Origin of the sequence: Rhodococcus sp. Chr-9 (assembly GCF_000801125.1) — a bacterium.
Taxonomy (GTDB): domain Bacteria; phylum Actinomycetota; class Actinomycetes; order Mycobacteriales; family Mycobacteriaceae; genus Rhodococcus; species Rhodococcus pyridinivorans.
Window position 1 is genome coordinate 55,873 of record NZ_JTIZ01000105.1, and the last position, 47,925, is coordinate 103,797.

The following is a 47,925-nucleotide window of genomic DNA, read 5'->3' on the forward strand; positions in this document are numbered from 1 at the left end:
GGAACGGTGTACGTGCTGCACGGGCGCATCCGTCTCAGCACTGGTGACACCTCCTGGGACGCAAGAACTGGAGATCTGGTCATCATTCCCCGCGCCCGGCACCGGATCGACGCCTGCGAAGACAGCACGGTGCTGCTCACCGTCGCGAAGACCTGATCGGGCGAGCCGGACTTTCTCGAAGGAATACCCGTTGGGTGCTTCACCCGTGGTGATCCGCCCACAATGTCGCGGCACCGCCGCTCGCGGCGCTCTTCATCAACGTCGACTTGCCCGAGCCGTTCTCGCCGGTCAACCCGACCACCTCACCGGGCGCGAGCACCAGATCGGTGCCCCGCAGCACTGTGGAACGACGCCGGGCCGGCCACCATCCTCGCCGAAAGCTCTTCTCGACCCCCTCCGCGACCAGCACCGGCCTCGGCGAAGGCCCGGCGGGTTTGGAAACAGCCATCTCACACCTCGGACGATCGCGCCGGCAGGCCACCGTCGATCCCGGCTCGGCACCGCCGTTTTCGATGCCACACCTCGATGATCCACGGTGAGCACACCTACGAGCGACATCTGTCCGTGGCGGGCAGATCTTATGAAGATCTGTTGAAGAAACCCGCCGGCCNCGATACGGCACGCCCACTTCGCCGGGAACCGATACTAGGGCCACCTCGAGCGTCGAGAGTGCCGATTCCGGAAGGAGAGCACAGTGAACATGATGGGCATGATGGACCAGGCGCACCTAGTGCTGCACCAGCTGATGATGTGGTTTCACCAGATGAGTGGAATACCGATGATGAACATGCCGATGTAGAGCACGGCTTTCGCAGAGCGACCCGGTAGCAGGGGAGGGGCTGTTTCAGGGTGGGGCTGCCGCGGTGCTTCCGACGGCGATCCCACGCATCGGGACGGCTGCGCGCCGCGTGAGCCGTCGGCGCCTCCGTGGCTGACACGCTGCGCCGGCGTTTCGCTTTTCCGACGCCGTGGTGCGCTGCGGTGAGGATGCCGCCGCCCCGGCCGCCGCGTGGCCGGTGTCGAGCCACGGGTAGTTGGTCATGTGGTCCGATCCGGCCGTTCCGGGCGCGCCTTACGGTCCGTGCTCATCCGGGTGTTCCTCGTCGCTACGGTCTTCGGTAACTGCTGGCGGCGGAAGCGTCACTCCGGTCGAGGGGGCTGTGGCCGTCGGCGGGCGCGGGGAGAAGCTGACCCCGTTGGGTCGTTCGCCGACCGGCACGGTCGCCACCGCCGAGAGGCTGGGCAGATCGATCACGGACATCGTGTCGTCGTACGTGTTCGTCACCCATGCGCGCGTGCCCGAGGGATCGATCACCACCCCGTGCGGGCCTGCTCCGGTGCCGACGTCGGCGCGGACCGTCATTTCGGTCGTGTCGATCACCGACAGGGTGTTGCCGGGTTGTTGCCGGGTGCCTTGGTCGGCGGAGACCACGGTCTTCTCGTCCGGGGTCAGGTACAGCTGCACGGGCGCGGCCGGCACCGCGATGGTGGCCACTACCGCGCGGGCGGTCAGATCGACCTTGACCACCGCGGCCGGCTCGGTGGTCCCGGTGTACGCGAACCGTCCGTCGGCGGAGACCGCGACCTGGGCCGGGCCGGTGCCGACGGGTACCGCCCCGGTGACCCGATCGGTGGCAGGGTCGATCAGGTGGATCACGCCGGCCTCGGTGTCGGCGACCACGATCACCGAACCTCCTGCCGCGGGCCGCAGCCCGTGGGGCATCCCGCCGAGTTCGATCCGCCCGGCCGGCCGTAAGCCGGAGGCCTCGAACACCGAGACGGTGCCGTCGCCCGCGTCGGTCACATAGACCTTGCCGTTCGGGGCGTCGATCACATGTGCCGGCGCCGAACCCGTGGGCGCGACCGCGCGCACCGCATAGATGGCCGGGTCGATGGCGATCACCCGGTCGTCACCGGTGACCGTGTATACGGTCGTCCCGTCCCGTCCGACCTGGACGTTGTGGGGTGAGTCCACGCCGGTCAGTGTCGTCACCGCCTCGTCGGTGGCCGCGTCCACCACGGTGAGACTGTCCCCTTCCTCGTCGGCGACCCACACCGATCCGGTCACCGTCCCGGCCGGTCCGGACGGTGTCGTCGCTGCGGACGGGGCCGGACCGGGGGCGGGGTCGGCGCCGCCGGAACACCCCGACAGTGTGGTCCCGAGGACCACCGTTGCCGCAAGCGCCATCAGGGAGTGTCTCCCCGACCGGACAAGCGGTCCCCTTGTGGCCGGTCCGCTGGTGGGGTTCATCGCGTACCTCCGGTGTGGTTCGGTCGCGGCCGAGGTCGAGGAGCTTCGAGTGAACGTCATTACCGCCCCGGCGCACCGACCGCTGACGGTCGATATCCCGCGCGGGAGAGAGGTATTCGATCCAGGCTCGCCAGGATAGTCGACGCCGGGACGCTCTCGACCCGGCCCCGACGGCCACGGTTTTGCGAATCGATCGACCAGCCTCGGGCGACGCGTCCGTGGACGCCCACCTCACTCCCCGGGTGCCAAGGTGAAGATTTCCTGAAGAAACCTGCCGAGCCGAATCATATACCCCCCGGGGGTATATGATTCGGGTGTGGGATCACCCCACGGCGTTCGGAGAAAGGACTATGACGATGACGGTCACCACCTACCAGGTTCAGGGAATGACCTGCGGGCATTGCGTATCGTCCGTGAAAACCACTGTCGGCGCAGTGCCCGGCGTGACCGGCGTTGAGGTCGACTTGCAGGCCGGGAGTGTGACGACGACCGGAACCGCAACCACCCAGGCCGTATCCCGCGCCATTACCGACGCAGGTTACGAGATCGTCTCCGCAGATGATGCGGTCGGTCGCTCCTTGCCCATGGCGAGCGGAGCGGGTGGCTGCTGCTGCAGCTGACGACCCGCCCATATCGACCGGCGCACGATGACCCACGCCCGCAGGCGAACACAGCGTTGACCGGGTGGGCATACTCGCTCACCCGGCGCCCCGCCGGCGCCGGGTGAGCCGTCGCCGGCGATCGCTGACCGAACATCAGGTGCGCCGCGGGACGAGCCGGAAGTGCGTGGCACAGAGGCTTCCCGGCTACAGCACTGGTGCGGATTACGCATCAGCCACCTCGCGGGGCACCGTTGAGACTCGTCCCTGTCGGATGACCGGCATGAGGTGGGCGTCCTGTCTGCGAGCGGTCACCGACCGCAGAGCCTGAGGTGGGCAGGCCAACCAACATGCCCGGTGCTCATCAGACCCACCGCGCAGGTGGCGTTGTCCACCGACGGCGGTCTCGAATGCGGACAGCTCCCGTCCGGCCCTTGCAATAGCCGCGGATGACGGGCGGCGACGGCGATCCGGGTTCCCCACCGCCGCCTCCGAGTCAGGAGCGCGCCGCTGATCGACACGAGCAGGTCGATGGCGGCCCGCTTGCCGCGCCGTGGCGGAAAAGTCGGTCGAAGCTTCGCGAGAGGCGCGGGACCACCTCCGGATCTTGATCAAATCTTCATGATTCCTCTATGTCTTCTACCGGTCGATCGGGCACTGTGAGGACCGGATGCACCGCAGCCGCGGTCCGGGACCAGGGGAGAAGCAAACCGCTGCCGATGAGATGCCGCGGTCACCGGGACGCGGATCTGTCGGCACGAAAACCGTTGGCCACCATCTGATCAGATCTTTGTCTACGAACCGGATCCTCTGCGGAGCGGCCGACCGACCGTGGGAGCAGACCCGCAGCGATGTGAGAAAAGAAAGTGGTGCAGTATCCGTGACAATCAACCGGCCGGAAACCTCGCCTTCACTCGACGACGAAGACCTCGAGCGGATCCACGCCTGGTGGCGGGCCGCAAACTATCTGTCGGTGGGTCAGATCTATCTGATGGACAACCCGCTGCTGCGCGAACCTCTGCGGCCGGAGCACATCAAACCGCGACTCCTCGGCCACTGGGGCACCACACCCGGCCTGAACTTCATCTACGCCCATCTCAATCGCGTCATCACCGCCCGCGATCTGAACATGATGTACGTGATGGGTCCCGGCCACGGTGGGCCGGGGCCGGTCGCCGCCGCCTGGCTCGAGGGCACCTACAGCGAGGTATATCCCGATATCTCCCGCGATGAAGACGGCATGCGCCGGTTGTTCACCCAGTTCTCGTTTCCCGGGGGAATTCCCAGCCATGTCGCCCCCGAGACGCCCGGGTCCATTCACGAAGGCGGTGAGCTGGGATATTCCCTGGCCCACGCCTACGGTGCCGCGTTCGACAACCCCGACCTGGTGGTCGCGGTGATTATCGGAGACGGAGAAGCCGAGACGGGCCCCCTGGCAGCGAGCTGGCACTCGAACAAATTCGTCGATCCGTCCAGGGACGGTGCGGTGCTGCCCATCCTGCATCTCAACGGCTACAAGATCGCAAGTCCCACCGTGCTCTCGCGCATCGACCCCGACGAACTCGAATCGCTGCTGCGGGGATACGGTCACACACCGTACTTCGTCGAGGGCGACGATCCCGAACAGATGCACCGGCAGTTCGCCGCCGCGCTCGACCGTGCCCTCGACGATATCGCCGCGATCCGTGCACGGGCGCGCCGCGACGGCGCAGCCGAACGTCCCCGGTGGCCGATGCTGGTGCTGCGGTCCCCGAAGGGATGGACCGGACCGACCGAGGTCGACGGTCACCGCGTCGAAGGATCCTGGCGCTCGCATCAGGTGCCGTTCGGCAATGCGCGCGACGATGCCTCGCACCGAACGGTGCTCGAGCAGTGGTTGCGCAGCTATCGTCCCGAGGAGTTGTTCGATGGGGGCGGCGCACCGTATCCGCAGATCGCCGACCTGCACCCGTCGGGAGACCGGCGCATGAGCGCCAACCCGCACACCAACGGCGGCGGTGGCCTCCGTCCGCTGAAGATGCCGGATTTCCGCCGATATGCGGTCGAGGTCACCGAACCCGGCGCCACTGTCGCCGAGTCGACCCGGATCCTCGGCCACCTGCTGCGCGATGTCATGGCCGAGAACATGACGAGCTTTCGGGTCTTCGCGCCCGACGAGAACAACTCCAATCGGCTCGACGCGGTGCTCGAGGCCACCGACAGGGCGTGGGCTCTGCCGGTCACCGACCTCGACGAGCATCTTGCGCCGGACGGGCGGGTGATGGAGGTGTTGTCCGAGCATCTGTGCCAGGGCTGGCTCGAAGGGTATCTGTTGACCGGACGACACGGGGTGTTCTCCTGCTACGAGGCGTTCGTGCACATCATCGACTCGATGTTCAATCAACACGCCAAGTGGCTCAAGACCACCAACGCCATCGCCTGGCGGTATCCGATACCGTCCTTGAACTACCTGCTGACCTCGCACGTGTGGCGCCAGGACCACAACGGGTTTTCTCATCAGGACCCGGGATTCATCGATCACGTGGTGAACAAGAAGGCCGACGTGGTGCGGGTCTATCTGCCGCCGGATGCGAATACGCTCCTGTCGGTGGCCGATCACTGCCTGCGCAGTCGCCAGTACGTCAACGTCATCGTCGCCGGCAAGCAGCCACAACTGCAGTACCTGTCCGTCGATGATGCGATCGCCCACTGCACCAAGGGGATCGGGATCTGGGGGTGGGCCGGGACCGACTGCGGTCGCGAACCCGACATCGTCTTCGGCTGCGCCGGTGACGTGCCGACCTTGGAAACGCTCGCCGCCGTGGACATCCTGCGCCGGTTGTTCCCCGAGTTGGCGATCCGGGTGGTCAACGTCGTGGATCTGATGCGTCTGCAACACGCCGACGACCATCCCCACGGGCTCTCCGACGCCGACTTCGACGCATTGTTCACCCGGACCACGCCGGTCGTGTTCGCCTACCACGGCTATCCCTGGCTGATCCACCGGCTGACCTACAAACGCACCAATCACGCCAACCTGCACGTGCGGGGATACATCGAGGAGGGCACCACCACCACCCCGTTCGATATGTGTGTGCTCAACCGGATCGACCGGTTCCATCTGGCGATCACCGCGTTGGATCTGTTGCCCCACCTGCGCGACGCTGCCGCCCATGCCCGTGAACAACTGAAAAACACTTTGATCGCACACCGCCAGTACATCCGGCGCCACGGCGAGGACATGCCCGAGATTCGGAACTGGCGGTGGAACGCCCCTACAGACGACCCGTGCGAGGCGGTGTCGCCGGTTCAGGACATCCCGTGAGCGGCCCCGACTCGGCCCTGTCGAAGGACCACAGCGCTCCTGTGCACGCCGCGCCCACCCTCCCGGCGGAATCGGACGGACGGATCCGCCCGGAAGGTCATGCGCACTACCCTTACGCTGCCGTACTTTTCGACATGGACGGGGTGCTCGTCGATACCGCGGACCTGCATGCACGGGCATGGAAGGAGACGTTCGACGAGACACTACGCGACCCGCGCGTCGGGGCGGCGCAAACTCCGTTCGATGCCGCCGTGGAGTACCGCCGCTATGTCGACGGCAGGCCGCGCTCGGACGGTGTCGCGACGTTTCTTGCCGCGCGGGGAATCAGCCTTCCCCCCGGCGCCCCCGACGACCCGGAGGACGCGTGGACCGTCCACGCGATCGGTAACCGGAAAAACAGCCGCTACCACACGCTGCTGGCCGAACAGGGAGTGCCCGTGTTCCCCGGCACCCTCGCGCTGCTGCAACGCCTGCGCCTCGGCGGGGTCGCCACCGCAGTGGTCACCAGCAGCGGCAATGCCACCACCGTGCTGTCCGCCGCCGCCCTGGACACGATGTTCGACGTGGTCGTCGACGGTACGGTCGCCGCCGAGCGGGATCTGCCGGGCAAACCGGATCCGGCGGTGTTTCTCCATGCTGCACGGCTGCTCGGGGTGCCGCCCAGTCGAGCGGTCGTCGTCGAAGATGCCGGATCCGGTATCGAGGCGGCCCGGCGGGGCGGCTTCGCCCTGGTGGTGGGCATCGATCGCGGTGGCAACCGCCGGCTCCTCGAGGCCGCGGGCGCGGACCTGGTGCTCGGTGACGTGTCGGAGTTGGACCTCGGTGCAGTACGCACCGATCCGTGGCAGTTGATCTACCGCGGCTTCGATCCCGCGCACGAGGGCCACCGGGAGGTATTGACCGCCCTCGGGAACGGATACATGGGTGTGCGGGGTGCCGCCCCCGAACGCCGGGCCGACGGCACCCATTACCCGGGAACGTATCTCGCGGGCGTCTACAACCGGCTCACCAGTTCCGTGCATGGGCGGAGGGTCGAAGACGAGCATTTGGTCAACACCGCCGACTGGCTGTGGCTCGATGTGCGGATCGAAACCGGACCGTGGTGGTCCGAGGGCGGTCTGATCGTCGAGGACGAGCGGCGGGTGCTGGATCTGCGGCGGGCACTGCTGATCCGCGAGGTGCGCCTGCGCGACGGGCAGGGACGGCGTCTGCAGGTGCGGCAACGACGCGTGGTCTCGATGCAGCGCTTCCATCTGGCCGCGCTCGAGACGACGCTGACCCCCCTCGGCTGGAGCGGCACGCTGACCCTGAGATCCGGCATCGATCCCACGGTGACCAACTCGAATGTCGCGGACTATGCAGCCCTGGCCCATCGGCACCTGACCGCGACCACGATTCGGCACGTCCAGCCCGATGTGCTGCTGGTACAGACCTACACCAGCCAGAGTCGCATCCGGATCGCGACGGCGGTACGCACCCGCGTGCGCGCCGGGGACGTGCGGGGCAGAGACACCGATACGACCGCCGGCATCCCCGCTCACCAGTTCCGTCTCGAGGTTCACCACGACCACCCGGTGGTGGTCGACAAGATCGCCGCGATCGCCACCTCCAAGGACGCGGCCATCGCGTCGCCGGGATCGAGTGTTCTCGGGGAACTCGACCGCGTCCCCGGCGGGGTGACCGAGCTGCTTCCGGGGCACGAGGCGGCGTGGCGGCGACTGTGGGATCGGTTCCGCGTCCAACTCGACACCGACCGGGAACTTCAGTTGGTGCTGAACCTGCACCTGTTTCACCTGATGCAAACCGTCAGCCCGCACAGCGAGGACCTCGACACCGGTGTTCCGGCCCGCGGGTTGAACGGTGAGGGCTACCGCGGCCATGTCTTCTGGGACGAGCTGTTCGTCCTGCCGGTGATCACCACCCACCTGCCCGCGGTGACCCGGTCGCTGCTGGACTATCGGTGGCGACGTCTCGACACCGCCCGCGACGCCGCCGCCCGCGCCGGACTTGCCGGCGCGTTGTTTCCCTGGCAGAGCGGCAGCGACGGACGGGAGGAAACCCCCACCCAGCTCTACAATCCGCGCTCGGAACGCTGGATGCCCGACAACTCCCGCCGTCAACGACACGTCGGCTTGGCGGTGGCCTACAACGCCTGGCAGTACTACCAGAGCACCGGTGACCGGGTGTGGCTCACCGACCGCGGCGGTGAACTGCTGATCGAGGTGGCCCGCCTGTTCACGTCCCTGGCCGAGCACGACCCGGAGGAGGACCGGTTCCACCTTTCCGGGGTGATGGGCCCCGACGAATACCACGACGGGTATCCCGAGGCCCCCGGTCTCGGTGTCCGCGACAATGCCTACACGAATGTGATGGCCGCCTGGGTGTGTCACCATGCGGCCGCGACGGTGGCGGAGCTGGCCGGCACCGACGGTGACGAACTGCTCGACCGGCTCGGCGTCGACCCCGAGGAGATGACGCGATGGCGACATCTGAGCCGTCGCATCGCGGTGCCGTTCCATGACGGGCTGATCAGCCAGTTCGACGGATACGACCGGCTTTCCGAGTTCGACTGGCCTCGCTATCGGCGCACCTACGGCAACATCGGCCGCCTCGATCTGATCCTGGAATCCGAAGCAGACACCACCAACCGCTACAAGCTCGCCAAACAGGCAGATGTGCTGATGCTGCTGTATCTGCTGGGACCGACCGAGCTGCTGTCGATACTCGCCCGGCTCGGCTACGACGTCACCGCCGAGCAGCTGACCCGCACCGTCGACTACTACCTGGCCCGCACCGCACACGGGTCGACCCTGAGCCGGGTCGTACACGCCTCGGTGCTGGCCCGGATCGATCCTGCCCGCGCCTGGGGCGTCTTCCGGGAAGCGCTGATCGCCGATCTGGACGACACGCAGGGCGGCACCACCCGCGAAGGCATCCACCTGGGCGCGATGGCCGGCACCGTCGACATCGTCACCCGCTCGTTCGCCGGAGTCCGCTTCGAGTCGGACCGTCTGGTGCTCACCCCGCAGATGCCCCCCGAAATCCGGCAACTGCAATTCCGACTGCACTACCGGGGCCACCGCATCGACGTGCGCCTCGACGAGAGCACGCTGTACCTGACCGCCCATCGCTGCACCGCCACCGCGGTCACCGTCGACGTGGACGGAGCACACCGCACCCTCGGTGGGGGACAGACGCTGCAGTTCCCGCTGCAGCGGCACCCGACGACAAGGATCCGCCGATGAACTCCCAGCGCACAAGACACCGCGCCCTCGGACCGAAGACGCGGGCCATGCGGCACGACATCTTCATCAAACCCTCATCCGATACGCACCGAATCTACGTACCCCCCGACGAGGATGAAGGCAAGCAGCAAGCCCGGGGAATCTGCCCCGGCTCACCGGCGAAGGAGCGGTTGTGATGGCACGTCGATGGTCGTTGAACATCACCCCGGCCGAACGCATCGGTCGCATCGTTGTGGGAGCGGCCGCGATTACCGCCGGGATCGTCCTGCTGTTCCAGTCCCCGGGCCTCGGAGTGGCCGCACTGGAAGTACTGCTGATCCTGGCCGGTCTCGACCTTGCGGTGACCGGAGCCTTGGGGCACTGCCCGCTCTACGCCGCACTCGGCTACCAGCCCAAGTCGTTGAGAGGTGCCCGATGACCGACCCCCGCGAGATGCCCGACCGTCGGCACTCGCCCCACGAACACTCCGAACCGGCCCCCGCGCGTGCCGGGCGAATGCGTCGAGCTCTCGGACACCGCGCGATGATGGTGATTTGCTGTATCCCCATGTTGGCGATCGCCATTGCGCTGGTGGCCACCGGCACGGTGGGCGTCGGTGCCCTGGTGTTCGCCGGGGCCTGCGTGCTGATGATGGCGATGATGATGGGCGGCCCCGGCCACGGAGGCCACGGAGGCCACGGATCGGGCCGCTAACTGCGTTCGGCTCTTCGGTTGCTTTCCCTGACCCTCCAATGCGCCTTTCGCAATGCGTATTCCATCGACCGTCCGGAGAACACCATGTCCTCGAACACCGTGACAAACAGAAACGAACGCACCGCCGTACTCGAGGTCGGTGGCCTGCACTGGGCGACCTCGGCGGCGGTGGTGCAGTCCACCTTGCTCCGCCGACCCGGCGTCCTTGCTGTCGAGGCCAACGCGGTGAACCAGACCGCGACCGTCACCTACGACCCGGCCGTGACCTCGGTGGCGACCCTGACCGACTGGGTACGGGACTGCGGATACCACTGCGAGGGCAAGTCGGTGCCGTCGCACCTGTGCGACCCGCAGGAGGAACCGCGCGAACACACCGCTCACCCCTCTGCCGCCCACCCCTCTGCCGGACAGGACGACCACGCCGCGCACGACGACCACGCCGCGCACGACGACCACGCCGCCCACACGCCCCAGCAGTTGATGGGCCACGGCGGGCACGCCGGGATGTCGATGGACGCGATGGTGCGCGACATGCGCAACCGCTTCCTCGTGGCGGCACTGCTGTCGATCCCGATCCTGCTGTGGTCGCCGATCGGGCGGGAGGTACTCGGGTTCACCGTGGCGGCACCGTTCGGCCTACGCGACGACGTCTTCTCGCTGCTGTTGTCGATTCCGGTGGTCTTCTACTCGTCGTGGATCTTCTTCGACGGCGCCTACCGCGCCCTCAAGGCCCGAACCCTGGACATGATGGTGCTCGTCGCCGTCGCGGTCGGCACCGGCTGGCTCTACAGCGTGGGCGTGACCCTGACCGGCGGCGGCGAGGTGTTCTACGAGGCCGCCACGGTGCTGGCCAGCTTCGTGCTGCTCGGGCACTGGTTCGAGATGCGCGCGCGCGGCGGCGCCAACGACGCCATCCGCACCCTGCTCGAACTCGCCCCACCCCGGGCGGTGGTGCTGCGCGGCGGTGAGCCGGTGGACATCCCCACCACCGAGGTCGTGGTCGGAGACCTGCTGCTGATCCGGCCGGGGGCGAAGATCCCGGTCGACGGGGTCGTCGAGAACGGCCACTCCGAGGTCGACGAATCCATGGTCACCGGTGAGTCCCTGCCGGTCACCAAGACCGAAGGCTCCGGCGTGATCGGTGCGTCGATCAACACCACCGGCACCCTGCGGGTGAGGGCGACCAAGGTCGGCTCCGACACCGCCCTGGCCCAAATCGTCGCCCTCGTCCAAGAAGCGCAGAACTCGAAGGCCCCCGGTCAGCGCCTGGCCGATCGGGCCGCGTTCTGGCTGGTCTTCGTCGCCCTGGTCGGCGGCGTGGGCACCTTCCTGGTGTGGTGGCTGCTCGACGGGGACGTACAGATGGCGCTGCTGTTCGCCATCACCGTCGTGGTGATCACCTGCCCCGACGCGCTCGGGTTGGCGACCCCGACCGCGATCATGGTCGGGACCGGCCTCGGCGCCAAGCGCGGCGTGCTGTTCAAGAACGCCACCGCTCTCGAAACCTCGGCCCGGATCGACACCGTCGTGATGGACAAGACCGGCACCTTGACCAAAGGCGAGCCGGAGGTCACCGACGTCGTCGTCGAAGGTCTGCCCGAGGACGAACTCTGGACGCTGGTGACAGCGGTCGAACGCGAATCCGAACATCCCCTCGCGGGCGCAATCGTGCGCCATGCGACCGAGCGCGGCATTCCCGCCGTCTCGGTAGAGAACTTCCGCAACGTGCCCGGCCACGGCGCGGTCGCCGAGGTGACCGGCCGGCGGGTAGCAGTGGGCAACCGCAAACTCATGGTGGCCGAGAACGTCGACTTCGGCGCGCTGATGGACCGACGCGACGAGCTCGCCGCGACGGGGCGTACTGCCGTGCTCGTCGCGGTCGACGGCCGCGGCGTCGGGGTGATCGCCCTGGCCGACGCCGCCCGGGAAACCTCGGCCGAGGCGGTGGCGTCGCTGCACGAGCTCGGTATCGAGGTGGTCATGCTCTCCGGCGACAACGAAGCGACCGCCCGGCGCATCGCCGGACAGCTGGGCATCGACACCGTCATCGCCGAGGTGCTGCCCGCCGACAAGGCCGACAAGATCGCCGAACTGCAACGCGGCGGCAAGAAGGTCGCCATGGTCGGCGACGGGGTCAACGACGCCCCCGCGCTCGCGCAGGCGGATCTGGGCATCGCGATCGGCGCCGGCACCGACGTCGCCATCGAAACCGCCGACCTGGTGCTGATGCGTTCGGACCCACTCGATGTGCCGATCGCGTTGCGCATCGGCCGGGGCACTCTGCGCAAGATGCGGCAGAACCTCGGCTGGGCGGTCGGCTACAACGTCATCGCCCTGCCGATCGCCGCCGGCGTGTTCGAACCCGCCTTCGGGCTGGTGCTGCGCCCGGAGATCGCGGCGCTGTCGATGTCCGGCTCGAGCCTGATCGTCGCGGTCAACGCCTTGATGCTCAAACGACTCGAGCTTCCCCGCCAGGCCGGCGCGGCCGCATCGGAGGCACCGGTGGCAGCCGCGCCGCCCCGAGTCGGGGACACGACCGGATAGCGGCGCTCGCGGCGATCCATACAACCATTCAACAACCGACCCGAAGGAGGATATCGATGCCCGCACCGATACGAGTGGCCGTGACAGGATACGGAGTCATCGGCAAGCGAGTCGCCGATGCGGTCCGGGCCATGCCCGATATGCATCTGGTCGGAGTGGCCGATGTTGCCACCGACTGGCGGATCCGCACCGCCGCGGAACTCGGCATTCCGATATTTGCGGCCGGCGAGTCCGCCCGGCACGCGATGACCAGCGCCGGCATTCCGGTGCTCGGCACCCTCGAAGACCTGCTCGGCCAGGTGGACGTCGTTGTGGACGCCACACCGAAGAAGGTGGCCGCCGCCGCTCTTCCCCTCTACCGTCGGGCCGGGGTGAAGGTGATCCTGCAGGGCGGTGAATCGCATGCCACGACCGGTCATTCCTTCGTCGCACAGGCGAATTACGCCAGCGCCGTGGGCCGGGAGAGCACGCGGGTGGTCTCGTGCAACACCACCAGCATCGTGCGGGTCCTCGGGGCATTGGAGGCGGCGGATCTGCTGGCCAGCGCGCGGGGCACACTGATCCGGCGCGCCACCGATCCCGGCGAGTCCCACCTGGGTGGGGTAATGAACACGATCGTTCCCGAGTCGTCCATTCCCTCCCATCAAGGACCGGACGCGCGAACCGTCCTGCCGAATCTCGACGTGGTGACCATGGCCGCCAAGGCCGCGCACACCCAAACCCACAACCATTACTGGAGCCTGCGACTGCGCCGACGCAGCAGCCGCGACGAGGTCCTCGCTGCCCTGCACGCTGCCCCGCGGATCGCCTTCGTCACCATGGCGGAGGGACTGGTGGCGTTGAACACCACCGTCGAACTGATGCGGGATCTGGGGAGACCGCGAGGCGATATGTGGGAGGTTGCGGTGTGGGAGGACGTGGTGACCGTCGACGGAGACGAGGCCTACCTCACCTATCAGGTATTCAACGAAGCGATCGTCATACCGGAATCGATCGACGCGATCCGAGCGGTAACCGGCACCGTCCACGACGGCGCCGCCTCCATCGCCCTCACCGATGAGGTTCTCGGAATGCGTCGACAGTTCCTACCGTCCCTGTCCTCACCGACACCGCCCCCTGCGTAGCAGGCCTGCTCGTTGCACTGACTCGTTGCACTGACTCGTTGCGCTGACTCGTTGTACTACTGCCGAGGCAGGTGGGAGGAACGAGTGCCCGGCACCTGATGGAGGCCGCCACGCCGGTCCGCCGACGTCGCCTCGGCACTTAGGCGATACGCATCCGACCATCGCACGGTAAATTTCCCGCATGGTTGAATTCGAGAGGAACGAGGAATAGGGACCACGCTGGGAACGTGTGGTAGCCGGCGAGTATCTCCGAGGGGAGCCATGCAGCGATTGGGCGGTCTCGAGGCCGAGGTGATGAACGAGTTGTGGTCCACCGACGAGCCGCAGTCGGTACACGATCTCGTCGAACGCCTGAGCGGCCGCAAACAGCTCGCCTACACCACCATCTTGACCGTGGTGACCCACCTGCACGACAAGGGCTGGGTGCAGCGGGAAAAGCGCAGCCGGGCCTACTTCTATTCACCGTCGTGCAGTCGCGAGGAAGCCACATCCCAGGCCTTGCGGGCATTGCTCGACAGCAGCGCCGACCCCAGCGCCGTGCTGCTGCACTTCGCCAAGACGGTGACCGACCCGGAATTCGATGCGCTGCGTCGCGGACGCACCGGTGGGCCCGCGGACCGATGACTCTGGCGGTAATTCTCCTCGTCGGCGCCGCTCTGATCGCAGTGGCAGCGCCGACGTTGCTGCGACCCCTGACCGACACGTCCCTGCCACCGAGGACGGTGCTGGCGGCATGGCTCGGCAGTATCGGCGGGGCCGTGTTCTTCGGTGCCTCCGCGGTGGCCGTCTCGCTCTGGCCCGAGCATGCGCCCGCCGAATCGGCCGTCGAGACGCTGGTGCGGTGTTGGTCGGCGCTCTCGCACACCGCAGCACCAGGGATCACCGCGGCGGTCGCCGGCGCTGTCACCGTTGCTCTGGCCCTCGCGGTGATCCGCACCACCGTCGTGGGTCGGCGCCGCACCCGGGAGTCGAGCCGGGTGCGGACCTATCACCGTGAGGTGGTGGCGATCGTGGCGCGGTCGCGAGGCGATGTCATGTGGCTCGATCACCCACTGCCGATGGCCTACAGCGTCGCCGGTCGCCCCGGCTTCGTGGTGGCCACCGAAGGGCTGTCGGCGTGCCTGAGCGCCGGCGAACGCGAAGCCGTTCTTGCCCACGAGCGTGCCCATCTGCGGGGCCGACACCACCGCATCGTCAACGTGTGCCATGTTCTGGCCGAGGTGTTTCCACGCGTGCCACTGTTCGCCGCAGCGCCGATCGCGGTGACCACGCTCGTCGAGCTCACCGCGGATCAACATGCCGCCCGGGTCACCAGCTCCGCCACGGTCCGGTCGGCGTTGACGGCGGTGTCGGCGTCGACTCTGCCGCGGCCCGCAGGGACACTGGGGTTGAGTAACGACACGTCGCTGCGGTTGTGGAAGCTGCGCATCGAAGGTCGGGCGCGCTGGCCCTGGCTGTCCTGCGCGGCAATGGGCACGGTGTCCATGGTGGGCCCGATCTTCACGGTCCTGGTGGGCGCCGGCGTGGTGTCCGCGCTCGTGTGTACCTGAACCGCCCCCGAGTTCCGCGGAAATGCTGGTCCCGGCCGTCCCCGGGATGCGGCCACTTCTGAGCCTGCGCCGAGGACGTGGGCGGCTGCCCGAGATAGGCGCCGACACCGCTCCCACGACCCCGAACGCATCGGGGTCGGCGTGTTCGCGGGCCGGGCGCCCGGCCCGGCACCGACCGTGCCCGAGAAGGCAGGGGAAGGGGTGCCGGTCGACCGCTGCTGCCCTGGGGGTTCGGCCGGCTCGATGCCTGGGCCAACCGATCGGCCCGTTTTGCGCTGCTACAGTCAGGAAGTTGTGAGCGCCGTTGCGATACGCCCCCCGCGTACGCGGACGGTCATCGCCGTCGCTGCTGTTCTGTATCTGCTGGGGCACACCATCGCCCAATGCGGCCTGTTCCTCGCCCACGATCACGACACGGACGTGCACGTGGTGACCACCTCGACCGCGGTCGCCGCGGAGGAGCACGCCCCCGGGCACGCGCACATCGAGCAGGGCGAGCACCGCCCTCACGAGGGGCACACCGTCGTCGCCATGCCCCGGTCGGACAATCCGCTGCGCCCGTTGGGTACCGCCGTCGTGCTCGCTCTGGTCGCCCTCGTGGTGATGATGGCGCTGATGCCGGCCACCTTGGCCGCCCGTGCCCCACCGGATCCGATACCCCGCGCCCGATCCGGGCGCACCATTCTCAACACTCTCTGTATCAATCGGTGCTGATCGGCAGCCCGCAGGCCACCTCGGGGATCGTCCCTGGTGGCCCGCTCCGCGCTGCCCGTCACCGATGTACTGCGCCCGTCGCAGTCCGATACAGGGATCACACCTCACATGACCAGTGCTGTTCACTCCACATTCGCGGTATCGTCCTCCGCGCACCTGCTGACCACCGCCCTCCGCTGTCTCCAGCCCTCCACCATGGTCGGCAACACCCCCGTCCTGTGGATCGGGGAGCCGTTCGCCGGCACCGGACGCGGTTTCTGGGCCAAGCTCGAAGGCAGTAATCCGGGCGGAATGAAGGACCGGCCCGCCCTGCACATGGTCGAACGGGCCAAGGCCCGTGGCGACCTCGCGCCCGGGGCGATGATCATCGAATCCACCAGCGGCACCCTCGGCCTGGGTTTGGCCCTGGCCGGGATCACCCACCACCATCCGGTCACCCTGGTCACCGACCCCGGCCTCGAGCCGATCGTGCACCGGATGCTCGCCGCGTACGGCGCCACCGTCGAACTGGTCACCGAGCCGCACCCGAGCGGCGGCTGGCAACAGGCGCGTCGGGACAAGGTCGCCGAGCTGCTCGGCGCGCACCCCGGCTCCTGGTGCCCCGATCAATACACCAACCCGGACAACGTCGACGCCTACGAATCCCTCGCCCTGGAACTGGCCGCCCAGCTCGGCCGCGTGGACGTGCTGGTCTGCTCGGTGGGCACCGGCGGACACTCGGCCGGGGTGGCCCGGGTGCTGCGCCGGTTCTGCCCGGAGTTGAAACTGGTCGGGGTCGACACCGTCGGTTCGACGATCTTCGGCCAACCCGCCCACACCCGGCTCATGCGCGGACTCGGGTCGAGCATCTACCCCGACAACATCGATTACCCGGCCTTCGACGAGGTGCACTGGGTGGCCCCGCACGAGGCGGTTTGGTCCTGCCGCACCCTGGCGGCGACCCACCACGCCAGCGGCGGATAGAGTGTCGGGGCGGTGGCGCTGGCGGCTGGGTGGATCGCCCGCACCAGCGCCCCGGAGACCCGGGTGGCGGCGATCTTCCCGGACGGTCCGCAACGCTACTTCGACACCATCTACAACGACGACTACTGCGCCGAGCACGGCCTGCTCGAGGCCAACCCGCCCACCGCGCCGGCCACCATCGACCATCCGACCGACCAGGTCGTGTCGTCGTGGACCCGGTGCGCCACCGTCATCGACCCCACCGAAGGCGTGTCATGACCGCCCTGGTGGCCCAGTTCCGCAGCTTCGACCGGCCCGCGCAGGTGCTGATGGTCAACCAGTTCTCCATCAACATCGGTTTCTACATGCTCATGCCCTATCTGGCGGGATACCTCGCCGGTCCGCTGGGGTTGGCGGCGTGGGCGGTCGGGCTGGTGCTGGGGGTGCGGAACTTCTCCCAGCAGGGCATGTTCCTGGTCGGCGGCACCCTCGCCGATCGGCTCGGGTACAAGCNTCTTTTGCGGGTGGCCGGGTTCGGGCTGCTCGCCGCCGTCGAATCCCTCCCGGCAATCCTGATCGCCTCGGTGGCCACCGGTTTCGCCGGGGCGCTGTTCAACCCGGCGGTGCGTGCCTACCTCGCCGCCGACGCCGGTGCGCGGCGCGTGGAGGCGTTCGCGGTGTTCAACGTCTTCTACCAGGCCGGGATCCTGCTCGGCCCGTTGGTCGGGCTCGCCCTGACCACCCTCGACTTCCGGGTCACCGCGCTGGCGGCAGCGGCGGTGTTCGCCGTGTTGCCGGTGGTGCAGATCTGGGCGCTGCCCGCCCACCGCGCCGCCCCGGTCACCGGAAAGACCTCGGTGCTCGAGGACTGGCGGGTCATCGCCGCGAACCGCCCGTTCGTGCTGTTCGCGGTCGCGATGATCGGGTCCTATGTGCTCTCCTTCCAGGTGTATCTGGCGCTGCCGCTGCAAGCGGCGCGGATCGTCGGCGGCGCTCGCTCCGACACCGTGCTGGTGACCTCTTTGTTCGTGGTGTCCGGGATCGTCGCGATCGCCGGGCAGCTGCGGATCACTTCCTGGTTCGCTCGCCGTTGGGGATCGGGGCGCAGTCTGGTGATCGGCATGCTGATCATGGCGTCCGCGTTCGTGCCGTTGGTGCTGGTCCCCAGCCCGGAGGTACTGGGCGGCGCGGTCGCGGCCGGTGCGCTGATTCTCACTGCCGCGCTGCTGGCCGTGGGCACTGCGGCGGTGTTCCCGTTCGAGATGGACACCGTCGTCGCCCTCGCCGGTGGCCGGTTGGTGGCCACCCACTACGGGTTCTACAACACGATCGTCGGCATCGGCATCCTGGTGGGCAACCTCGGTACCGGTGTGGTGTTCGGGTGGCTCAGCGGTGCGGGGCTGGGCTCGTTGATCTGGGTGGCGCTCGCCGGTGTCGGCGTCCTCTGTGTCGCCGCCCTGTTCGTCCTGGATCGCTCCGGGCGGCTGCGTCCCCCACCGGAGGATGCCCCCGCCGCCGCGCAGCCGGACACCGAGGACACCGATCCGGCGGACATCGGTGAGGTACGCGCTCGCTCCTGACCCGACCCCCGGCCGAGTTGCGTGGTCACGTACCCCCATCCCGCTCCCTCGACGCAAACTGCGTCGAGGGAGCGGGGNTGGACCGAGAGGCAACTGCGCCGAGGGGCCTGTCCGAGCGGGTCGTCCCGGCCGTCCCGTCCGCCGGCCGTCGGTCTGTCCCGCCGAGACTTGCCGGCGCAGACCGGGGGCGCAGGGGAGCAGAACACGCCGGGCGCCGGTGGGGGATGGCCGCCGGGCCGCCAGGACGAAGGCCGGTTCACCAATGCGTGATGCCGAGCCCGCCCCCTGGGTGGGACGAAGACTCGGCATCACTGGAGCGATCTACTTCGCCCGGTGCGTTAGGTACGCGAGAGGTCGGTCTGGGCGACACCTCGCGCGGCCAGCCACTGGATCGGATCGACCTTCGTTCCGTCCGGGTTGGTGGTTTCGAAGTGCAGATGAGGCCCGGTGGACTCGCCGCGGTTTCCGACGGTGGCGATCTGCTCGCCGGCCTGTACCTGTTGACCGACCGAGACCAGGGTTTCGTTGATGTGCCCGTAGGTGCTCGTCGAACCGTCGTCGTGCCGGATCTGGACCCACAGACCGAACCCGGAGGCCGGACCGGAATCGGTCACGGTGCCGGCCGCGGCCGCATACACCGGTGTGCCGATGCTGTTGGCGATGTCGAGACCGGCGTGGGTGGTGCCCCATCGGGGACCGAAGGGTGAGGTCACCGTTCCTGCGACCGGCGCGACCGCGAGCGGCTGCGGCAACCACGACGATGCGGTGATCGGCGGAACGGTGGCCGCGGCCGATGCGGGCGCCGCCACCGTCTCCTTGCCCGGGATGATCTCGGGACTCGAGGGTGGACTCGGGACCGGGGCCTGCTCGGTGACCGGGGCGTGGTCCGGCGCAGGGTGCAGGTGGTGCTCGGCGGCGAACCGGTCGACGGTGGCGCCGACTTCGGGCAGGGCCGCCACGGCTGCCGGCAAGGCGGCTGCCACGGCTGCCGGCAGGGGCATCGGGGTGGAGGCGGGAGCCGGTGCGTCGTGGCTCGCCCCGGCGGGGTGCGCTCCGGCCGCGGCCGGGGCGGCGAGCTGTGAGCCCACCGCCAAAAATGCCCCGGTGGCCACCGCGGAAGCCCAGACGGTGTGCGTCGTACGCGCGGGCTGCGCCCGGTGGCGGCCGGGTCCCGACTGCGACTGAAATGTCTCGTTTGCATTACGGACATGTGCGGTTCGGCTGGAGGTGGATAGGTGGTGTCGTCCCACTGAAGTACTCCCTGACGTGCGCGTATTGCCGTTACCTCGCGGGGACCGGTCACGGAAAGATAACGAAACGTTATACGATGCGGGCTAAAAAAACTATGTTTCTTAGTAATTCCTCAGGGATTCGCCCGGTCGCGACGACGGACCAGCAGAGGAAGAACCACGGCGAGGGAGAGCACCGTTTCCGGCCACGGGCCCAGGCGGGTGGCCCAGGTCAGCTCCGTGCTCAGCGGGAGCTCGCCGACGAGCAGGTCGGCAGTGAACATCGCGCTCTGCTCGGCGACCTGCCCGTCGGGGGTGATCAACGCGCTCACTCCGCTGGTGGCGGCGACGACCACCGAGCGGCCGTGTTCGACGGCGCGTACTCGCGACATGGCCAGCTGCTGGTAGGTCATCTCGGTGCGCCCGAAGGTGGCGTTGTTGGTGGGCACGGTGATCAACTGGGCGCCTGCGCGTACCGAGTCGGTCACTGCGTCGTCGAAGGCGACTTCGTAGCAGGTTGCTACCGCCACGGGTACGCCGTTGAGCTCGATCCGTCCGGTGCCGTCGCCGGGAACGAAGTTGCCGGCCTGCGCGGCGGCCGGAACGAGTCGTTCGATCACCGGACGCAGCGGCAGATACTCCCCGAACGGCACGAGACGACGTTTGACGTGTTGTTGCCCGGGACCGGTTACTGGGTCCCATACCAGTGCGCTGTTGCTACTGGTGCCGTCCCCGTTGTCGAGCACCGCACCGACGAGGATGGGCACCCCGATCGCAGTGGCGGCCCGGTCGAGTGCGGTGCGGGCATCGCGGTGGCGCAGCGGGTCGATGTCCGAGGAATTCTCCGGCCACACCACCAACTGCGGGCGCGGTTGTCTCCCAGCGGCCACCTCGGCGGCGAGTTGTTCTGTGGCCGCCACGTGGTTGTCGAGCACCGCCCGGCGCTGAGCGTTGAACTCGAGCCCCATCCGCGGCACGTTGCCCTGCACCGCGGCCACGGTGACCGTCGGCCCGGTCGTGTTCGAGATCTGAAGATCCGCGGCGAACGGGGCAAATACCACCGGCGCCACGGCCAGCAGTGCGCAGCCCATACCGGCGCGGCAACGCCCGGACCGTATTCGGCCCACGGCCGCGACGACGGCGGTCCCGATCAGGGCTACGGTAAAGCTCACCCCTGGTGCTCCGGCGAGCGAGGCCAGCGGCAGCAGAGGCCCCTCGGCCTGACCGAAGGCGAGTCGCCCCCAGGGGAAGCCTCCGAACGGCACGCGTGCCCGCACCGCCTCGGTGACCACCCAGGCGCCGGCGATCGTCAGCGGGGCGGCCGGACGGCGGCTCAAAACCGCGGCGAGCGCCCCGAACGCGCCGACGGCCACCGCCTGGACTGCGGCCAGCGCCAGCCATGGCATCGCCCCGACGTACACCCCGACCCACGGCAGCAACGGCAGGAAAAAACCCAGGCCGGCGAGGTAGCCGTAGCCGAATCCGCCCTTGACGGAGCGGTGCGTCACCGCTGCGGTGAGTACCGCGATCGCGATCGGCGCCAACCACCACGACGTGCGGGGCGGAAAGCTCGCATAGAGCCCCAGTCCTGCCACGATCGCCGCCGCGCACCGCCACAGCACCCCCGACCACGACGCACGGTGCCGCAGCACCGAGACGGGAAGGTCGACGATCCTCGTCGCGACGGTCATCGGTGGACCTTTCTCGAGGACGGTGCCCGGGTGTGGCGCTCCGAGGTGGAGCAGTCCGGGCCCCCGATCGGGGGCGCGGACAGAGGTCAGTTCAGACCGGCATAGGAATGCAGCCCGGAGACGACCATGTTGATGATGAACAGGTTGAACAGGGTCGCGACGAACCCGGCGATGTTGATCCAGGCCGCTCGGGTCTCGCGCCAGCCGGCGGTGGCACGGGCGTGCAGGTAGGCGGCGTAGATCACCCAGGCGATGAACGAGACGGTTTCTTTCGGGTCCCAGCCCCAGAACCGGCCCCACGAAGCTTCCGCCCAGATCGCACCGAGAATCACCCCGGCGCCGAACAACGGGAACGCGAAGATCGTCGTGCGATAGGCCAGTCGGTCGAGGGCACGCGCGTCCGGCAGCCGCTGCGCGAGACGACCCCACCCGGTCTGTGGCCGCTTCTCGCCTCTCAACACGAGTAGAAACAACGTGCTGGCCACTCCGGAGACGAGAAACACTCCACTTGAAACGGACACGACCGAGACGTGGATCGGCAGCCAGAACGACTGCAGCGCCGGCACCACCGGGGCGGCATCGGCATAGAGCACCGTGCCGGCGACGAAGAGCAGGATCAGCACCGGGATCAGCGCGAACGTCCACAGCACCCGCAGCGCCGGGCGGCGCAGCACGATCAACCCGGCGAACACTCCGATCGCGCAGGTCACGGTGACGAACTCGTACATGTTGCCCCACGGGAAGCGGGCGGTGGCCAGCCCCCGCAGCACCATCGATCCGACGTGCAGGATAAGGGCAACTATCAGCACGCTGACGCCCATGCGGCCCAGTCGGTCCGACCACTCCCGGCGGGGCGGCTCGACGATGCGCCCCGGTTCCTCGGACCGAGTAGCAGACGGGGTAGCAGCGGCGAGCACCAGTTCCGAGGTGGTGCGGCGGACACGTACCGCGGTGAACTCGGCAACGAACAGCACCAGTGCCAGCAGATAGACGGCGAAGGCTGTTTCGAAGCTCAGATCGGAGTAGCGGGCAAGGGTGTCGTTGATTGGCATGAACTATCGGTCTTCTTTCGCAGCGGCAGTGGTGCCGGGCAGTATGCGTCGGCAGACGTCGGTGAATTCCGATCCCCACCCGGCCTGGTCGGTGCGGGCCAGTCCGCCGAGTTCGACAGCGGTACCGGTCCCGGTGGGGCGCAGGCGCACCCAGATGCGGCGTCGTTTGATTACCAGCGAGGCCAGCAGCCCGCTCATCATGGTGATCGCGAAGACCAACACCCAGTTCTGGGCGGGATCGTGCGAAATCTGTAGGTAGGCAAATTCTTCGGCGCCGTCGAACCGAACTGTGGTGCCGTCGGCCAGGGTCGTGGACTCGCCGGGCCGCAGGTTGACCCGCGCCTGTTTGACCAACCGGCCCTGATTGATCATCTCGGAGTTCAGTTTGAAGATCGACTGGGGAATGCCGGTGTCCAGACCGGTGTCGCCCTTGTAGATGTCGATGGCCACGGCCGGGTCCAGCATGTCGGGGAACGCCGAGGTCAGCAGCGTCCCGTCGAACGCGGCGGTGGGGGCGAAGAGTCCTTCGAGCGCGATCTGGTTGCGGCGCCGCTCGTCCGGATCCGGATAGGTGCCCCCGGGGGGATCGAAGCGCATGGCCCCGCTGCTGAGAAATGTGGTGGCGTCCTCGGGGGCGAACTGCAACGTTTCGGTGCGCGACTGTCCGTCGGGGAAGGTCACGGTGAATCGGGGGGCGTAGCCGTGGCCGGTGAGGTAGACCCGTTCGTTCCCGAGGCGCAGCGGTTCGTTGACTCGCAGTCGGTACGGTTGCCACCGGTCGGTGCCGATGTCCGCGCCGCTCTGGTAGGAGATGTTCGAGGTGAACATCTCCGCTTGGCCGTTGTCGAGGTAATCGGCGGAAAAATCTTCGACCTTGAGGCAGAACGGATCCAGGCCGGTGCCGTCGGTGGCGCTGCCGGGACGGAACGAGTCGTACACCGCCGGGGAGGTGTTGCACAATCCCGGCCCGCCGTCGGCGATGACGATCACCGACCCCTCGTACCCGAACAGCCGGCCGGTGGCCACGGCCACCAGCAATCCGACCAGGGAGAAGTGGAAGACCAGGTTCCCGACCTCGCGCAGGTAGCCTTTCTCCGCCGAGATCGACCGCTGTCCGTCGTCGCCGGTGCGGGTGACCGTGCGCCACCGGCGCAACACGGTCTGTACCTGGTCGACGGTGTCGTCGATCGGTGCATCGACCGATCCCCGGTGGTGATGCGGCAGGCGTGCCAGATTTCGGGGGGCGGGGACCGGATCGCTGCGCACTGCGCGCAGATGCTCGCGCAGCCGGGGCAGCAGACATCCGATGAGCGAGATCATCAGCAGCGCGTAGATGGCGGTGAACCAGAAGCTGGCGAACACGTCGAACATTTCGAGCCGATCCAGGATCGGGCCGAGAACCGGGCGGGCGGCGATGTACTCGTCGACCTTGCCGGCGTTGAGGTTGCGCTGGGGCAGCAGCGCCCCGGGGACCGCCGCCACCGCGAGCAGGAACAGCAGCACCAGGGCGGTGCGCATCGAGGTGAGCTGGCGCCACAGGTTCCGGGCGTGCGCGAGGGCGCGCCGCCCCAGGGACGGACGCGGCAGCAGCGGTGTCGGACTCCGGTCGGTGACGGTCATATCGGCAGCACCACGTCGGTGACGAACTCGTCACGGATCCAGGCGATGAACATCTCCCACACTCCCGTGGTCAAGGCGATGCCGACGGCGATGAGCATCACGCCGCCGGCGATCTGAATGTGGCGCGAATGTCGGCGCAGCCATCCGACACCGCGCAGGGCCGAGGCCGACCCGAACGCCAAGGCGATAAACGGCAGGCCCAGTCCCAGGCAGTACGCGACGATCAACAGCACGCCGCGGGCCGCGGTGGTGCCCTCGGTGCCGGCGGCCACGGACAGCACCCCGGCCAGCGTCGGGCCCAGGCACGGCGTCCACCCGAGGGCGAACACTCCGCCGAGCACCGGGGCGCCGGCGAGCGAGGAGATGCGCCGGGGCGCGAACCGGGTGTCTTTCTGTAACGCCGGAACCAGCCCGAGGAACACCAGCCCCATCACGATGGTGACCACTCCGCCGACGCGTTGGAGCAACTCCTGATTGATCCGCAGCGCCCCGATCACCCCGAACACCGAGGCGGTGGCCAGGACGAACACCACGGTGAATCCCGCGACGAACAGACCGGCGGCGCCGGTGACCCGCCACCGTCCCGCGGTACGCACCCCGGTAGCGGTGGTGGAGGTGCGTTCTTCGGCGGTCAGTGCCGGGGCGTCGGCGCCGGAGATCCCGGCCAGATACGACAGGTAACCCGGGACCAAGGGCACCACGCACGGGGAGGCGAACGAGATCAATCCGGCCAACACGCATGCGCCCACCGCCAGCAACAACGGTCCGGATGCGGCCGCGTCCTGGAAACTCGCCCCGATTCCTTGAGCAAGCACGATCACTGTTCGACCGCCACTGGTTCGGCCGCCACCCGTTCGATCACCGGTTGCAGGTCTTCGGTCAACAGCGCCCGCAGGAACACCGCGGCTACCCGATGTTGTCGATCGAGGACGAGCGTGGACGGGATGACGCTGGTGGGGAAGTTGCCGCCGAGGGCGGTCAACGTGCGCATCGGGGGGTCGTAGATCGACGGGTAGGTGACCTGGTTGTCGATGACGAAGTCCTGGGCCTTGTCGCGTTGGGGGTCACGGACGTTGATGCCGAGGAACTGCACCCCCAGATCGCGGGTGGCGTCGAAAGCGCGTCCGAGGTCGTCGGTTTCGCTGCGACACGGTGCGCACCACTGGCCCCACAGATTGATCACCACCACCTGACCGGCGTAGTCGGCCAGATCGACCGTGACACCGTCGGTCATCAGGTCCGGGCCGGACAAGGGCCCGAGGGTGCCGCGCTCGGAGGGCGGATCGTAGAAGATGTCGGTCTGACCACCCGGGGCGACGAAATCGAAGGAGCCGCCGCCCTGGGCGACAGCATCGGTGCCGGTGGCGCAGGCACTGGCACCGAGCAGCGCGACCAGCGTCACGATCAGTGCAGGCCACAGCCGTCGACGTGCTCGGCTTACTGTCCTCATCGCAGCATCGTGTCCACCGCGGCACGCACCTGAGCCGGGTCGGTGAACACCGGCGGGGTCGCCACGCGTTCGACGGACCCGTCACGGTGCACGAGAAAACTCAGCGGCAGCACCGGCGGTGCGGCCAGTGTCTTCTGTGCGGCCTCATCGATATCGACGAACGAGGGGTAGCTCACCTCGAGGGCGGCCATCAGCGCCAGTGCAGAAGCGGGGTTGTCCTGCACATTCAGGCCCACCACCCGGATCGCGCCGGGCTCGTCGGCATAGGCGTCCAAGATCGGCATCTCTTCTCGGCACGGTGCGCACCATGAGGCCCAGAGATTGACCAGCGTCGGTGCGCCCTGCAGGGCGGACCCGAGGTCGATGCTCTCGCTCGAGCCCAGGCACCGCACCGAGACCCCGGCCAGCCGACCGGAGGCGGGTCCGGTGGCCACCGGGCAGTGCTGCTGTGCGGGCAACTCGGCCGCGGCTCGTTGTTCGGCAGCATCGGCGGTCCCCGGGACGGTCGAGCCGGCATGGTCCGCGGATCGAGCGGGGAGGGAGTCGTGCGTGCGCGGCCACAGCGCGGCCCCGAGCGAGGCGCCGACCACGACCACCGTGATCGTCCATATGATTCTGGCAGACATCGACAACCTTCCCTGGCGGACCGACACGCCCAACTACTATGGCACATAGTAGTTGGGGTCGGTCCCACGCCTGTGGTGCTCGGGAACCAGTTCGCGGCCTCGCCGAGTCGCAGTACGGAGTAGACGATGGAACGCACACCGAGCACTTCGACGCGCCCGCGTCGGCTGAGGTCATCGACCGCGGCGGGAAGGTTGTTGCGGCGAAACGTGCTCGTCACAGTGGCGGTCGTGGTCGTGGTCGCGACCTTGGTCACGGTCGTGCCGTATCCGTCGCTCGCGCAGATGCGGCAGTGGACGGACTCGGTGGGACCGGCGTTCGTGGTGTTGTTCTTCCTGGCGCAGGTCGTGGTGACCGTCACTCCGGTTCCCCGCACCGTGTTCACCCTCAGTGCCGGCGTGTTGTTCGGCCCGGTGGTCGGCATCGTCGTGACGATCGCCGCGACGACGTTGAGCGCCACCGCAGCATTCCTCTTGGTGCGACGGTTGGGTCGGCACGCGTTTCGAGCCCGACTTTCGCATCCCAGGGCACTGGCTGTCGATGAGCGTGTGGCCCGGCGGGGGTGGCTGGCGGTCGGATCACTGCGATTGATCGCGGTAGTGCCGTTCGCGGTGGTCAACTACTGCTGCGCCCTGTCCTCGGTGCGGCTGCTGCCGTACATCGGTGCCACGGTCGCCGGTATCCTGCCCGGCACGCTCGGTGTGGTGCTGCTCGGTGAGGCCCTGACCGGTCGAACCAATCCGGCCTTGATGACGGTGACCACCGTGTGCCTGCTGTTGGGAGCCGCTGGACTGCTGATCGAGATCCGACGCCCCGCAGCTACCGCTCCTACGCAGGATTCACGCTGCGCCGAAATCGAGCGGCACCATCCTCCGGCCAAGGCAGTAACGATTCCATAGTCGTTCTCCGGCAAAGCGTCGAGAGGACGCCCCACGTGACCGATCCCGTGGCCGGGTCACCGCGGCGGCTGCTGCTCGCGCCCCGACCGGCCGCACCGCCGGAGGCGACCGCCTCCCGACACCGCGGACCGGTGCCACACCTGCCGGGACGGGCGCCCTACCGCAGGTGCGCCGGCGGGTCGCCGGGAGTGACACCGAGATGGATGTGATCGTGGTGGACGTCGTCCGAGAAAAAGCCCTTGCGCGGTCCGTTGAGGTCGACCGGTCCGCCGACCTCGGTCGCCCCCAACTCGGCGGCTCGCCGCATCAATCGCAGCACACGCTCGTCACCGGGCCGGGTGTCCACCACCGGCCGACCATCGATCTCGCGGATGTCCACGGCTCGTCCCACGGCGTGGTTGGACACCCGCGCGGTCGGATAGACCGTCTGGACGTGGCCGGTGTGCATCACCTGGATCGCCACGGTGAACTCCCGGGACAGTGCGTGCAGTATCGCCAACAGCCGGTTGTCGATCCTGCCGGTGCTGACATCGTTTTGGGCCGGACCCGACAGGATGATCCTCGGCTCGGCGAGCACCGCCGCGGCCGTGTCGGTCAGCGGCAGCGGCGGCCCCAGTGAGGTCGGTGCGACGAGCCGCTCGACGGTCCAGCTCCCGCCGGGTCGGCGGGCCAGTCGCACGTCGACGACGAGTTCGCGGGTCCACGGTCCCGAAACGGTGCGCAGGTTTTGCTCCACCAGGGCGATCACCGCGGCGGTGTCCGGGGCAAGCCCGCCGTACTGCGGATAGATCACGGTCAGCTCCCCGGCGCGGGCGGTGGACGGGTGCAGGACCGACGCAGTCGCCGCCGATATCGCAGACGCGCCGGCGCGGACGAGGTTGCCCACGGCCGTACCGCCGTCGCTCCAGTTACCGGCGGTTTCCAAAAACGCCGCCGCGGTGCGCTTGATCTCCGGGAACACCTCACCCGGTGCCGGCTGCCAGCGGCTCGCCGCGGCGGACAACGGGGAGCGACGTGCGGCGCGGTCGGGTCGACTCAGGTCAGGTGGCTGCGGTCTCGGCGTAGTCGCCGAGGGCGCAGGCTGCGGCGGGGCCGGCTCGAGGGTGCAGGAGGCCACGGCAGCGGCCGACCCCGCGGTCAGCACCGTCAACAATTGACGCCGGGTCAGCTTCATCGGGGATCCGCCCCGCGCTCGTCGCAGCACGTGCCGGGGCGGGCCGCAGGCACCACGCGGTGGCGGTAGCTGCGTACCGTGTCGCCGTCGCGCGTGCGGTGTTCTCGCCCCGGGCTCCATCCCAGGTGTTCGTAGAACGCGCCGGCCCCGTCCGGGCCGGCACCGGTGACCAGCTCGGCGGTGGCAGCGCCGCGCTCGTGCGCACGAATGAGAAACAACTCGACCAGGCGGGCACCGACGCCGCTGCCCCGCAGCGACGGGCGGACGGCGACCGCGGCCAGCAGGGCCACCGGCACAGGATCGGTCCGTGCCGGGGGTGCGGCAGGCCGGGAGGTGAGTGTGCGAAGAAGGCGCCGCGTCCACGGCCTCGCCCGGGTGCGCAGGAACCGCACCGCCAGTGGTGGGTGGCGCAGCAGCGACACGGCGGCGGTCGCTGCCAGGGCCAGCAGGCAGCGGCGGTCGGCGAGCACCGCCCGCAGGTGTGCCGATTCGTCGATCGAGCCGAACAAAAAGGCGCACACCTGCTCACCGGCGTCGCACCGACACACCGCGACCAACGCCACGCCGTGTGGGGAATCGAGGAAGGTCTTATGCCAGCGACGCATGAAATGCGGCCCCAGGTCGGGGAAGAACCCGACCGGCAGCTGCTCGATGTGCAGGTGCGCGGTGGCGTCGAGATCGGCGGTCGTGGCGCCTCGCAGCGCGAGATCGTCCGCGGTCACCGGCCCCGACCGTGGGCAAGGCGCTGCTCGGGCACGGTAGCGCAGGCGGTGGCGCCACGTCGGTCGGTACATGAACTGGTTCCCTTCTGCGGGCAGGTCAGTCTGGACACGGCCTCTTGTGCGCCGACACTGCTGGTCCAGGGTTATGCCAGAGTGGCCGGGGCTCGGCTGCGGGGACATCACCGTGCGTGCCCAGGGCAGGACTTCGGAGGTAGGCGCGGTCGGGTGGGACCGGAACCCGAACGCTCGCGTGGACGCCCGGAGGGCGACGCGCATCAGCACCCGGACGCTCACGCGAGGAGCATGCGCACGGGCCGCCGCTGAGGGTGGCCATACCTGAACATGGTGTTGCTCCTCGCGGACGACGGTGTGCATTCGGTCCATCTCTCCCGGTCCGGGCTCTCAGAAAAGGCAAAGACCCCTTTTTGAGGGCGCCCTGTGGCGGTATGGCTTCATCCATACTTCTGATGACGGTTTGCTCAAGATCCGAGCAGCCTTGCCACGCGCGCATCTTCGTCGGACATCCCAGCCCGGATTGTGCGTGGTGCCGCAGCGTCGTATGCGTTCTCGGGACGCGGGATCTCACCTCGACGCACCGTCCGGCAGGCCACATCCGTCCTCGATGTGGGCGCATCGCATCCCTCCGCCTTGTGGATGTGCCTGCTTCGGTATGCGCGGCCGTGACCGTCGGACGGACGACCGGCCGGTGCAGGTACCCGCAACCGCCGCGGCGAGCGAGCATCCCCCGCCTTCTATCCGGGATCGACGAGCACCTGCGCCTGGGGCTCGTCGCGCCACAGCTGCGTGATGGTCGCGCAATACGACCCTGCGGTAGCGGACCAGGCCTGAGAGGCATCGACCCTCCCCAGTCCCCGGCCGATCACTCCGGCTGCGAGCAGCACCGCTCGGTTGGCCAGCGCGGCGGCCGGGCTGCCACGCTCGGCGACCGTGCCGGCCAGGTCTGCCGCCACGTCGAGCAGCTCTCCCGGCACGGCCGGCACCGATGCGGTGCCCAGACCGTGCTCGCCCAGGTGCGCACCGGCACGCAGGTGCCGCTCCACCTGTGCGAGAGTCTGTTCCAACGCGCGGGCATGCCGGCGCAGCTTGCCCGGCGTGCCGATGTGCGCGGCGGTGATCGTCGGCAGGCGACGCAGCCGCTGGGGATCCGGCAGCCCGGCCTGCTCGAGCATCACGGCGGTCAGGTCCCGGATGAGCCAGTCGGCCAGGGCCGCGGTGGCGCGGTCTGTGGCCGGCACGGTCACTACCGGCATGTTGGTCTTCAATGGTGTTGTCCGATCTTTCGGGGGCCGAGACGGCGAGCGACTATTTCTTCGGGTCGGTGTGTGCCGAGCTCTCGCCGGCGCGGTGCGGCTCGGCAGGCTCACGGTCGGCGATCTCGGTGCTCTTGGGCGCACCGCCGAATCCCACGTGCGCTTCGGCCCGCATGCGTTCGACCATGTGTGGGTAGTGCAGTTCGAAGGCGGGGCGTTCGGAGCGGATCTGCGGCAGTTCGGTGAAGTTGTGTCGCGGCGGCGGGCAGGTGGTGGCCCATTCGAGGGAGTTGCCGTAGCCCCACGGGTCGTCGACGGTGACGATCTGGCCGTAGCGGTAGCTTTTGAAGATGTTCCACAAGAACGGCAGCATCGAGGCGCCGAGGACGAACGAACCGACGGTCGAGATCGCGTTCAAGGTGGTGAACCCGTCCGAGGGCAGGTAGTCGGCGTAGCGCCGGGGCATGCCCTCGTTGCCCAGCCAGTGCTGCACCAGGAACGTGGCGTGGAAACCGAGGAAGGTCAACCAGAAGTGCCACTTGGCGAGCCGCTCGTCGAGCATCCGCCCGACCATCTTGGGGAACCAGAAATAGATGCCGGCGTAGGTGGCGAACACCACGGTGCCGAAGACCACGTAGTGGAAGTGCGCCACCACGAAGTACGAGTCGGTGAGCTGGAAGTCCAGCGGGGGGCTGGCCAGGATGACACCGGACAGACCGCCGAAGAGGAAGGTGATCAGGAAGCCGACCGAGAACAACATCGGTGATTCGAAGGTCAGCTGACCTTTCCACATGGTGCCGATCCAGTTGAAGAACTTCACGCCGGTGGGGATGGCGATCAGGAAGGTCATGAACGAGAAGAACGGCAACAGCACCGCGCCGGTGGCGTACATGTGGTGCGCCCACACCGCGATCGACAGGGCGGCGATCCCGAGCGTGGCGTAGATCAGGCCGGTGTAACCGAAGATCGGCTTGCGGGAGAACACCGGAAAGATCTCCGAGACGATGCCGAAGAACGGCAAGGCGATGATGTAGACCTCGGGGTGGCCGAAGAACCAGAACATGTGTTGCCAGAGCATCACTCCGCCGGTGGCGGGATCGAAGATGTGCCCGCCGAGCGTTCGGTCGTACAACAAGCCCATCAGTGCCGCGGTCAGCAGCGGAAAGGCCAGCAGGATCAACAGCGAGGTGACCAGGATGTTCCAGGTGAAGATCGACATCCGGAACATCGTCATCCCGGGGGCGCGCAGGCACACGATGGTGGTGACGAAGTTGACCGCGCCCAAGATGGTGCCCAGGCCGGAGACGGCCAGACCCACGATCCACAGGTCGGCGCCCATCCCGGGGGAATGCAGTTCCGAACTCAGGGGCGCGTAGGCGGTCCACCCGAAGTCGGCCGCACCGCCCGGGGTGACGAAGCCGCTGACCGCGATGAGGGAGCCGAACAGATACAGCCAGTAGCTGAAGGCGTTCAGCCGGGGGAAGGCAACGTCGGGGGCGCCGATCTGCAGGGGCAGCAGGTAGTTGGCGAAACCGAACACCACCGGGGTGGCATACATCAGCAGCATGATCGTGCCGTGCATGGTGAACAGCTGGTTGTACTGTTCGTTCGACAGGAACTGCAGGCCCGGGAGGGCCAGTTCGCTGCGCATGAGCAACGCCATCAGTCCGCCGGCCCCGAAGAACACGAACGAGGTCACGAGATACATCAGACCCAGCACCTTCGGGTCTGTGGTGGTGATCATCTTGTAGAGGAGCGACCCTTTGGGGCCGCGCCGCGCCGGAATCGGGCGGGTGGCAACGGGCAAGGGCGGCGGGGCGAGAGCGGTCATGTGCTGTCCGATCCGAAATTCTGCGCGAGTGCACGGTGATGAGGCGTCCACGAGCGTAGCTAATTACTATGTTGCATAGTAATTAGGGGGTCGGTTCGGTCGCCCTGCCGGATCAGGCCAGGGTAGGGGTCAGACATACGGCCGCGGAGGTCGCCGCAAGCACGACCAGTGCGGTCGCGACAGGCATGGCCATCGACAACGCCGCCGCGGTCGCGTACGACACCTTCGGGCAGCGCGTGCGCCCACTGATGCGCAGCTTGAGCAGTCGCAGCGACGTCTCGTTGCTCAACCCCAAGGCCCCGGCCGGCTGCGGCAGCGCCGAGGCGGAGACCACGGTCAACGCCGAACACACCGTCGCCGTGCTGGTGGCCCGGGCGGCGTGCTGGTCGGCGGTCAATTCGACCAGGGTTTTGACCGCGGACGGGGCGGCGGCGAACAACGGCACCGCCGGGAGCACCGCGGCCAGGATGTCGCACGCGGTGACGATCAGGTGGTGGCTGCCCCGCAGGTGCGCCCGCTCGTGGGCCAGCACGGCCTCGCGCTCGGAACCGCTCAAGCACTGCGAGAGCCCATCGGTCGCGACCACGAACCCGGGTCGGCCGGCCACGCTGTAGGCCATCGGCATCGGGTGCGCGAGCCACATCACATCGTCCTCGCGGGAGCGGGCCACGATGGAGACCACATCCCGGTGGTAGTCGAGCAGACGGACCTGTTCCCGGGCGTACCGCCGGCCCAGGATCACGGCCCGGACGGTCATGGCGAGCAGCGCCAGAGCTCCGATGACGGCCAAGGTTTCGATGATCCACGGCTGCACCGCATGGAAAACCACGGACAGGCACTGCACCACCGCCTCGACCGCGGCCTCGGCCGGCGCATGATCGGGCCAGGCCAAGGTGACCACCGCGGAGACGCCGAAGAACAGTGCCCCGGCCAGGCTCCCGAGCCAACCCGCCAACAGGATCCCGGGAGGCACCGCGGTGGCAGCGAGCGGACCGAGCATCCGCGGGGCCGCCATCGAGATCAAGGCGGCACCGAGCAGCAGGACCAGGGCCAAGGTCATTGGTCGGTGGTCCGGCTCGTCCAGCCCCGGCGCAGAGCATCGTATTCGCGGTCGCTCACCGTCTTGGCGAAACGCAAGAGCACCGCGCTGGGGTCGGTGCAGCCGTCGAGCAGCGCACGCAGCGCCTCGGAGGTGGCTTCCTCCCGGCTGCGCGAAGGCGAATAGAAGTAGGCGCGACTGCGTTTTTCCCGCCGCACCCAGCCCTTCTCGTACAGATGGGTGACCACGGTCAAGATGGTGGTGTAGGCCAATTCCCTGCGCTCGCGCAGCCTGTCGACCAGATCATGGACCGACTGCGGCTCGTCGGTCGACCAGAGTTCGTTCATCACCTCGGCCTCGAGACCTCCCAACCTGTGCATGACTTCCCTCGCAGACATTGGCCGATCATCCTTATCTATGCCCGCGCACCCTGCGCGACCTGGACCCCTCGTGCGTTCGACCATGCCATGGGCTCGGCCTTGCGGCCGCCCTGCTTCCCACTTCGTAGTGCAGATGGGAACCGGTCGACTGTCCCCGATTGCCCACGGTGGCGATCTGCTCACCGGCACGCACACCCTGACCCGCAGAGACCACGGCCTGATCGATGTACCCGCGATCGTGCCGTCGTCCTGGGAGAGTCCCGGGTCGAAGGGATCGGTCGGCCGCCACAGCCTCAGCGAACGCGGGCTGCTGCTCGCTGTGCCGGCGCGGTGACGGAGATAGCCGCGCGGACAGGTACATCCTCCCCAGCGATGGGAGATTGCGGAGCATCCCGCGTTCGGCCCGGTCCGAGTTCCTCCTGTTCGGCTGCGACGACCGAGACAAGGAATGTCCTGCACTCGGTCTCGTTACTCGGAGAGACCAGACGGCTCGGTAGTGTCCTGCAGCGTGTCTGGTGATCTGCCTGTGGCCGAGTTGATCGACGGTGCGTGCGCGGTGTTGCGCGCCTACAAGCACGACGCGATCGCCGCCCGGGCGGAGGACAAACTCGCCGGCCACGGTCGGCTGCCAACGATTGTGGTGGTCGGGGAGATCAAGCGTGGCAAGAGCCTGCTGGTCAGCGCATTGATCGGCCACGACGGTGTCGCCGTCGACGATGTGGAGAACTCCACCGCGGTCGCCACCCGGTTCATCGCCGCGGATGACGACTATCCGGAAGTGACCGCCGAGTTGGTCTTCCCGGACGGACGGCGCCGGATCGACCGCGCGGAGCTGGCCGAGTGGATCACCACCGAAGGCCGGTACGTCACCGACCCGACGATCGACGCGCTGCCGGTCGCCGCTGTCGTACCGATCGCCTCGCCCCGGTTGTCGGCAGTGTCGATCCTCGATACCCCCGGCATCGGTGGCCTGGAGCCGCGTCACGCGGCTCTGGCTATGCAGTCGGCGGAGCAGGCCGCGGTGCTGGTGCTGGTGTGCGAGGCATCGACGCCGCTGACCCAACCGGAGATGCGGTTCCTGCGGGACAGTGCCGCCGGAGTGGAGAACGTGGTCGTGGTGGTGACCAAGACGGATAAGAACCTCACCCGTTGGGAACAGATCGTCGCAGAGAACCAACGCGCCATTGCCGAGCACCTCGGCCGGGAAATTCCGGTGGTGGCGGTGTCGAGTGTGCGCGCATTGGCAGCCGCCGCGCTGGCGACGTCCCCGGCGCGGGACCGGGCGCTGGCGTGCTCCGGGGTGCCGGCGTTGTGGTCGCTGCTCGAGCAACGGGTGGCCGCCGCGCGGCACTGGCCCGAGGCGGATGCGTTGCGGTGCGCGCTCGACGGATTGCGGCAGGTGGAACGCGGCATCACCGCCGAGCTCGCTGCGGTCCGCGACGGGGAAGCCGCGATCCCGGATCTGACCGCCGAGATCGAGCGGCTGCGCGGTCTGAAGGACGAGGCGCAGCAGTGGGAGCAGCATCTGCAGCGGGACCTGACCCTGGCACGGCAACGCGCCGTGATGCGCCTGGACGAGGAACTCGCCCGGGTGCGGGAGGACTGGACCACACGGATCAACAAGTCGTCGATGCAGGTGCTGCGCCGTTCCCCGCAGGTGTTCACCGCGCAGATTCAGGCGGATCTGCTCGACGCGATGGCCACCACCGCGCAGGTGTTCCTCGACGACCTCGAACCGATCGTTACCGAGTTGTTCGCCGACCGTGAGCAGTGGGAGCACATCCGCGAGATCACGGTGGCGGCGTTGCAGACCGAACCATTGGTGACCGGGAGGTCGGCTCGAAACGGCAAGGGCTGCTCGATCCGAGTGTGCTGACGATGGGCATGATCGGCACCACCATGCTCGGTGCGGTGATCGGTGCCGGCGCGATCGCCGGGGTGGCTTGGGTGGCAGTCAATCTCGGCTTCAAGGCGATGCGCACCGGCAAGACGAACCTGCTGACCTGGCTGCGCGAGACCGTCGCGACGGTGCGCACCGCGGCGACGCGGATGCTCGAGGCCGCGATGGCCACCACCCGGCCGGAGATCGTGCTGCGCCGCCGTAAGCATCTGCAGGACCGCATCACCGAGTTGCAGCAACGGATCGATGAGGCCACACGCAGTGCCCAGGCCGATGCCGCGACCCGCACCGCGAGCATCGACCGGTTGGAGAAGAACCTGCGCATCACCCGCGCCCGCATCACCCCCATCGAGACGGCCCTTACCGCGACTACGGCAGGTGCCGCATGAGCGCCCCGCACATCCCGCCCGGGGCAGGGGCGCCTGATCCGGTGCACCTGCGTATCGACGCGGCGTTGCATCAGCTTGCCGACCTCGGCGGCGACTTGGTCGGGCACGCCAATCGCATTGGGGCGATCCTGTGGTCGCCGCCGCGGATCGTGGTCGTCGGCCGCCTCAAGGCCGGCAAGTCGACTCTGGTCAATGCGTTGATCGGGGCGCCGGTCGCCGAAACCGCTGCCCTCGAGGCCACAACGGTGGTCACCGTCTACGAAAACGGAGCCCCCTCTCGCGCCGACGTGGTGCTCACCGACGGCACCCGCCGCCCGGTGCCGCTGGCGCTGGGCACCACCGCCTCCTTGGACGTGCCGGACACGGCAGTGGCGTATGTGCACCGCTTCGTGCCCTCGCACGCGCTCAGCGCGATTACTCTCATCGACACCCCCGGCCTGGCGACCCTGACCGCGGCCAACGCCGCGACCACCGAACGAGCGTTGATCGATGGATTCGAGCAGACCCGCGCGGCATCGGTGGACGCCGATGCGGCGGTGTTCTTATTCGATTCGATGCCCCGCACCGACGAGGTCGAGTTCCTGCAACGCCTCGGTTTCACGCCGTTGAACACGCTCGGAGTGCTTTCGCGTGCCGACAGTTTCGGCCGCGGGGTGCTCGGCGGCCGGGATCCGCTCACTCACGCTGCCGATCACGCGACCGTGCTCGCCCCGCGCCTGTCCGGGCATGTCGGCGCGGTGGTGCCGGTCGCCGGGCTGCTCGCACAGACCGCGCACACCGGGGTATTCACCGACGCCGATGCCCGCGCACTGGCCGCCCTGGCCCCGGTCACGCCGCTCGAGCTGTTCGACCTGTTCGACGCCGACCCGGCCGCGCTTCCGGTGCCGCGTGAGCAGGTCTGGCGGCTACTCGAGCTGATCGGTGAATACGGGCTGGTGCACGCCCGCGCCCATGCCGCCGGTGGGGCGCATCAGGTCAACCACTGGTTGAGTGAGGTATCCGGGATCCATCCGTTGCGCGCGGTGCTCGAGCAGTCGCTGCGCCGGTTTGCGGTGCTGCAGCGCGCCGGCCGCATCCTGACCGAACTCGATGCGTTGGCCTACAGTCATCCCGCCCGCGATCACATCCGGCAGATCGTCTCGGCCGTGCGTACCGATCCGGCGTTGATGCCGGTGGAGTTGCGTTCGGTCGCCTCTCGGCGGAGGCGCAGCACGGCTCCAGCCGAACGGAACTCCGCGAAGGCAAAGGGTTGAGCCCGGGGGACACGAAGACGCACCCGATCGGGCCAGTACAACGCGACCGTGCCTCAGACTATTCCCGCCGGGATTTGTACCGGTCCTGACCGCGTGAGCTGCACCAGTGGCGGGACCCAGGACTTCATGAAACCACATCCACCTGATGCGTGCAGTGCGTGCGATGCGTGCACGCATCGCGAGCCACGCATGCCTATGTCGCGGAAAGCGCGAGGCCGGAGATCCCCTCGAATGATGAACGCCGTGGTCACGGCCCCAGGTCGGGGCCAGCGTGGGGACTGTGGTCGGGTGGCTCCGGCTGGGCCGGGGTCGTACTACCGCCGGGTGTACCGGGCTTCGAGCGTGGTGGGTGACCGGACACGGCGGCGCGCAGAGCCGACAGCAACGCCTCTTGTCCGCTGGGATCACGAGCGATCTGCTGCGCGGTGCCGGTGCCGGTGTCGCTTGGCGGTCGGGCCGTGTGGGGGTCGACCACGTAGCGGCGAATGAGACCGGACAGGCGCGCCGGGGCGATGGTCAGCCCGTCGATGCGCTGGCCGCGGTCGAGCATGGCGACCAGCTCGTGCAGAGCCCGGGCTGCGTCCTTGCGGGCACCGGTACGGGCGGTGTGCAGCTTCCAATCGGGAAACCGGTCTCGGTGTTCATGGGTGATCGACAACAGGGTGCACAGGTCGGCGATGTCCTTGGCGGCGAGGCGGCTGCGCCAGGCGAGCGCCTTGAGCACCACCGCCTGCTCGACGCCGGGCACCGGCACCTCGAAACGCAATGTCTCGCCGGTCGTCAGGCGTGCCCGCACCCGCACCTGCATCGGGTCGGCGGCGAGCGCGAGGGTCAGCCCGGGGGTGGCGTCGAAGCCGCGCCCGGCGTACTCGACGCGTTCGATCCGGCGACCACCGGTGCCGGGAACCAGGAGATCCACGGACAGGGGAGTGTCGTCGCCGGAGGGTGCCTCGTAGTGGTTGCCGGTCACCAGCCGATAACCACGGGCGAGTAGCGCGGTGTGGAAGGTGGCGTCGGCTGCGGCGACAGGGTCCATGCCGGCATCGGCGTCGGCGGTGACCCGGGCAGCGGTGTCGGTGGGGTAGAGGCGACCGAGCAGGTGCACCATGTGCCCGCCAACGACCCGATAGTTGGCCCCGGCCGCAGCGGCGGCGAGATCGGCCAACGCCCGCAGGCCGCGGTCGGCGGCATTCGACGCGGCGAGGATCTCCACCTCGGTCACAGAGCAGCCTTCTGACGGATCGTGGCGAACACATGATCGGCGGCTTCGGCGGCATCAGCGCCACCGGTGCGCAGCACATCGCCCGCAGTGATCAGCGGATCGGCCAACAGCACTGGCTCGCTGATCTCCGCGGTGCGCCACAGGGTCGGATCGGCGGGGACCTGCACGGCCATGGTGTGTTCGGCCTCGGTGGCGGGACTGAAGCCCGCGGCGGCGAGGTCGACGAACCGATCGGTGTAGAGCATCGCCCGGGTCGGCAGCCGCCATGGGGCGTACACATCGGCCGCGGCATCGCCGCTGACCAACACTGCCACATCCTGCCGGGCGCAGAAGTCAACAACGGCGGTGGCCTGGGCAATCACCGGATCCAGGCCGTACCAGTAGGTCACGGCGCCACCGGGACCGGGATAGCCGGCCAGATAGTCCGCGAGCAACTCCTCGGGGGATGCGGCGAACCAGCCGTGCTCGGTGCGCCGCACCGCCTGTAGCTGTTTGAGGGCGAATGAGACTGCCTGCTGGGAGACCTCCAGTGTCTCGGCGAGCCGGTGTTGGGTTTGCGCCCTATCCGAGAGCAGCAGGACCCGGGCCAGAGCCCAGCGCACCCAGGGTTTGCGGCCCCGGGCAGCAGATGCGGCAGGGGATGTAGGGGTTGCGTTCTCGGTCACGTCGTAGCGCGCGCCGGCGAATACGAGTAGGTCTTCGTCCACGGCGATGAGATCGATTTCGCCGTTTGTCGCGAGAGTGCGCAGATGCGCCGTGGCGTGTGGGGTTACCACGAGCACGCGCCGGGCTGGGCCCGGTTCGGCGAGCAGCCGGGCGAGGACCGTGGGGGTGGGTGGCCGCCGGGATATGCGCACCCGGGTCGGCAATTCCCGGCCGTCGGGCAGAGTCAGGTCCCAGGCGTCGAGGGAACCGGAGACAAGGCGGATGCCGGCACGACGCAGCAGCGCGATCGCGCCGGAGAGAAGCTGTGATGTTTCGGCCATGCTCGTCCCCTCGACGTGTACAAGCTTAGATGAGAAATCCTACTTTATCTTGTATTAGCTGCTAGAGCGTATAAGAATGTCGAAGTTCGCCCGGTCGCTGGTCGACTGGAGGCACGAGCGGGCACCGAACGGTGGAGCGGCTCGGCGCCGGCGTGCCTAACGTGACGGTGTCCGGTTCTGGTCCACCCTTCCGTGACGATCCAGCGGCGGGGTCGGTATCACCGGTTGTCGGGGTGAGACGGTCGCCGGGTCCCGATCCAGTGAATACCGTCGGGGCCAGGCGAATACGGGTGCGGCAGGTAGCTGGGACAGAACTCGCCGGTGTGCCAGGGGGTTCCGGTAGTAATCGCGCGGAAAACAACACATATGGCTGGACCAGCGACGATGCCGTCGTGATCGGCTCGGGCGGTGCGCTGGTTTGCGTCAGATGCGGGGTGGGGCGGGGCTGCTGATGATGCGGTGGATGGTGGAGCGACCGACGCTGTATTCCTCGGCGAGGTCGGCCAGGCTGGCGTCGTCGCCGGGGTCGTGGTAGCGGCGGTGGATCGTTTTGCGTGCTGCGAGAGGCAGTTTCGGCTGTTTGCCCTTGAGGCGGCCCTTGGCGCGGGCCTTGGCCATGCCTTCACGGGTGCGCAGGTGGCCCAGGTTGGCCTCGAATTCGGCGACCATGGCCAGGGTTTGCAGGAAGAGTTTGCCGAACGGGTCGTTCCAGTCGTAGACGGAGCTGCCGAGCCCGAACAGGACATCGCGCTTGCGCAGGTCGGTGAGGATTTCTCCGGCTTCGGCCATGTTGCGGGCGAATCGGTCGAATTTCGTTGTGGTCAGCACGACCTGCCGCCCGCTGACGGCCGCCGCTGCCGAGGTCACTGCGGCGAGCGCGTTGTCGAGGCCCGTGCGGTTGCGGCGGGTGGTGCCGGAGAACCCGGTGTCGATGAAGATCCGGTCGCGTGGAACGCCGAGAGTGAGGAGTTGGTCGGTTTGGATCTCGACGTCTTGTTCATCGGTGGAGCAACGGCAGTATCCGACGCGGAACGGTTCACCCATACCCGGAATTGTTCCGGATAGCGGGGGTTGAGCGGGACGGTACGCGGAACACCTCTACGGAACACCTGCGAGCTGGGCGGCAGTCCGCGGATCGTGGTGTTCCGGTGGCCGATCGGCTTACGGGACAGTCGTCGAGTGCCGGTCTGCGGGGTTCGGTGGCAGGTGGGGTGGATTGTCGGGCGGGGCGTGGACGATGAGGATGTCGCAGTGGGCGTGGCGGGCGAGTTCGATGGGCAGGGTGGGTAGCCAGCGGGCCAGCAGCGGGTGGCGGTGGGGGTGGCCGGTGACGATGAGGTCGGTGCCGGTGGTGGCGGCCAGGTGCAGCAGGGCGTGCAGGGTGGGTGGGGCCAGGATGTGGGNGTCGGTGGCGCCGTGGGCGGTGGCGTGGTGGCGGGCGGTGCGCAGGATCGTGTCGGTGGGGGTGGTGCCGCGGAGTTGGTAGGCGTCGGGTCCGAGCCGGTCGAGGTCGGGGCCGAGGGTGTGGGCGTCGATGTCGTGGCGGGCGCACAGGATGAGCAGGCGGGCGTGGCTGGCGCGGGCGAGTTCGGCGGCGTGGTCGATCACCCGGTAGGAGCGGTCGGAGCCGTCGGTGTCGACGAGGATGGTGTGGTAGGCCGTCATGACGACCTCCCTTTCACGGTGAGTATCAGCTGTGGGGGTCCTGCAGTGTGGATGCCGGTTCGCGCACCGTGGTCGTGGTCGTGGTCGTGGTCGTGGTCGTGGTGGGGGTGGGCCGGGGTGTGCGTCCGGGGGCGAGGATGGCCAGCGCGAGTGCTCCGGCCGCGGTGATGGCCGCCAGCGCGAGCGCGGCCTGGGTGCTGCCGTGTACGAACGCGGTCTTGGCGAATTCGGCCAGTGGCTGGGCGGCGGGTCCGGCGCGGTCGGCGACCTGCAGGGCGGCGGCGAGGGAGTCGGCGACCGGGCCGCGAGCGGGTTCGGGCAGCTGGGGCAGGGCGGGTTGGATGTGGTGGGTGTATCCGGCGGCGAGCACGCTGCCGGATACGGCGATTCCGATGGCCGCGCCGATCTCGCGGGCGGCGTCGTTGACGGCGGCGGCGACACCGTGTTTGGCCACGGGGGTGTCGGCGACGATGGCGTAGGTGGCCGGGGCGGTGCACAATCCCAGCCCGGCGCTCAGGATCAGCAACGGCCACAACAGGTCTGGGTAGTCGGCGGCCAGGGTCAACCGGCTCACCAGGAAGAGTCCGGTCGCGATGGCGAGCAGCCCGGTGACGGTCATCGCCCGCAGCCCGACCCGGCTCGACAGCCACGGCGCGATCACCGAGATCGCCACCAGCGGCACCGCCATCGGCACCAGGCCCAGCGCCGAACCGAGCGGCCCGTACCCGAGGATCAATTGCAGGTATTGCACCAGCAGCAGGAACACCCCGAAGGTGACCAGGAACTGGATGGTCACCGACAGTGACCCGGCCCCGAACCCCCGCCGGGCGAACAACCGCACATCCAGCAGCGGCGCGGCGACCCGCAACTCCATGATCACGAACACCACCGCCGCGGCGACACCGAGCGCGAGGGTGGGGGTCACGAGCGGGTCGAGCCAGCCGCGCGCGGGGATCTCGACGCAGGCGAACACGATCGCCGCGATCGCGACCGCCACCGCGACCGCGCCCGCCCAGTCCACCGGCGGGTGTTCCCGCTCGCGGGATTCGGCGATGGTGCACGCCAGCGCGGCCAGCACCACCCCGGCCACGGTCAGTCCCACGAACACCGATTCCCACGACCACCGCGCCAGCAGCAGTCCCGAGCCGAGGATCCCGAGCACCGCACCGGACCCGGCGACCCCAGCCCACACCCCGACCGCGCGCCCGCGATGCGCTTCGGGCAGCCCCGCGGTCAGGATCGACAGGGTCGAGGGCATCACCAGTGCCGCGCCCGCGCCCGCCGCCGCGCGGGCCGCGATCAGCCACACCGGCCCCGACATGAGCAGCGGCAGCGCCGAGGCCACGGAGAACACCGCCAGGCCCGCGATCAGCACGACGCGGCGCCCGTAGCGGTCACCCACCGCGCCGGCGGGCAGGACCAGGCACGCCAGGATCAGGGTGTAGCCGTCGACGATCCAGGTCAGCTGCGATTGGGTCGCGCCGGTCGCGACCGCGATCAGCGGCAACGCCGAGTACAGTGCCGCCATCGCCGCGACGACCAGGGCCACGGCCAGGCACGACACCGTCAGCATCCACCACTCGGCCCGCGCCAGCACACTGTGCCCGCCGGTCGTTTCCGGTGCGTTCACCGGCACCTCCCATACGACGAAACCATCGGTATCGCTTCGCTACCATCAGTATCATAGGCGAGAGTGGTTACGATAGAGTCGAAATCGGACACATTCACCGCCGCCCGTTTCCTTGGAGGTCTTCCCGACCATGACCGCCCGCGACCAAGCCGACACCGGACCCGCCGCGCCCCACTCCGGCACCGGTGAGGAGGGCGAGGGTCTCGATCAGGCTGATCCGCGGCTGGCGCGCTCGCGGGCCCGGTTGCTCGATGCGGCCACCCATCTGCTGGCCACCGGCGGTATCGACGCGGTCACCATCGACGCGGTCACCCGCACCTCGAAAGTCGCGCGCACCACCCTCTACCGGCACTTCGGCAGCAGCACCCGCCTGCTCGCGGCCACCTTCGAACGCCTACTCCCACGCGTGGACACCCCACCGGCCGACGGGCCCGTGCGCGAGCGGTTGATCGCGCTGCTCACCGCCCAAGCCGACCTGATCGACAATGCCCCCCTCCAGCTCACCACCCTGGCCTGGCTGTCCATGGGATCCATCGCCCCCGATCCCGCCGACACACCCCCTGACTGGGCCGCGGTGACCTCCCTGCGCGCCCAGGTCATCCGCCGCTACCGCGAACCGTTCGACCACATCCTCACCAGCTCTGAGGTCCGCGCCGTCCTCGGTGACCTCGACACGACCTTCGCCATCATCCAACTGCTGGGCCCGATCGTCTTCGCCCGCCTGACCGGGCTGCACAGCATCGATCACGACGACTGCGCGCGCCTGGTCGACGACTTCCTCACCGTCCACCGCGGGTAGTCGGCAAAAGCCCTGCCACGCTGCCCGATCGCCTCGTCTGCGCACCCCGGCGCGCGGTCGGGTCGGATTCAGAACAGGGTGTCGCGGACCCGCAACGGCCGGTAGCCGGTGGGTCCGAGCTGAGCCAACTCGGCGTCGATGTCGACCTCGATCGCGCCGAAGAAGTTGATGTTGGCGCTGTGCGCGGGCGAGATGTGGGCCAAGACCTCCTCGTCGATGCGCCGCCCAGCCCGGCGCATCTGCTCGACCGCCAGCCCGTAATACTCGGTGGTCCAGGTGATGAGGGCGTTGGTGACCAGGGTCAGACACCATGCCTGCTCGGTCTGGGCTTCCAAGTGACGGGCGCGGAAGGCTCCTTCGTGGGCATAGAGGAGGCCACGTTTGAGGGCGTGGATGGATTCGCCCTTGTTGAGCTGGCGCGAGATCTTGCGCCGGTAGTCAGGGTCGGTCAGATACCGGCAGGCATAGATGGTGCGGCGCATCGCCCCGTACTCTTTCAATGCTGCGGCGAGGGCGTTCTGTCTTCCCGACGCCGAGAGCTTGCCGACCAGCAGCGAGGCGGTGGCGTGCCCGAACTTCAGCGATCCGGCCAGCCGCAGCAGGTCGTCGTAATGCTCGGCGATCAGGTCCAGGTTCAACTTCCGTGTCAGCAGAGCGCCGGCGTGCGGGAACAGGGTGTCGGCCTCGGCGCGCGGCACCGGCCGGTACAGGGTGATCTTGCCCAGATCCCGGATACGCGGGGACAGCTGCATCCCCAGCAGATCGAACAGCGCGAAGTTCACCAGGGTGACCCCGTGAGTATCGGTCGCATGCTCGGTGACTGGCAGATCCGTTGCGTTGCCGAGGATTTCGTCCAGGACGTAGTGGGCTTCGCTGCGGGTGGTAACGATGACCTTGGTGCCGTAGGTGGTGTGCTGATCGGTGACGTGGGTATAGGTCGACAGGCCCTCCTCGGCGAAGAAGTGATTCACCGCACGGGCGGTGACCGATTTGCCGCGCGTCGGGAACCTCTGCCCGTCCGATGACGAGAGTGTGCCGGTGCCGAACACCGTGGTCAGTGGCAGTCTCTGGTGGTAGCCGATGATCGCCAGGTTCGCCGCGCGCAGCGTCTCCTCCCGCACATACCACTCCGCGGTCCAGGACAGAATGTCGTAGGAGATCCCCGACGCCGCAGCCATATTGGTGAGACCGAGGTTCGTCGAGTACGCCAGCAGCACCGCGATCAGATTGCGTTTCAACTCCGGGGCTCCGCGTCTGCTTGCCGCCCGCGTGGGTGAAACAATCCAGGTAGCCGGTGCGCTTGTCCATCTCGATCAGCACCGACACGATCGGCGCGAACGGCAGCATCTCGGTCAGCTCGGCCTTCAACTCGATGGCCTCGGTCGGAATGTCCTCGGCGCTCAGCGGGGAGATCACCAGATCACCGGTCTCGTCCAAGCGCACCGGCCCGTCACCGGCGGCGAGCATCTGCTCCAGCTCACCGACCGCCGTCAACCACTCGTCGGTGAGCGCGGCCAACGCGGCGGCCGGGTCGGCGGGTTTGTCGACCAGGCGGCAGAATTCGGCTCGCTGCGGCTCCCATTGGGTCGGGGTGAGCAGGTAGGCGGCCGGGTCGGCGTAGCGGCGTGATCCGGGCACGAACACGTCCCCGGTACGCAGCCCGTCCCGCAACCCGAGCAGCACGCACAGCTCCCAAAAGTGACGATAGGCAACGGTATTGCCGGTCTTGCGGGCCTCCTCGAGATAACCGCGCCACTTGGTCGGCACGAACCCCGCCGGTGCGTCGTCGAACACCTTGCGGCGACCGGTCGCGTTGAGTTCGCGCAGCATGTCCACCGCGATCAGCAACTCCGTCGCCGCCGTACCACCGGAGAACCGGACCGCCGACAACACCGCCGGAGTGAACTTCCTCAGATACGAATACGAACTATCGAGAGCGGCCAGATGCCCGTGATCACGCGGCAACCGCGGCTGGGCCTGCGCAATCGCCGCACGCAACCGCTCCAACCCGATGCTTCCGCCCCGGATCAACCCGCCCACATCCTCATCAGGGATCTGCGGGTCGATGAGGATGGATAGGAGGTCATCCAGCAGCGCTTGCCGGTCCTCCCCGGTCTTCGCCCGGTCGGCCAGTTGCTCGCGCATCCGGTTCTCCGCGGCACTGAACTTCCCCGACAGCGCCTGGTCGAACAACGCCACCACCTCATCGAGCACATCAGCGGCCGACTGCGCCAGCACCGTCAACAAGATCGGATACCGGCGCTGCGGATCGCGACGCTCCAACGCCTGCCCGGTCAGACGGCGGCCCAGCATGGCCAGGAACCGGCGACGCTCAGTCGGCAACACCGACAGATCAAGAGTGTCCGCGCCCAAACCGCGCACGAACTCCAGCTTCTCGACCTCGTTGCGCACAGCGGCTGTCGACGCCTCCACCGGAGGCGTCGACAGCCACCGCAACCGAGACATCCGGATCGAGACATCGGTGACCAGCAAGCCGTCCAACTCCGCGCAGCGTTGCGGCGTCAGCTCATGCGCCAACCGGTCGTAGGTCTCTCGTTGGGCCTGCTCACGCGCGTGCACGACGCGGCGGACCACGGTGTCGGGGCTGGGCCGGATCACCCGCGCCGAGATCAGATACTCACACCCCAACCGAAACAGCAGGGTCGGGGAATCGTGCTCCATCGCCCGCGCCAACAGGAACTCGTCGAGTTCTTTCAACTCCATCGCACCCGCGCTCTGCCAGCTCAGATACTGGGCCACCAGGTGCAGATGCGCGGTGCGGGTCTGCGCCCGGCGGCCGTACGAACGGATCTGCGACGCATCGACTTTCAGCTGATCCGCCAACCGTGCCACCACCACCGGCGGCGCGGCGGCGACCTTGTCCGGCACGAACCCCAGCCACGGCAGCGTGCACAACGCCACCGCCAGACCGAGCTGATCCTCCGGACCACGCCCCCGCCCCGGCGCGACGAACGCGATATCGGCCGACGTCAGCGTGAAGAACCGGAACAGCTCCTCGCGGCTGACTTCTGGAAACTCCCGCAGACGCGCCAACTCCTCAGCCGCGAATACCTGCGTCGCCATGAAACCCGACCTCCAGCACACCGACCAACCTCATCGGCAGCCAAGCCAAGCACCTACCGCACCCGCCCGCAGCCCGAACCGATCACAACACCATCGCCGCTGGTCCAGCCATATGTGTTGTTTTCCGCGCGATTACTACCGGAACCCCGCCAGGCGCTCGCGACTGTCTCCGGATCGTCGGGTGCGAAACCTGCTCGGATTGTGGGCAGGTGTTCGCGCCAACCGACCAGGCCGGAGTCATCGCGACCCCATACCCGCACCACCAACGTCATGACCTAATCCGCCCAGCTCAGCCGTTCGATCTCGTACACCCCAGTGTCCCAGGATCGTGCCGACAGATGTCTGGTCAGCGCGGACAAAAAGCGCATATCCTAGTCCGCTTGTTCGAAGTCACCGTGCCGGACGGTCGGCAGTTCCTCACCGACGTCGCTGGTGCTGTAGTACTCGTGGCGACCGTTGTTTCCGGTGCCTCGGTTCCGGTCCATGGCCGAAGTCTGCCAGGCGGAATTGCCAGGATCCCTACCCTGAGTCGCAGTGTCGCACCATCACACACAGTGGTCCAGAACCCGGTTTCCGACCCCACAGAGGATCCCCGGTAGCAACTCGCACGTGCCAGCGGGCTTGACGGCCTCTCGACGTGGCGTCCTTCGGATCGCAGGATGGCGCTGATTGGCGGGGTCACCCTTGCGCAGTTCCGCCACTGCGATATACCGGTGTGATCACGTGTTCGACGATCATGAGTTCTCCCGCCCAGAACGGTGAAGCGCAGGATAGGAAGCCCATGTCATGCCGGCTCGAGCAGCATGCGCCTCCAACGAAGCCGGCTTGAATCCGAGCGTTCGAGCCGCAACAACCGCCGGCATCTCCCGGACCAGATCGCGTATGGCCGCCGCCTTCATCGCACGCAACTCAACTCCATGCTTCCTCATCTGTTTCATCAGATAGTTGGCACTGAGCGGCTGGTCAGGGCAGATTCCGGCGAATAAGTAGGACGAGTCAGCGTTGCCTGCAGTGTTGATGTTAGGCCTGGACTGCACATAAAGTCGTAGTATTTCGTCGAACGGGTGGGGGACCTGCACGGGATGATCGCCGAAAAGAATCTCGATCACATCTTCTTTCACCGTAATGTCGTTGAGGGTGAGGCGAACCAACCGAGTGACGGGTTGACCGTAAAGAAGGAAAAGAATGGCGGCAGTGCGACAGGGCAGCGGAATTTGCTTGTTGTCGAGCAACTCTGCCATGAGGTTCAATCGCTTGTCCTGATCGATATCAGGTGATCGAAATACGGTGCTCCCTGGGAGATCGATTCGGGAAACATAGCCGTTGCGGAGCGACCATTTCATGAAGCTTTTCACACGCGTCCGTGTTGTATTTCCTGTAGCGAACCATTCGTCGATATGGGCCTGGCGGCATCGACTCAGCGAAAGCGGCTCTTCGCACTTGGTAGGGGCGGGTGTCGATCGACCCCG

The 47,925-nt window shown here is 68.0% G+C and carries 35 protein-coding genes and 8 pseudogenes (1 of these 43 only partly in view); 19 read left to right on the forward strand and 24 right to left on the reverse strand.

From position 1 onward, the window contains the following. A protein-coding gene (locus QR64_RS15980) for a cupin domain-containing protein (protein ID WP_006554259.1) crosses the window boundary here: on the forward strand, positions 1–156 show its 3' portion. It extends 174 nt beyond the left edge of the window; only the last 156 of its 330 coding nucleotides appear in the window; its start codon lies off the left edge, out of view; its stop codon occupies positions 154–156. A gap of 94 nt (positions 157–250) precedes the next feature. On the opposite strand, the pseudogene QR64_RS25985 reads toward QR64_RS15980, so the two are convergent. Continuing rightward, positions 251–448: pseudogene (locus QR64_RS25985) on the reverse strand (ATP-binding cassette domain-containing protein); the annotation flags it as partial. Between the two features lie 624 nt (positions 449–1,072). After that, positions 1,073–2,188, reverse strand: a complete 1,116-nt coding sequence (locus tag QR64_RS15985) for a hypothetical protein (RefSeq protein WP_039586163.1) — start codon at positions 2,186–2,188, stop codon at positions 1,073–1,075. Between the two features lie 419 nt (positions 2,189–2,607). Here QR64_RS15985 and QR64_RS15990 point away from each other — a divergent pair, with 419 nt between their 5' ends. The 13 genes and pseudogenes from QR64_RS15990 to QR64_RS16040 form a co-directional block, all read left to right on the forward strand. Then, positions 2,608–2,871 (forward strand): heavy-metal-associated domain-containing protein, encoded by a 264-nt coding sequence (locus tag QR64_RS15990; RefSeq protein ID WP_037217551.1) that lies wholly within the window; start codon positions 2,608–2,610, stop codon positions 2,869–2,871. Between the two features lie 865 nt (positions 2,872–3,736). Further along, entirely contained in the window at positions 3,737–6,154 is a 2,418-nt protein-coding gene (locus QR64_RS15995; protein WP_200886515.1) for a phosphoketolase, read from the forward strand. Next, a complete protein-coding gene (locus QR64_RS16000) occupies positions 6,151–9,399 on the forward strand; it encodes a beta-phosphoglucomutase family hydrolase (RefSeq protein WP_268814374.1) in 3,249 nt (1,082 codons plus the stop codon). Before QR64_RS15995 ends, QR64_RS16000 begins: the two co-directional genes overlap by 4 nt. Before the next feature lie 175 nt (positions 9,400–9,574). Beyond that, positions 9,575–9,817 (forward strand): DUF2892 domain-containing protein, encoded by a 243-nt coding sequence (locus QR64_RS16005; RefSeq protein WP_039586167.1) that lies wholly within the window; start codon positions 9,575–9,577, stop codon positions 9,815–9,817. Beyond that, positions 9,814–10,092, forward strand: a complete 279-nt coding sequence (locus tag QR64_RS25990) for a hypothetical protein (protein WP_084222351.1) — start codon at positions 9,814–9,816, stop codon at positions 10,090–10,092. The genes QR64_RS16005 and QR64_RS25990 overlap by 4 nt, the downstream gene beginning before the upstream one ends. A 99-nt stretch (positions 10,093–10,191) precedes the next feature. Continuing rightward, positions 10,192–12,636 (forward strand): heavy metal translocating P-type ATPase, encoded by a 2,445-nt coding sequence (locus QR64_RS16010; RefSeq protein WP_235367172.1) that lies wholly within the window; start codon positions 10,192–10,194, stop codon positions 12,634–12,636. 56 nt (positions 12,637–12,692) lie between these two features. Beyond that, complete coding sequence (locus tag QR64_RS16015; protein WP_039586169.1) at positions 12,693–13,760, forward strand: type II glyceraldehyde-3-phosphate dehydrogenase; 1,068 nt, start codon at positions 12,693–12,695, stop codon at positions 13,758–13,760. A gap of 261 nt (positions 13,761–14,021) precedes the next feature. Beyond that, complete coding sequence (locus QR64_RS16020) at positions 14,022–14,384, forward strand: BlaI/MecI/CopY family transcriptional regulator (protein WP_039586171.1); 363 nt, start codon at positions 14,022–14,024, stop codon at positions 14,382–14,384. Continuing rightward, positions 14,381–15,310, forward strand: a complete 930-nt coding sequence (locus QR64_RS16025) for a M56 family metallopeptidase (protein ID WP_039586173.1) — start codon at positions 14,381–14,383, stop codon at positions 15,308–15,310. Before QR64_RS16020 ends, QR64_RS16025 begins: the two co-directional genes overlap by 4 nt. Before the next feature lie 294 nt (positions 15,311–15,604). Next, entirely contained in the window at positions 15,605–16,024 is a 420-nt protein-coding gene (locus tag QR64_RS16030) for a hypothetical protein (RefSeq protein WP_039586175.1), read from the forward strand. Between the two features lie 108 nt (positions 16,025–16,132). Then, positions 16,133–17,245: pseudogene (locus tag QR64_RS16035) on the forward strand (PLP-dependent cysteine synthase family protein). After that, positions 17,242–17,479, forward strand: a pseudogene (locus tag QR64_RS28005) (MFS transporter); the annotation flags it as partial. The pseudogenes QR64_RS16035 and QR64_RS28005, both read left to right, overlap by 4 nt. Position 17,480: 1 nt before the next feature. Further along, a pseudogene (locus QR64_RS16040) lies at positions 17,481–18,546 on the forward strand (MFS transporter); the annotation flags it as partial. A 338-nt stretch (positions 18,547–18,884) separates the two neighbouring features. Here the strand turns inward: QR64_RS16040 and QR64_RS16045 are convergent. The 7 genes from QR64_RS16045 to QR64_RS16075 all read right to left on the reverse strand — a co-directional run bounded on the left by QR64_RS16045 (position 18,885) and on the right by QR64_RS16075 (position 26,214). After that, positions 18,885–19,658 (reverse strand): M23 family metallopeptidase, encoded by a 774-nt coding sequence (locus QR64_RS16045; RefSeq protein WP_235367175.1) that lies wholly within the window; start codon positions 19,656–19,658, stop codon positions 18,885–18,887. Between the two features lie 251 nt (positions 19,659–19,909). After that, on the reverse strand, positions 19,910–21,466 hold the full coding sequence (lnt, locus tag QR64_RS16050; RefSeq protein ID WP_200886514.1) for an apolipoprotein N-acyltransferase: 1,557 nt from the start codon (positions 21,464–21,466) through the stop codon (positions 19,910–19,912). An 86-nt stretch (positions 21,467–21,552) separates the two neighbouring features. Beyond that, positions 21,553–22,518 (reverse strand): c-type cytochrome biogenesis protein CcsB, encoded by a 966-nt coding sequence (gene ccsB / locus QR64_RS16055; RefSeq protein ID WP_039586181.1) that lies wholly within the window; start codon positions 22,516–22,518, stop codon positions 21,553–21,555. Between the two features lie 3 nt (positions 22,519–22,521). Beyond that, complete coding sequence (locus QR64_RS16060) at positions 22,522–24,138, reverse strand: cytochrome c biogenesis protein ResB (RefSeq protein WP_039586183.1); 1,617 nt, start codon at positions 24,136–24,138, stop codon at positions 22,522–22,524. Beyond that, the gene (locus QR64_RS16065) at positions 24,135–24,959 is read right to left on the reverse strand and encodes a cytochrome c biogenesis CcdA family protein (RefSeq protein WP_006554849.1); all 825 of its coding nucleotides are present in this window, start codon (positions 24,957–24,959) and stop codon (positions 24,135–24,137) included. Before QR64_RS16065 ends, QR64_RS16060 begins: the two co-directional genes overlap by 4 nt. Beyond that, entirely contained in the window at positions 24,956–25,588 is a 633-nt protein-coding gene (locus QR64_RS16070; RefSeq protein ID WP_050993546.1) for a TlpA disulfide reductase family protein, read from the reverse strand. The genes QR64_RS16065 and QR64_RS16070 overlap by 4 nt, the downstream gene beginning before the upstream one ends. After that, the gene (locus QR64_RS16075; protein ID WP_039586212.1) at positions 25,585–26,214 is read right to left on the reverse strand and encodes a TlpA family protein disulfide reductase; all 630 of its coding nucleotides are present in this window, start codon (positions 26,212–26,214) and stop codon (positions 25,585–25,587) included. The genes QR64_RS16070 and QR64_RS16075 overlap by 4 nt, the downstream gene beginning before the upstream one ends. Before the next feature lie 207 nt (positions 26,215–26,421). On the opposite strand from QR64_RS16075, the gene QR64_RS16080 reads away from it, so the two are divergent. Then, on the forward strand, positions 26,422–27,111 hold the full coding sequence (locus QR64_RS16080; protein ID WP_039586186.1) for a TVP38/TMEM64 family protein: 690 nt from the start codon (positions 26,422–26,424) through the stop codon (positions 27,109–27,111). 157 nt (positions 27,112–27,268) lie between these two features. Here the strand turns inward: QR64_RS16080 and QR64_RS16085 are convergent, their stop codons facing one another. From QR64_RS16085 to QR64_RS28010, 7 genes and pseudogenes are all read right to left on the reverse strand, one after another. Then, positions 27,269–28,285, reverse strand: a complete 1,017-nt coding sequence (locus QR64_RS16085) for an extensin family protein (RefSeq protein WP_228045301.1) — start codon at positions 28,283–28,285, stop codon at positions 27,269–27,271. Continuing rightward, complete coding sequence (locus tag QR64_RS16090) at positions 28,282–29,007, reverse strand: GNAT family N-acetyltransferase (RefSeq protein WP_006554844.1); 726 nt, start codon at positions 29,005–29,007, stop codon at positions 28,282–28,284. The genes QR64_RS16085 and QR64_RS16090 overlap by 4 nt, the downstream gene beginning before the upstream one ends. A 752-nt stretch (positions 29,008–29,759) precedes the next feature. Beyond that, on the reverse strand, positions 29,760–30,278 hold the full coding sequence (locus tag QR64_RS16095; protein WP_037217545.1) for a hypothetical protein: 519 nt from the start codon (positions 30,276–30,278) through the stop codon (positions 29,760–29,762). A 52-nt stretch (positions 30,279–30,330) separates the two neighbouring features. After that, complete coding sequence (gene ctaD / locus QR64_RS16100; protein ID WP_006554842.1) at positions 30,331–32,109, reverse strand: cytochrome c oxidase subunit I; 1,779 nt, start codon at positions 32,107–32,109, stop codon at positions 30,331–30,333. 112 nt (positions 32,110–32,221) lie between these two features. Then, a complete protein-coding gene (locus QR64_RS16105) occupies positions 32,222–33,169 on the reverse strand; it encodes a M56 family metallopeptidase (protein ID WP_006554841.1) in 948 nt (315 codons plus the stop codon). Next, positions 33,166–33,528 (reverse strand): BlaI/MecI/CopY family transcriptional regulator, encoded by a 363-nt coding sequence (locus QR64_RS16110; RefSeq protein WP_006554840.1) that lies wholly within the window; start codon positions 33,526–33,528, stop codon positions 33,166–33,168. The genes QR64_RS16105 and QR64_RS16110 overlap by 4 nt, the downstream gene beginning before the upstream one ends. 35 nt (positions 33,529–33,563) lie before the next feature. Next, a pseudogene (locus QR64_RS28010) lies at positions 33,564–33,760 on the reverse strand (M23 family metallopeptidase); the annotation flags it as partial. Between the two features lie 276 nt (positions 33,761–34,036). On the opposite strand from QR64_RS28010, the gene QR64_RS16120 reads away from it, so the two are divergent. The 3 genes from QR64_RS16120 to QR64_RS16125 are packed head-to-tail and all read left to right on the forward strand — an operon-like array spanning position 34,037 to position 37,070. After that, positions 34,037–35,404 (forward strand): dynamin family protein, encoded by a 1,368-nt coding sequence (locus QR64_RS16120; protein WP_235367177.1) that lies wholly within the window; start codon positions 34,037–34,039, stop codon positions 35,402–35,404. An 8-nt stretch (positions 35,405–35,412) separates the two neighbouring features. Then, the gene (locus QR64_RS28015; protein ID WP_235367179.1) at positions 35,413–35,817 is read left to right on the forward strand and encodes a hypothetical protein; all 405 of its coding nucleotides are present in this window, start codon (positions 35,413–35,415) and stop codon (positions 35,815–35,817) included. Continuing rightward, a complete protein-coding gene (locus QR64_RS16125) occupies positions 35,814–37,070 on the forward strand; it encodes a GTPase (RefSeq protein ID WP_232512504.1) in 1,257 nt (418 codons plus the stop codon). Before QR64_RS28015 ends, QR64_RS16125 begins: the two co-directional genes overlap by 4 nt. A 247-nt stretch (positions 37,071–37,317) precedes the next feature. On the opposite strand, the gene QR64_RS16130 is transcribed toward QR64_RS16125, so the two are convergent. From QR64_RS16130 to QR64_RS16150, 6 genes and pseudogenes are all read right to left on the reverse strand, one after another. Next, entirely contained in the window at positions 37,318–38,292 is a 975-nt protein-coding gene (locus QR64_RS16130) for a hypothetical protein (RefSeq protein WP_052227337.1), read from the reverse strand. Beyond that, positions 38,289–39,278, reverse strand: a complete 990-nt coding sequence (locus QR64_RS16135) for a hypothetical protein (RefSeq protein WP_019290647.1) — start codon at positions 39,276–39,278, stop codon at positions 38,289–38,291. Before QR64_RS16135 ends, QR64_RS16130 begins: the two co-directional genes overlap by 4 nt. A gap of 423 nt (positions 39,279–39,701) precedes the next feature. Beyond that, entirely contained in the window at positions 39,702–40,322 is a 621-nt protein-coding gene (locus QR64_RS16140) for a recombinase family protein (RefSeq protein ID WP_010596700.1), read from the reverse strand. A 117-nt stretch (positions 40,323–40,439) separates the two neighbouring features. Beyond that, positions 40,440–40,681: universal stress protein (locus QR64_RS28020; protein WP_235367180.1), on the reverse strand; the 242-nt coding region annotated here is incomplete at its 5' end. Between the two features lies 1 nt (position 40,682). Then, a pseudogene (locus QR64_RS28025) lies at positions 40,683–40,943 on the reverse strand (universal stress protein); the annotation flags it as partial. A 25-nt stretch (positions 40,944–40,968) separates the two neighbouring features. After that, positions 40,969–42,516 (reverse strand): MFS transporter, encoded by a 1,548-nt coding sequence (locus QR64_RS16150; RefSeq protein ID WP_052227341.1) that lies wholly within the window; start codon positions 42,514–42,516, stop codon positions 40,969–40,971. Between the two features lie 187 nt (positions 42,517–42,703). Between QR64_RS16150 and QR64_RS16155 the strand changes: the two genes are divergently transcribed. Further along, a complete protein-coding gene (locus QR64_RS16155; protein ID WP_039586217.1) occupies positions 42,704–43,372 on the forward strand; it encodes a TetR/AcrR family transcriptional regulator in 669 nt (222 codons plus the stop codon). Between the two features lie 68 nt (positions 43,373–43,440). Here QR64_RS16155 and QR64_RS28705 read toward each other — a convergent pair. Beyond that, a pseudogene (locus QR64_RS28705) lies at positions 43,441–46,456 on the reverse strand (Tn3 family transposase). A gap of 734 nt (positions 46,457–47,190) precedes the next feature. Further along, positions 47,191–47,925 (reverse strand): annotated as a pseudogene (locus tag QR64_RS16165) (site-specific integrase); the annotation flags it as partial.

What these genes read in the sequence shown, in the direction of transcription:
- QR64_RS16005 (WP_039586167.1), top strand. Translation starts at nt 9,575, where the DNA reads ATGGCACGTCGATGGTCGTTGAACATCACCCCGGCCGAACGCATCGGT.
- QR64_RS16020 (WP_039586171.1), top strand. Translation starts at nt 14,022, where the DNA reads ATGCAGCGATTGGGCGGTCTCGAGGCCGAGGTGATGAACGAGTTGTGG.
- QR64_RS15985 (WP_039586163.1), bottom strand. Translation starts at nt 2,188, where the DNA reads ATGGCGCTTGCGGCAACGGTGGTCCTCGGGACCACACTGTCGGGGTGT.
- QR64_RS16085 (WP_228045301.1), bottom strand. Translation starts at nt 28,285, where the DNA reads ATGAAGCTGACCCGGCGTCAATTGTTGACGGTGCTGACCGCGGGGTCG.
- QR64_RS15990 (WP_037217551.1), top strand. Translation starts at nt 2,608, where the DNA reads ATGACGGTCACCACCTACCAGGTTCAGGGAATGACCTGCGGGCATTGC.
- QR64_RS16060 (WP_039586183.1), bottom strand. Translation starts at nt 24,138, where the DNA reads ATGACCGTCACCGACCGGAGTCCGACACCGCTGCTGCCGCGTCCGTCC.
- QR64_RS16015 (WP_039586169.1), top strand. Translation starts at nt 12,693, where the DNA reads ATGCCCGCACCGATACGAGTGGCCGTGACAGGATACGGAGTCATCGGC.
- QR64_RS16025 (WP_039586173.1), top strand. Translation starts at nt 14,381, where the DNA reads ATGACTCTGGCGGTAATTCTCCTCGTCGGCGCCGCTCTGATCGCAGTG.
- lnt (WP_200886514.1), bottom strand. Translation starts at nt 21,466, where the DNA reads ATGACCGTCGCGACGAGGATCGTCGACCTTCCCGTCTCGGTGCTGCGG.
- QR64_RS16110 (WP_006554840.1), bottom strand. Translation starts at nt 33,528, where the DNA reads ATGCACAGGTTGGGAGGTCTCGAGGCCGAGGTGATGAACGAACTCTGG.
- QR64_RS16105 (WP_006554841.1), bottom strand. Translation starts at nt 33,169, where the DNA reads ATGACCTTGGCCCTGGTCCTGCTGCTCGGTGCCGCCTTGATCTCGATG.
- QR64_RS16135 (WP_019290647.1), bottom strand. Translation starts at nt 39,278, where the DNA reads ATGGCCGAAACATCACAGCTTCTCTCCGGCGCGATCGCGCTGCTGCGT.
- QR64_RS16070 (WP_050993546.1), bottom strand. Translation starts at nt 25,588, where the DNA reads ATGAGGACAGTAAGCCGAGCACGTCGACGGCTGTGGCCTGCACTGATC.
- QR64_RS16140 (WP_010596700.1), bottom strand. Translation starts at nt 40,322, where the DNA reads ATGGGTGAACCGTTCCGCGTCGGATACTGCCGTTGCTCCACCGATGAA.
- QR64_RS28015 (WP_235367179.1), top strand. Translation starts at nt 35,413, where the DNA reads ATGATCGGCACCACCATGCTCGGTGCGGTGATCGGTGCCGGCGCGATC.
- QR64_RS16125 (WP_232512504.1), top strand. Translation starts at nt 35,814, where the DNA reads ATGAGCGCCCCGCACATCCCGCCCGGGGCAGGGGCGCCTGATCCGGTG.
- QR64_RS25990 (WP_084222351.1), top strand. Translation starts at nt 9,814, where the DNA reads ATGACCGACCCCCGCGAGATGCCCGACCGTCGGCACTCGCCCCACGAA.
- ccsB (WP_039586181.1), bottom strand. Translation starts at nt 22,518, where the DNA reads ATGCCAATCAACGACACCCTTGCCCGCTACTCCGATCTGAGCTTCGAA.
- QR64_RS16075 (WP_039586212.1), bottom strand. Translation starts at nt 26,214, where the DNA reads ATGTCTGCCAGAATCATATGGACGATCACGGTGGTCGTGGTCGGCGCC.
- QR64_RS16150 (WP_052227341.1), bottom strand. Translation starts at nt 42,516, where the DNA reads ATGCTGACGGTGTCGTGCCTGGCCGTGGCCCTGGTCGTCGCGGCGATG.
- QR64_RS16095 (WP_037217545.1), bottom strand. Translation starts at nt 30,278, where the DNA reads ATGCCGGTAGTGACCGTGCCGGCCACAGACCGCGCCACCGCGGCCCTG.
- QR64_RS16155 (WP_039586217.1), top strand. Translation starts at nt 42,704, where the DNA reads ATGACCGCCCGCGACCAAGCCGACACCGGACCCGCCGCGCCCCACTCC.
- ctaD (WP_006554842.1), bottom strand. Translation starts at nt 32,109, where the DNA reads ATGACCGCTCTCGCCCCGCCGCCCTTGCCCGTTGCCACCCGCCCGATT.